The 57,671-nt window shown below is 39.3% G+C and carries 52 protein-coding genes and 2 pseudogenes (1 of these 54 running past the window's edge); 25 read left to right on the top strand and 29 right to left on the bottom strand.

Features of this window, described 5'->3' with window-relative positions; all coding sequences use genetic code 11:
* The 3 genes in view from MMP60_RS08115 to MMP60_RS08105 are tightly spaced (at most 24 nt apart) and all read left to right on the top strand, a layout consistent with a single transcriptional unit that may run on beyond the window.
* Window positions 1-508, top strand: partial view of a response regulator gene (locus MMP60_RS08115; RefSeq protein WP_241335792.1) — the 3' portion only. It extends 128 nt beyond the left edge of the window; the window shows 508 of its 636 coding nt (coding positions 129-636); its start codon lies off the left edge, out of view; it ends in the stop codon at window positions 506-508.
* Between the two features lie 24 nt (window positions 509-532).
* On the top strand, window positions 533-2,098 hold the full coding sequence (locus MMP60_RS08110; protein ID WP_241335791.1) for an ATP-binding protein: 1,566 nt from the start codon (window positions 533-535) through the stop codon (window positions 2,096-2,098).
* Window positions 2,099-2,120: 22 nt separating this feature from the next.
* Window positions 2,121-3,545 (top strand): sigma-54 dependent transcriptional regulator, encoded by a 1,425-nt coding sequence (locus MMP60_RS08105; protein ID WP_241335790.1) that lies wholly within the window; start codon window positions 2,121-2,123, stop codon window positions 3,543-3,545.
* A gap of 43 nt (window positions 3,546-3,588) precedes the next feature.
* On the opposite strand, the gene MMP60_RS08100 is transcribed toward MMP60_RS08105, so the two are convergent.
* The 4 genes from MMP60_RS08100 to lptF all read right to left on the bottom strand — a co-directional run bounded on the left by MMP60_RS08100 (window position 3,589) and on the right by lptF (window position 8,859).
* Complete coding sequence (locus MMP60_RS08100; protein ID WP_241335789.1) at window positions 3,589-4,764, bottom strand: S41 family peptidase; 1,176 nt, start codon at window positions 4,762-4,764, stop codon at window positions 3,589-3,591.
* Window positions 4,765-4,773: 9 nt separating this feature from the next.
* Window positions 4,774-6,318: a 2,3-bisphosphoglycerate-independent phosphoglycerate mutase gene (gene gpmI, locus MMP60_RS08095; protein WP_241335788.1), complete on the bottom strand. Its 1,545-nt coding sequence runs from the start codon at window positions 6,316-6,318 to the stop codon at window positions 4,774-4,776.
* 370 nt (window positions 6,319-6,688) lie between these two features.
* Window positions 6,689-7,759: an LPS export ABC transporter permease LptG gene (gene lptG, locus MMP60_RS08090; protein ID WP_241335787.1), complete on the bottom strand. Its 1,071-nt coding sequence runs from the start codon at window positions 7,757-7,759 to the stop codon at window positions 6,689-6,691.
* Window positions 7,759-8,859: an LPS export ABC transporter permease LptF gene (gene lptF / locus MMP60_RS08085; RefSeq protein WP_241335786.1), complete on the bottom strand. Its 1,101-nt coding sequence runs from the start codon at window positions 8,857-8,859 to the stop codon at window positions 7,759-7,761. Before lptF ends, lptG begins: the two co-directional genes overlap by 1 nt.
* Window positions 8,860-9,016: 157 nt before the next feature.
* Between lptF and MMP60_RS08080 the strand changes: the two genes are divergently transcribed.
* Genes MMP60_RS08080 through MMP60_RS08070 form a run of 3 tightly spaced genes read left to right on the top strand, consistent with a single transcriptional unit; the run spans window position 9,017 to window position 11,538 of the window.
* The gene (locus MMP60_RS08080; RefSeq protein WP_241335785.1) at window positions 9,017-10,465 is read left to right on the top strand and encodes a leucyl aminopeptidase; all 1,449 of its coding nucleotides are present in this window, start codon (window positions 9,017-9,019) and stop codon (window positions 10,463-10,465) included.
* 3 nt (window positions 10,466-10,468) lie between these two features.
* Window positions 10,469-10,876 (top strand): DNA polymerase III subunit chi, encoded by a 408-nt coding sequence (locus MMP60_RS08075; RefSeq protein ID WP_241335784.1) that lies wholly within the window; start codon window positions 10,469-10,471, stop codon window positions 10,874-10,876.
* Between the two features lie 35 nt (window positions 10,877-10,911).
* The gene (locus MMP60_RS08070; protein ID WP_241335783.1) at window positions 10,912-11,538 is read left to right on the top strand and encodes a hypothetical protein; all 627 of its coding nucleotides are present in this window, start codon (window positions 10,912-10,914) and stop codon (window positions 11,536-11,538) included.
* A 43-nt stretch (window positions 11,539-11,581) separates the two neighbouring features.
* Here MMP60_RS08070 and MMP60_RS08065 read toward each other — a convergent pair whose 3' ends face one another.
* The 7 genes from MMP60_RS08065 to glnK form a co-directional block, all read right to left on the bottom strand.
* Window positions 11,582-12,241, bottom strand: a complete 660-nt coding sequence (locus tag MMP60_RS08065) for a riboflavin synthase (RefSeq protein WP_241335782.1) — start codon at window positions 12,239-12,241, stop codon at window positions 11,582-11,584.
* A gap of 150 nt (window positions 12,242-12,391) precedes the next feature.
* Window positions 12,392-13,231: an MIP/aquaporin family protein gene (locus MMP60_RS08060; protein ID WP_241335781.1), complete on the bottom strand. Its 840-nt coding sequence runs from the start codon at window positions 13,229-13,231 to the stop codon at window positions 12,392-12,394.
* Between the two features lie 340 nt (window positions 13,232-13,571).
* Complete coding sequence (locus MMP60_RS08055; protein ID WP_004659442.1) at window positions 13,572-14,864, bottom strand: DNA adenine methylase; 1,293 nt, start codon at window positions 14,862-14,864, stop codon at window positions 13,572-13,574.
* Window positions 14,861-15,946: a bifunctional diaminohydroxyphosphoribosylaminopyrimidine deaminase/5-amino-6-(5-phosphoribosylamino)uracil reductase RibD gene (gene ribD, locus MMP60_RS08050; protein ID WP_241335780.1), complete on the bottom strand. Its 1,086-nt coding sequence runs from the start codon at window positions 15,944-15,946 to the stop codon at window positions 14,861-14,863. The genes MMP60_RS08055 and ribD overlap by 4 nt, the downstream gene beginning before the upstream one ends.
* A 12-nt stretch (window positions 15,947-15,958) precedes the next feature.
* Complete coding sequence (gene nrdR, locus MMP60_RS08045) at window positions 15,959-16,423, bottom strand: transcriptional regulator NrdR (RefSeq protein ID WP_018679125.1); 465 nt, start codon at window positions 16,421-16,423, stop codon at window positions 15,959-15,961.
* A gap of 126 nt (window positions 16,424-16,549) precedes the next feature.
* Window positions 16,550-17,962, bottom strand: coding sequence for an ammonium transporter (locus MMP60_RS08040; protein WP_241335779.1), 1,413 nt, complete (start codon window positions 17,960-17,962; stop codon window positions 16,550-16,552).
* Window positions 17,963-18,029: 67 nt separating this feature from the next.
* A complete protein-coding gene (gene glnK / locus MMP60_RS08035; RefSeq protein ID WP_000780326.1) occupies window positions 18,030-18,368 on the bottom strand; it encodes a P-II family nitrogen regulator in 339 nt (112 codons plus the stop codon).
* A 275-nt stretch (window positions 18,369-18,643) separates the two neighbouring features.
* Between glnK and MMP60_RS08030 the strand changes: the two genes are divergently transcribed.
* From MMP60_RS08030 to MMP60_RS08020, 3 genes are all read left to right on the top strand, one after another.
* Window positions 18,644-18,871, top strand: coding sequence for an accessory factor UbiK family protein (locus tag MMP60_RS08030; protein ID WP_241335778.1), 228 nt, complete (start codon window positions 18,644-18,646; stop codon window positions 18,869-18,871).
* A gap of 68 nt (window positions 18,872-18,939) precedes the next feature.
* Window positions 18,940-20,418 carry a YifB family Mg chelatase-like AAA ATPase gene (locus MMP60_RS08025; protein ID WP_241335777.1) on the top strand — a complete coding sequence of 493 codons (1,479 nt, stop codon included), beginning with the start codon at window positions 18,940-18,942 and terminating at the stop codon, window positions 20,416-20,418.
* A gap of 29 nt (window positions 20,419-20,447) precedes the next feature.
* Window positions 20,448-21,155, top strand: coding sequence for a hypothetical protein (locus MMP60_RS08020; protein ID WP_241335776.1), 708 nt, complete (start codon window positions 20,448-20,450; stop codon window positions 21,153-21,155).
* A gap of 146 nt (window positions 21,156-21,301) precedes the next feature.
* On the opposite strand, the gene MMP60_RS08015 is transcribed toward MMP60_RS08020, so the two are convergent.
* Window positions 21,302-22,114, bottom strand: a complete 813-nt coding sequence (locus MMP60_RS08015) for a TorF family putative porin (RefSeq protein WP_241335775.1) — start codon at window positions 22,112-22,114, stop codon at window positions 21,302-21,304.
* 731 nt (window positions 22,115-22,845) lie between these two features.
* On the opposite strand from MMP60_RS08015, the gene MMP60_RS08010 reads away from it, so the two are divergent.
* Window positions 22,846-24,174 carry an OprD family outer membrane porin gene (locus tag MMP60_RS08010; protein ID WP_241335774.1) on the top strand — a complete coding sequence of 443 codons (1,329 nt, stop codon included), beginning with the start codon at window positions 22,846-22,848 and terminating at the stop codon, window positions 24,172-24,174.
* A gap of 106 nt (window positions 24,175-24,280) precedes the next feature.
* Here MMP60_RS08010 and ppa read toward each other — a convergent pair whose 3' ends face one another.
* On the bottom strand, window positions 24,281-24,808 hold the full coding sequence (gene ppa, locus MMP60_RS08005; RefSeq protein ID WP_018679116.1) for an inorganic diphosphatase: 528 nt from the start codon (window positions 24,806-24,808) through the stop codon (window positions 24,281-24,283).
* Between the two features lie 116 nt (window positions 24,809-24,924).
* Complete coding sequence (locus tag MMP60_RS08000; RefSeq protein ID WP_241335773.1) at window positions 24,925-25,323, bottom strand: MAPEG family protein; 399 nt, start codon at window positions 25,321-25,323, stop codon at window positions 24,925-24,927.
* A gap of 150 nt (window positions 25,324-25,473) precedes the next feature.
* On the opposite strand from MMP60_RS08000, the gene MMP60_RS07995 reads away from it, so the two are divergent.
* Window positions 25,474-25,863 carry a hypothetical protein gene (locus MMP60_RS07995; RefSeq protein ID WP_018679114.1) on the top strand — a complete coding sequence of 130 codons (390 nt, stop codon included), beginning with the start codon at window positions 25,474-25,476 and terminating at the stop codon, window positions 25,861-25,863.
* A 64-nt stretch (window positions 25,864-25,927) separates the two neighbouring features.
* Here the strand turns inward: MMP60_RS07995 and MMP60_RS07990 are convergent, their stop codons facing one another.
* The 6 genes from MMP60_RS07990 to MMP60_RS07965 form a co-directional block, all read right to left on the bottom strand.
* Window positions 25,928-27,607, bottom strand: coding sequence for an AMP-binding protein (locus tag MMP60_RS07990; protein ID WP_241335772.1), 1,680 nt, complete (start codon window positions 27,605-27,607; stop codon window positions 25,928-25,930).
* 156 nt (window positions 27,608-27,763) lie between these two features.
* Window positions 27,764-29,983: a DNA topoisomerase IV subunit A gene (gene parC, locus MMP60_RS07985; RefSeq protein WP_241335771.1), complete on the bottom strand. Its 2,220-nt coding sequence runs from the start codon at window positions 29,981-29,983 to the stop codon at window positions 27,764-27,766.
* A 367-nt stretch (window positions 29,984-30,350) separates the two neighbouring features.
* Entirely contained in the window at window positions 30,351-30,971 is a 621-nt protein-coding gene (locus tag MMP60_RS07980) for a hypothetical protein (protein WP_241335770.1), read from the bottom strand.
* 7 nt (window positions 30,972-30,978) lie between these two features.
* Entirely contained in the window at window positions 30,979-31,623 is a 645-nt protein-coding gene (locus tag MMP60_RS07975) for a trimeric intracellular cation channel family protein (protein WP_241335769.1), read from the bottom strand.
* A gap of 52 nt (window positions 31,624-31,675) precedes the next feature.
* A complete protein-coding gene (locus tag MMP60_RS07970; RefSeq protein ID WP_241335768.1) occupies window positions 31,676-32,158 on the bottom strand; it encodes a YchJ family protein in 483 nt (160 codons plus the stop codon).
* Window positions 32,159-32,245: 87 nt separating this feature from the next.
* Window positions 32,246-33,829: a TerC family protein gene (locus MMP60_RS07965; protein ID WP_241335767.1), complete on the bottom strand. Its 1,584-nt coding sequence runs from the start codon at window positions 33,827-33,829 to the stop codon at window positions 32,246-32,248.
* Between the two features lie 327 nt (window positions 33,830-34,156).
* Here MMP60_RS07965 and MMP60_RS07960 point away from each other — a divergent pair, with 327 nt between their 5' ends.
* The 9 genes and pseudogenes from MMP60_RS07960 (at window position 34,157) to creB (ending at window position 41,359) form a co-directional block, all read left to right on the top strand.
* Window positions 34,157-34,777, top strand: a complete 621-nt coding sequence (locus MMP60_RS07960) for a TIGR00730 family Rossman fold protein (RefSeq protein ID WP_241335766.1) — start codon at window positions 34,157-34,159, stop codon at window positions 34,775-34,777.
* A gap of 132 nt (window positions 34,778-34,909) precedes the next feature.
* Window positions 34,910-35,109: pseudogene (locus MMP60_RS07955) on the top strand (IS1595 family transposase); the annotation flags it as partial.
* 90 nt (window positions 35,110-35,199) lie between these two features.
* Window positions 35,200-35,793: a hypothetical protein gene (locus MMP60_RS07950; RefSeq protein ID WP_241335765.1), complete on the top strand. Its 594-nt coding sequence runs from the start codon at window positions 35,200-35,202 to the stop codon at window positions 35,791-35,793.
* A gap of 44 nt (window positions 35,794-35,837) precedes the next feature.
* Entirely contained in the window at window positions 35,838-36,041 is a 204-nt protein-coding gene (locus MMP60_RS07945; protein ID WP_241335764.1) for a hypothetical protein, read from the top strand.
* 77 nt (window positions 36,042-36,118) lie between these two features.
* Complete coding sequence (mdtD, locus tag MMP60_RS07940; RefSeq protein ID WP_241335763.1) at window positions 36,119-37,513, top strand: multidrug transporter subunit MdtD; 1,395 nt, start codon at window positions 36,119-36,121, stop codon at window positions 37,511-37,513.
* A 37-nt stretch (window positions 37,514-37,550) separates the two neighbouring features.
* On the top strand, window positions 37,551-38,513 hold the full coding sequence (locus MMP60_RS07935) for a hypothetical protein (protein WP_241335762.1): 963 nt from the start codon (window positions 37,551-37,553) through the stop codon (window positions 38,511-38,513).
* 14 nt (window positions 38,514-38,527) lie between these two features.
* Window positions 38,528-39,289 carry a glycoside hydrolase family 25 protein gene (locus tag MMP60_RS07930; protein ID WP_241335761.1) on the top strand — a complete coding sequence of 254 codons (762 nt, stop codon included), beginning with the start codon at window positions 38,528-38,530 and terminating at the stop codon, window positions 39,287-39,289.
* Complete coding sequence (gene dinB / locus MMP60_RS07925) at window positions 39,279-40,346, top strand: DNA polymerase IV (protein WP_241335760.1); 1,068 nt, start codon at window positions 39,279-39,281, stop codon at window positions 40,344-40,346. Before MMP60_RS07930 ends, dinB begins: the two co-directional genes overlap by 11 nt.
* A gap of 296 nt (window positions 40,347-40,642) precedes the next feature.
* Window positions 40,643-41,359: a two-component system response regulator CreB gene (gene creB / locus MMP60_RS07920; RefSeq protein ID WP_241335977.1), complete on the top strand. Its 717-nt coding sequence runs from the start codon at window positions 40,643-40,645 to the stop codon at window positions 41,357-41,359.
* On the opposite strand, the gene MMP60_RS07915 is transcribed toward creB, so the two are convergent.
* Window positions 41,360-42,157, bottom strand: coding sequence for a hypothetical protein (locus tag MMP60_RS07915; RefSeq protein ID WP_241335759.1), 798 nt, complete (start codon window positions 42,155-42,157; stop codon window positions 41,360-41,362). It lies immediately after the preceding gene.
* A gap of 141 nt (window positions 42,158-42,298) precedes the next feature.
* Here MMP60_RS07915 and creC point away from each other — a divergent pair, with 141 nt between their 5' ends.
* The 4 genes from creC (at window position 42,299) to MMP60_RS07895 (ending at window position 45,930) form a co-directional block, all read left to right on the top strand.
* Complete coding sequence (gene creC, locus MMP60_RS07910; RefSeq protein ID WP_277603703.1) at window positions 42,299-43,765, top strand: two-component system sensor histidine kinase CreC; 1,467 nt, start codon at window positions 42,299-42,301, stop codon at window positions 43,763-43,765.
* 75 nt (window positions 43,766-43,840) lie between these two features.
* Window positions 43,841-45,235: a cell envelope integrity protein CreD gene (creD, locus tag MMP60_RS07905; RefSeq protein WP_241335758.1), complete on the top strand. Its 1,395-nt coding sequence runs from the start codon at window positions 43,841-43,843 to the stop codon at window positions 45,233-45,235.
* Window positions 45,236-45,297: 62 nt separating this feature from the next.
* Window positions 45,298-45,501: a hypothetical protein gene (locus MMP60_RS07900; protein WP_241335757.1), complete on the top strand. Its 204-nt coding sequence runs from the start codon at window positions 45,298-45,300 to the stop codon at window positions 45,499-45,501.
* A gap of 75 nt (window positions 45,502-45,576) precedes the next feature.
* Window positions 45,577-45,930, top strand: coding sequence for a RidA family protein (locus MMP60_RS07895; RefSeq protein WP_241335756.1), 354 nt, complete (start codon window positions 45,577-45,579; stop codon window positions 45,928-45,930).
* Here MMP60_RS07895 and MMP60_RS07890 read toward each other — a convergent pair whose 3' ends face one another.
* The 5 genes from MMP60_RS07890 to MMP60_RS07870 all read right to left on the bottom strand — a co-directional run bounded on the left by MMP60_RS07890 (window position 45,931) and on the right by MMP60_RS07870 (window position 52,461).
* A complete protein-coding gene (locus tag MMP60_RS07890; RefSeq protein WP_241335755.1) occupies window positions 45,931-46,452 on the bottom strand; it encodes a DUF2726 domain-containing protein in 522 nt (173 codons plus the stop codon).
* Between the two features lie 311 nt (window positions 46,453-46,763).
* The gene (locus MMP60_RS07885; protein WP_241335754.1) at window positions 46,764-49,148 is read right to left on the bottom strand and encodes a YgiQ family radical SAM protein; all 2,385 of its coding nucleotides are present in this window, start codon (window positions 49,146-49,148) and stop codon (window positions 46,764-46,766) included.
* A 170-nt stretch (window positions 49,149-49,318) separates the two neighbouring features.
* Complete coding sequence (locus tag MMP60_RS07880; protein ID WP_241335753.1) at window positions 49,319-49,825, bottom strand: hypothetical protein; 507 nt, start codon at window positions 49,823-49,825, stop codon at window positions 49,319-49,321.
* Between the two features lie 83 nt (window positions 49,826-49,908).
* Window positions 49,909-51,132, bottom strand: a complete 1,224-nt coding sequence (locus tag MMP60_RS07875) for an MFS transporter (RefSeq protein WP_241335752.1) — start codon at window positions 51,130-51,132, stop codon at window positions 49,909-49,911.
* A 78-nt stretch (window positions 51,133-51,210) separates the two neighbouring features.
* Complete coding sequence (locus MMP60_RS07870; protein ID WP_241335751.1) at window positions 51,211-52,461, bottom strand: esterase-like activity of phytase family protein; 1,251 nt, start codon at window positions 52,459-52,461, stop codon at window positions 51,211-51,213.
* Window positions 52,462-53,021: 560 nt separating this feature from the next.
* On the opposite strand from MMP60_RS07870, the gene MMP60_RS07865 reads away from it, so the two are divergent.
* The gene (locus MMP60_RS07865) at window positions 53,022-53,501 is read left to right on the top strand and encodes a lytic transglycosylase domain-containing protein (RefSeq protein ID WP_241335750.1); all 480 of its coding nucleotides are present in this window, start codon (window positions 53,022-53,024) and stop codon (window positions 53,499-53,501) included.
* Between the two features lie 61 nt (window positions 53,502-53,562).
* Here the strand turns inward: MMP60_RS07865 and cysK are convergent, their stop codons facing one another.
* From cysK to MMP60_RS07850, 3 genes and pseudogenes are all read right to left on the bottom strand, one after another.
* Window positions 53,563-54,564, bottom strand: a complete 1,002-nt coding sequence (cysK, locus tag MMP60_RS07860; protein ID WP_241335749.1) for a cysteine synthase A — start codon at window positions 54,562-54,564, stop codon at window positions 53,563-53,565.
* 162 nt (window positions 54,565-54,726) lie between these two features.
* Window positions 54,727-55,660, bottom strand: a pseudogene (locus tag MMP60_RS07855) (IS5 family transposase).
* A 218-nt stretch (window positions 55,661-55,878) separates the two neighbouring features.
* Window positions 55,879-57,450, bottom strand: a complete 1,572-nt coding sequence (locus MMP60_RS07850) for an amidohydrolase family protein (protein WP_241335748.1) — start codon at window positions 57,448-57,450, stop codon at window positions 55,879-55,881.
* Window positions 57,451-57,671: the final 221 nt, after the last annotated feature.

Genomic DNA, 57,671 nt, shown 5'->3' with positions numbered 1-57,671 from the left:
TCGCCAGAGACATCCTCAGGTTGTATTACTCGATGTCAACATGCCTGGGATTGGTGGCGTAGAAACAACTCGTCGCCTATTACAAAGTGCACCAGAAACCAAAGTGATTGCTGTCAGTGGTCTTGCAGAAGAACCCTACCCATCTCTTTTATTAAAAGCTGGGGCAAAAGGTTATATTACCAAAGGTGCACCGATTTTAGAGATGGTACGTGCAATTAATAAAGTAATGCAAGGTGGTAAATATTTCAGTGCCGATATTGCAGAACAACTTGCAAGCTCATATCTTTCCGATACGCAGCAATCACCTTTTGATGCACTCTCAGAACGTGAAATGCAAGTTGCAATGATGGTCGTAAATTGTATCAGTGCTCAAGAAATTGCTGACAAATTATTTGTAAGTGTTAAAACTGTAAATACCTATCGCTATAGAATTTTTGAAAAACTAGCGATTGATAGTGATGTAAAATTGACCCATCTCGCCATTCGTTATGGGCTCATTAAACCTTAACAATATTAATATTAGTGATCGCTTATGTTGGGAAAAATTGCTTCTTCAGTCTCCCAAACCGTTTATCGGCTCGGAATTTGGTATAGTGGATATCGACTGATTATTTCAATCAGTCTAATTCTTATTTACTTACTCACTGCGGAGCAGCTTTCCACCAACTACGATTACCCTTTTTTATATTTCTATACGTTAGTCTGCTATATCTGCATCAACATTTTTCAACTCTTCATACTCAAGCTCATTCCATTACATGTTACGAAACAACTCATTTTCGTCTTTATTGTGGATATTGCCTGCTTGAGTATCATTACCTTCTCTGCGGGAGGACCCAACTTACAACTCAGTTTGCTGTATGTGATTATTATTTTCTCATCTGCAATTCTATTAAATGCCCACCTATCTCTCATCGTGACACTTTTTGCCGTCATCATGGTGGTTTACCAACGCTTTCTTGGTAATTTCTTTGATCATAATAATCTCAACAACCTTAGTAATAGCGCATTTCTTGCCTTTTTATTTTTTGTGGTTCATGCAATTGGTCGTATTGCCGTTCAAAGATTTAAGATTTTAGAAACATTAACCTTTCATCAATCAATTGAAATTCATCAACTACAAAATATTAACCGCTATATTTTGGAACAGATTGAAGATGGCTATTTGGTATTAGATCATAGCAACCATATTGTGTTGAGTAACCCAGCAGCCAACACATTATTAGGCATTCAAATCCCTGTTTCTCCAGAAAAAACCCCTCTGCTCAAGTGGCAACCTGATTTATTTGAACTGATTAAATTTAGTGATTTAGAGGATGGAGAAGAATTCAGCTTTGAGTCCCAACAAAGTCCTTATACGATCAATGTTCGTGTTAAACACCTAATCGTCCCTGAACAGTCATTAATTTTACTGATCTTAAAAGATGCGCAAAAACTCACTCAACATGTTCAACAGCTTAAACTTGCTGCATTAGGACAACTCTCTGCCAGTATTGCGCATGAGATTCGCAATCCTTTGGCAGCAATTGTACAAGCCAATGAACTATTCAAAGAAAGTGATCCGCATCAACAAGAAATGCTGTCACGCATGATTAGTAAACAAGCAAGGCGCATTGATAATATTGTCCAAGATACCTTGGGAATGACGCGCAACAAACCTACAGACCCCCAAGTCATACAACTATCAGGTTTTTTTGACAGTCTACTAAATGAAGACTTGGCTGATGCCAAACAAAAAATTAAGCTTAATCTTTCAGATCGTATTCATATCCTTTTCGATGAAAAACAATTACGACAAGTGCTGATTAACTTAATTCGAAATGCACTACGACATAATGCAGCTGATGCAGAATATATTGAGATTAATGTCGATCTAAAAGATGGTCGGACTTGTATTGATGTGATTGATTTTGGTACAGGGGTCGCAAAACGAGATATTTCTCAGTTATTCAAACCATTTTTTAGTACCGAAATTAAAGGAACTGGTTTAGGATTGTATCTGTCTCATACTTTTTGTGAGGCAAATCATGCAAAGCTCACCTATGTAGAGCGACAACAAGGAGCATGTTTCAGGATTGAATGCTCAAAAATTCATTGATTAGATTAGGTTTTTCGGGGAAATGGCAATTAAACAACCACTCGTCTTACTCGTAGACGATGAAGAAGACTTATGTCTTTTAATGCAAATGACGCTCGCTCGAATGGGTATTAAAACTCATCTTGCCTATCGTGTAGAGCAAGCAAAAAAATTCTTTACCGAGTTTCAATACGATGCTTGTTTAACAGATTTAAATCTCCCAGATGGCAATGGTCTAGACTTAGTTAAACACGTCACACACAACTATCCAAATACACCAATTGCTGTACTAACAGCGTATGGCAATATGGATATCGCAATCGCTGCTTTAAAAGCAGGTGCTTTCGATTTTGTTAGCAAACCTGTGAATCAGACTCATTTAGATCAATTGATTCAAAAGGCATTGAATCGACCACGACCAGAACAAGAGGCTGCTGAAACAGCTTTAGAAAATAAACTACTGATCGGCCGCTCCACACCAATTCAGCAATTACGAATTGCGTTAAAGAAAATTGCTCGATCGCAAGCACCTGTATTTATTACAGGTGAATCTGGAACAGGGAAAGAGGTTGTTGCAAATTTAGTTCATCGTTTAAGTAACCGTAGCGAAGGACCATTTATTGCAATCAACTGTGGTGCTATTCCAGCTGAATTGATGGAAAGTGAACTTTTTGGTCATAAAAAAGGTAGCTTTACGGGTGCAACGCAAGATAAACAAGGTTTAATTCTTTCCTCACATGGTGGCAGTTTATTCTTAGATGAAATCGCTGAGTTGCCATTAAATATGCAGGTTAAGCTGCTGCGTGCGGTGCAAGAAAAGAAAATCCGTCCTGTAGGCTCAGATCAAGAAATTGATGTCGATTTCCGAGTGATTAGTGCTAGCCACCAAGATCTCGAATTACTAGTACAACAAGGTCGCTTCAGACAAGATTTATTTTTCCGTATTCATGTCATGGATATTGTGCTTCCACCATTACGCGAACGTGGACAAGATATTTTACTACTTGCAAGCCACTTTATTCAAAAGATCAGCCAAGAATGGGAAGTATCGGTTAAAACCCTCTCTTCTCGCGCAGAACAGTTCTTATTGCAGCAATATTTCCCAGGTAATGTTCGTGAACTTCGCAACATTATTGAACGTGCAATTACGCTCAGTGATGATGAAACCATTGATCTAGCCCATCTTCAAACAGCTCCTCTACGTAGCCCTATTGCAACGCCAACAGTCTCATTTTCAACACAAGATGAAAATGATCATGCGGTAAGCACTAGCCCTATGGGTTCTAAAAAGCTACCACCTGAAGGACTGGAGCTCTATTTAGAAAATATTGAAAAAGAAATTCTTCTCAATGCACTAAATTTAACCCATTGGAATCGAACTTTAGCGGCTAAAAAATTAGGAATGACTTTCCGTTCTTTACGCTATCGTTTGAAGAAGTTTGGTTTAGATACCGAAGATGATGAATAAGCGTTAACAATAAAGCCCCTGAAATAAGGGGCTTTATTTTTGACTAAATTTTACTTTTTAAAACTAGATCAGTGACATGCTCTAAGTAGCTATCTTCTTTCATTTCAGGAAGCAATGGATAACTCTGATTCGGTTGAATTCCTTGCCCTTCAATCATATTACCATTCGGCGTGTAGTAATGTGACACCGTCATTTGCAGTGCAGCACCACTCGGCAATGGGAATAATTTCTGTACCACGCCTTTACCATAACTATTTTCACCTACCACCCATGCACGCTTATGCTCTTTTAATGCAGCAGTAAAAACCTCGGCAGCCGAAGCAGAGCGATGATTAATTAAGATTCCAAGCTTAATATTTTGAAACTCATTCGAGGGTAAAGCCTGAAATTGTTGATCTCCTTCTGAACGACTCTTTGTCGTTACAATCAATCCTTGATTTAGGAATAAGTCTGTCGATTCAACAGCCGCGGACAACAAACCACCTGGATTATTGCGTAGATCAATAACCACCGCTTTTAGTCTAGTTGAACTATACTCTTCAATTAGACGTTTAATCTCATTGGCTGTATCTTGTTGAAACACTCTAATTTTCAGCACAAGTACCTGATTATGTAATAAAACAGGTTCAATATCCGTTTCCACTTTTTTATTTCGAACCAAAATCACCGTACTATTATTATTTTCTGGCTGTATTTGTACCGTACTGCCAATCGAACCATAAAGGAGTCCTTGCACTTGGTCTTGATTTAAACTTTTGAGCTCTTGATTATCCACTTTAAGTATAGCTTGCCCATTCACTAAACCGAGTTTGCTCGAGTCAGATCCTGCTTTTAAATCTTGAATCTGCCATAAACGTTCGTGATTATCATAACTTAAATTGAAATCAACAGAGGCAAGATCACCTTCCGTATATTGAATCAATTGGCGATATTCTTCAGCAGATAAATAACGAGAATAACGATCTAAACCACTCACCAAGCCCTTTATCGCTTGTTGAAATAGCGCATCATCCGATTTTTTATCGACATAGTTATCTTTAACAATGCCATAGATTTGTACAAATTGTTGAATAGATTCAAGTGGCACTTCGGCAGTACGACTGCTTGTGTCTTCATTCCACCCAGATGAATGTGGTGTCGGTGCTGCCAAAGCATGACTCCCCCAACACATCAACAAACTTGCAAATATCGCTTGATATATGTTGTTGTGTTGGGTCATTTTTTCACCTTATTTTAAAGTAATTAAGTTCTTGCCTTGCATGTCTGAAGGTACAGGAATATGCATCAAATGAAGTAAAGTTGGTGCAACATCAGCTAAGACACCGCCTTCAGCAATGGTTGCTTGCGTTGGGCCAACATAGATAAATGGCACTAATTCAGTGGTATGTTGCGTATGAACTTGCCCACTGTCGTAGTCTTGCATTTGCTCTACATTACCATGATCGGCGGTAATTAACATATGACCTTTGTTTGCCATCACTGCCTCATAGACACGCCCCAAACAAGTATCAACGGTTTCCACGGCTTTCACCGCAGCATCAAATACACCTGTATGTCCAACCATATCGCCATTGGCAAAGTTCACCACCAATAGATCAAACTCACCTGAGTTAATTGCATTCACCAACTCATCTGTGACTTCATAAGCACTCATTTCAGGCTTCAAATCATAAGTTGCGACATTCGGTGATGGGATTAAAATACGTTTTTCACCTTCATACTCATCTTCACGTCCACCGCTAAAGAAGAAGGTCACATGTGCATATTTCTCAGTTTCAGCAATACGTAATTGGGTTTTGCCTAAACTAGATAAATATTCACCAATTGAATTTTTTAACTCTTGAGGCATATAAGCTACAGGTGCATCAATACTTGCTTGATAACGCGTTAACATCACGAATTTAGACAAACTTGGAACGACTTTACGCGTAAATCCAGTAAAATCTTTCTCAACAAATGCACGAGTAATCTCACGAGCGCGATCCGCACGGAAATTCATAAATACAATGCTATCACCATCTTGTACTTTAACAATTTCACCAATGCGTGTTGCTTTAACAAACTCATCATTCTCGTTCTCAGCATAGGCTTGCTCCAAGCCCTCAACTGCTGAATTTACAACACGTGCCGCCTCACCTTCTGTCATTAAACGATAGGCTTGTTCAACACGATCCCAACGATTATCACGATCCATTGCAAAATAACGCCCAATCATTGACACAATACGACCTTGATTTGGATATTGTGCAAATAAAGTATCCAATTTTTCTAATGATGGTTTTGCGCTACGCGGTGGGGTATCACGACCATCAAGGAAAGCATGTAGATATACCGTTGCACCACGTTTTAATGCCAATTCACACATTGCCACAATATGATCTTCATGCGAGTGAACACCGCCTTCTGAAAGCAAACCCATCACATGCACAGCACCATGCGCTGCTTTGGCTTTTTCTACGGCATCAATTAACACTTCATGTTCAAAAAAATCGCCGGTACGAATATCTTTGGTAATACGAGTAAAATCTTGATACAACACACGACCTGCGCCAAGGTTCATATGTCCAACTTCAGAGTTGCCCATTTGACCGTCAGGTAATCCAACATCTTCGCCGGAACCGGAAATCAAACTATTTGGATGCTTCGCTTTCATCGTGGTGAGATTTGGTGTTTTTGCTGCTAAGTAAGCATTATCTTCAACGGCTTCACGATGTCCTACACCATCCATAATTACGAGAACGTGAGGAATTTTGCCAGCATTTGCATCCGTCATAATGGATTCTCTATTTGTCTATCATTTGATCGGCGTATTTTACCGAAATTTGCGGTAATTCTCTATGGCGTTAATGATGGCTTTCACCAATTAAAACCATCGAAAAATGAATGCTTATATTGAGTTCTTAATTGTATTTTGATCTAGGCGTTGATTCAGCATAGTGGTAATAACCTGCTGTGTATAATAGTCAATATCTTATTTTTCTCATAAAAGGTTTGTTGACCTTTACGATATAAAAAATAGCGAGTAACTAAAATTCAGTCACCAACCAAATTTACTACTCGCTATATCTCGTACCCTATTAAATCATCAAGACTGGTCTAAGTTCGAATCCATCTTGTACAGTTTTAATAGCATCTATTCACCTTTATCTTGCTCGATACAATAAGTAACTACCAACCATAAACATCAGCACAACGGGTAACAGTACAAACCAAGCAGGTGATGGTGCATAGACTAAACTTGCATAACCCAAGAAGTCTTGTAAATAGAAGAATCCTAGCCCTGTAAAAAGTGCAATCACGAGCCTAAAGCCCATCGATTGTTGACGCAGTGGGCCGAAAATAAATGAACAAGCAATCAAAACCAAAGTAATTAAAGCGAATGGTGCTGTGACCTTTTGCCAAAAAGCCAATTCATAGGTTTTTGGGACTTGGCTATATTCCGCTAAGTACTGCATAAAACTGATCAGTTGACTTGGAGACAAATCATCTGGATCTAAAGTCACCATATGTACATATTTAGGCTGTAAAGCCAAACCTAGCACCTGTTGCTCATGATCTGTTTTAATTGCATTACCTTGTTTGAGCAGATCAACTTGATGGGCTTGTCCTAACATCCATTGACCATCTTTGACAAACTGACCTTTTTCCGCTGTTACAAAAGACCTCAAACGATAGTCCTGATCAAAATCAATCGCCTGAACATTACGAAGCTGACCTTGGGAGTTCGCATAATCAATATAGATAAAACGTTGACCTTCACGCGACCAATAGCCTTTTACCTCACCCAGTGCAGCAACACTACGTTGGTTTTTTATACTTTGTGCTTTTTCATTGGTATATGGGATCACCCATTCACTGAGAACGAAAGACAAAATAATCAGCAAAAATGCTGAACGCATCACCCAGCCCACGATACGCCACAAACTAATGCCTACTGAGCGCATCACGATGAGTTCACTATTCGATGCAAGTGCGCCTAAGCCTAAGACCGAACCTATCAGTGCTGCCACAGGTAAAATTTCATATAAATAACGAGGTGCTCCCCACATTACATAAAGAAATGCTTGCCACGCAGTATAAGTTGGCTTGAGTGAACCTAATTCACCTAAATAAGTGAATAATACTTGTAGAAAGGACAATACGAGTGTTGTACCTAGCATCGCTAGGACTGTGGTTTTTGTCACATGTTTGGCGACTATTCGACGTGCTAACATTACAACCCCACTCGCTGAATACTTTTCTTAAGTTTTGGTGCTAGTTTTTGTTTACGGGCAAAAAGAGCTGCTGCGATCGCATAAACCAGCAATGCCACAGCATAAGCCCAAATATCTAATTCACCTTTACTAATTCGCGTTTTAATTGCGATCATCAATACAATCAAACTCGCAAAAATAAAAATTGACGGAATAAGGCGATAATATCGACCTTGACGAGGACTGACCTCCGATAATGCCACTGCAAGCATCAATGCCACAATAATTACAAAAGGACCAAAGATACGCCAACCAAGTTCACTTCGAATCACAGCATCATCACGCTTCAGCCATAACTTAGAGATAGGTAAAGCTTCCACATCATCACTTTCAAATTTCACATCTTTATCATTTTCTAGACGTAAACGATAAGATTGAAATTCTGCTTGGGTATAGCGTGGCTGATTCGGATAAATTTCGTAGCGACGACCTTGTACTAGATCAACGACATTGGCTGTATCATTTGCCATTTCAACACGTGTCGCTTCTTTCGCCAAAATCATTACATCAGGTTTATCTTCACGATCTGCTTTTTGATAATAAAAAATATCTTTTAAATTCTTACGGTCTTCAGACAACGAACCTGCATAAATGGTATAGGGACCTGAGGAAATAAACTCTTTAGGTCTAACCAAATCAAAACCGGCTCGTACCGCCTGTGTTTGCATTAAACTTTCGTAAGCACGTATCCCCGATGATGCGCCCCAAAACATCAATATTGCCTGAACAATCAAGAACACGAAGGTCATTGGTAACAATAGTTTAGCCAACTGATTACGACTGACACCACTGCCATTTAGAACCGCCATCTCATGGTCAACATATAAACGACCGAAAACCAACATGAGTCCAATAAAGAAGCCTAATGGCAAAATTAAGGTCAGAAACTCTGGCAAACGATAAGCAATAATACTCAGCAACACATTAGCATCTAAACGCCCCTGTGCAGCTCGCCCAAATATCTTGATTAACTGTCCACCCATAATAATTAAAGTGAGCAAGGCCGTCACAACCAAAGAGGTAGATACCACTTGTTTGACGAGATAACGCCGAATAATCAAAGTAATGCTTCCAAAAATAGACCAATCGAGGGGTAGTGCTAGTTTACCCGAATGTTAAAAATATAAAACCTATCGCTTGTTGCGGATTGCAACCTCATATCCGAAAGTGTTTAATGGACTTATCTTTCTTTTTTGCTGCTTAGGTTCTATACAAACAATGAAATTTACCCTTCATACCGCATTCCCAACACAGTCGTCTAGTGAATCTTTGTGGATTTTGGTTGATTCAGAACAATTACAACAGAACTTAAAGACTTATCAAATCAATCATCTAGAAGATGTTCTGAGTGCCACACAGTTCAAAGCTGGTTTTAATGAAAATATTGCACTGATTACCAATATCGCTGTGCAAGCCAATGCACATTTGCTCGGTTTAGGCAAAAGTGCCGAAGTAAAGGCAATAAAATTAGCAAAACTCGCACAAACGATTATCAAATCATCACAAAATAAATTTAGACAAATCACCGTAGATCTCAGCGCATTACCAACGAATCTACATTATTTATTTGCCTTAAGTTTAACCCAAGCTGCCTATGCTTATGATGAATTTAAATCAAAAAAAAATGAGTTCATCTTAGAAACTATCAATCTGGTTTCAGATAAAACCGCACTTGATGATGCTCAATTAAATTTAATTCACGCTGTACAATCTGGACAGAACTATGCACGTGATTTAGGTAACCGTCCCGGCAATATCTGTTTTCCTGAATATCTTGCAGACCAAGCCATTGCGCTTGCAGCACAATATCCTGATTTATTAAAAGTCACCATCCTCAATGAACAGCAAATGGCTGATTTGGGAATGAATGCTTTTCTTGCTGTCAGCAAAGGTTCTGATCGTCCTGGTCGAATTATTACACTTGAATACAACACCCAAATTGATCAAGCACCTGTCGTATTGGTCGGTAAAGGTGTGACCTTTGATACAGGAGGTATTTCATTGAAACCGGGCTTAGGCATGGATGAAATGAAATTCGATATGTGTGGTGCTGCTTCAGTGTTAGGTACGATGCAAGCACTTTGTGAAGCTCGCCTTCCAATCCATGTGGTTGGAGCAATCGCTGCGGCAGAAAATATGCCTTCTGGTCATGCAACTCGTCCAGGAGACATCGTCACCACCATGAGTGGGCAAACGGTTGAAATTTTAAATACTGATGCGGAAGGTCGCCTCGTTCTTTGTGATACGTTGACGTATATCAAACGCTTTAATCCTACACTCGTCATTGATATTGCAACACTGACAGGTGCTTGTGTCGTTGCGCTCGGAAAAGTTGTCAGTGGGCTATTCTCACCAGACGATGAACTAGTGCAAGAGCTACAACAAGCAGGTGAACAATCGCTTGACCGTGTATGGCGTATGCCTGTGATGGAAGAATATCAAGAATTACTTGATTCACCTTTTGCCGATATTGCCAATATTGGTGGTCCTTACGGCGGTGCAATTACCGCAGCATGTTTCCTTGAGCGTTTCACGCGCGATTATCGTTGGGCGCATCTTGATGTGGCTGGTACAGCATGGTTATCTGGTGCAGCCAAAGGTGCAACAGGTCGTCCAGTACCGTTACTTATGCAGTTTTTAGCTAATCGCACAGAATCGAATAACTAACACATGACACAAGTTAGTTTTTATCTGTTTGAAAATAGCATAGAACGGCAAGTCGAAAGTGCTTGCCGTTTATGTCGAAAAATTTTGAATCAGCACCCACAGATTTGGTGGTATTGTGTTGATTCAAATTTACAAAATGAGTTGGATGACAAGCTATGGAGTTTTGATCCAAGTAGCTTTATTCCTCATGGAATTGATCAGTTGAATAGCCCAGTATGTATTTCAGCTGAATTACCGCCATCCAAGGATTGGATTGTGTTTAATTTTAACAATCATGCACTTGAACAAACTCAAGATTTTCGCCACATTATCGAAATTATTGAAAATAATGAAACTGCAAAACAGATCGGGCGAGAGAAATTTAAGATGTATCGTCGTTTAGGCGTTGAGCCACGCACATTTAAATTATAAGTCTGTAAACAATAGCATCATGTAAGGAGTGTCGTGTGGCATTAAATGTAGGACAGGATTTTAAAAAGCGTTGGTTAAATACACCTGAAGCGGTACGTCAGACCTATCAGGAAGATTTAGCTCGTATCTGTGATCTACTGTTACCACAAACACAAATCCAAACATGGATACAACTCGAAGAAAAAGCTCAGCTACGCTCTCAACAACGCATTGATCAAGCCTATGCCAATCTAAAAGCTGAGTTGATTGAACAAGCACGCATTCGTAAACAATTGGCTTTGGAAAAAGCCTTAGAAGAAAAACGTGCAACCGAAGCCGCTTATGCTGCTCAACTGCAAGCGGATGAATTAAATCAATTTGAGCAACAAACTGAAAACCTCGTTGCACTACGTCATCATATTGATCAAGAAATTGCACAACAAACTGAGCGTTATCAAGCGAATCCTGAACAGCCAAGCATTGATTATGCTCAAGGGCAACGTGTTCAGATTGACGACCAGCAAATCCTATCTGAGCTTGAAAGTGTACGTGTTCGTTTGGAGCTAGAAGCGGAAAGCTTGATAGAACAAGCAGTGACTGTATTCCGTGCCAAATTACATGCGCTCGCACAAGATGAAATTGATTATATTTTGAAAAATAGTGAATTCTCAGACGAGAAATAATAAAAAAGCCCAGTTTCAACTGGGCCTTTTTATGTTTCATTTTTTATTTTAAAAAACCATTCTCAGCCAAAAATGCCATACTGATATTCGATTCAGTTTTTTGTTCAGCTGCTTTATCACCTAACAATAAGCGTTCGATATAACGTGCGAGCACATCGACCTCTAAATTAACTTTTGTACCAACTTGCCATGTGCCAATATTAGTACGCTCAGCAGTATGAGGGATGAGATTCAAACTCAGAATATTACCACGCAAATGGTTAATGGTCAGACTAATCCCATCGACAGTTACAGAACCTTTTTCTGCTAGATATTTTGCCAACTCAACAGGTGCTGTCACTTCAAAATATAATGAACGTGCGTCTTGTCGAACGACTGTAATTTCTCCAAGACCATCAACATGCCCACTGACAATATGCCCACCAAAACGAGTTGTTGGCAACATTGCTTTTTCAACATTGACAGCTTGACCTACTTTCCATTGACCTAAAGTCGTTCGATTTAAACTCTCACGAGACACATCCGCAGCATACCAATGTTCGCCCCATTCGATCACTGTGAGACAAATTCCATTAGTTGCAATTGAATCACCTAAATGCACATCAGACATATCCAAATCAGTTTGAATACGTAGACGTACATCACCGCCTACACTTTGTAAGCTCTCAACCTTACCTAAACTTTCAATAATGCCTGTAAACATGGGAGTTCTAACCTAATCTTATGCAATATATGCCATAGTGAATCGAATACCTTAAAGCAAAGCCCCAGAGATAACAAGGGACTCCAAGTTCAAATACTTGCAATAAAAAAGGCGATCCATCGATCACCTTTTATTATTTTCAATCTTAAATTACTGCATTTCAGAGATACGTTTATTGACTGTCTGTTTAAGCTCAACCGTATTATTTAACAAGAAATGGCTAAAAAATAATTTATAACCTAATACACCTAAGCAAGCACCAACAATCGGTGCAAAGATAGGCACAATAAAATAAGGAATATCACGACCGCCAGTAAAAGCAATTGAACCCCAGCCTGAAAAATAGGCCACAATTTTAGGGCCAAAATCACGTGCAGGATTCATAGCAAAGCCTGTTAATGGACCAAAAGAAGCTCCAATGACGGCAACTAATAAACCCACCAAAATTGGTGCTAAAGCGCCACGTGGTAAACCATTTCGATCATCCCCAATCGCCATGATGAGCCAAAGTAATAACATGGTGATAAACATTTCCACCATAAATGCCTGTCCAATAGACAATAAATGATGTGGATAGGTTGAGAAAATTCCAGCCAACTCCAAACTCTCGACACTCCCCCGCACCATATGGTGTGTTTGCTCATAATCCATAAATAGATTGCTATACAAACCATAGACCAATAGCGCGCCTAAAGCGGCACCAGAAACTTGAGAAATAATATAGAAAGGAACTTTACGTTTATCAAAACCAGCAAACAATGCTAATGCAATCGTGACGGCAGGATTGAGATGAGCTCCAGAAATACCTGCAGATAAATAAACAGCCAATGCTACCGCCAAGCCCCATACAAGACTGATTTCCCATAGCCCTAAACCTGCTCCCGCAAGTTTAAGCGCAGCCACAACACCAATACCAAAAGATAAAAAAACTGCGGTAGCAAAAAATTCAGCTATACATTGTCCCAACAAGCTGGGTTCCGAGCGACTCATCACAACCTCTCTTGGTCAGTGCTGCGTATAGGCATGACCTGAAATAAAGCTCGGCAAAATATATTCATTTTCGAAAATGATCAATATTCTTCTGGAAGTTTTTCAACCAAATAGTAAAATATTTTTTGTAAATAAAAAAGATTAAACCACGCAACAAGAATAGATAAGCAATTGTTTTTAATTAATTTAAATGTAAACAGGTGTTCGAAAGACTTATTTAAATTCAATGATAATTCATGTAAAAACAATCATTTATTTTATAAAATTATATGTATTAGCAAGAAAGTGAAAAAAAGAGAAAATAGACACCACTTTATCCAAAAATGGTGTCTACTTGAATTTACCAAAGTGCAAGCTGAGTACTATTACCTGTCGTATCAACACCACCCAACTCAGCAAAATGATATAACTGCCCTAAAAGCTGTCGTAATGGAGGACCAGACTTCGCATGGGTATCCGTAATCACAATAAATTCAAGAACACGTGCACGTTCTGATTGACGCTGTTTACTCACTCGATAACGCGGTACATCTTGAGTTAACAAAGTCACTTTGCCGCGCTTTAAATTAGCAGTAAGCAAATCTTTAGGTTCAATATTTCCATCAGTCGAATAACTAGTCAAAATATAGCGAGCATTAATGGTTTCCAATAACTTTTCATAAGCTTCTTTCGCATACTTAGAAGAGTTATAAGGACTTGGGCGCTCTTTACGCCATGCTCGATCAATTCCACTCTTAAAGCCTTTGGTATCAGGTGATGGTAAATCCACTTGATCCCATAAAGTCAGAGCATTTAAAACATGGTAGTTACTGCTGTAGGCATGCTGATTATAAGGTGGATCAAGATACGCCACATCAACTTCAAAACCACTCATTTGGTTGGCTAAATGCTGTGCATCAACACACCACATTTCAGCCGCAGGTCGTTTGGGATCACCTATCTCACAGAAACGGCTCGGTGTAAGCCATATTAATGACTCGATCCGTTCTAGCGCCGTTTGCGTACGTCCGCCCCAGCCCTGATGAAAACTTTTAAAAACCCCACTGGTATTACTGACAAAACTTGCTGAATACAGTAAGGGTGCCAATAAAGCACTCATTTCCACATCATTGATTGCACCTTGTGCTTGCCACGTTGCGATCTGCTGACGAATTGCATCAATACGCATCCCATTACGGCGTTTGAAAAACAAACGGTCACGAGCAGGATCATACACATCATCATTACGTGGACAAAGATTATGTGTCACCCAGCCTTTGACTTCAGGTAAACGGTTCAAGTAATCAATTGCTTTCTGATACCCCCCCAATTCTTTAAATGCAGGTGCATCAACACAGGCTAAAATCGCGTTGTTCAACGCATGGCTATACGGTTCCCAGTCATTTGCAATGACACGATAGCCATTTTGACGTGCTAAACGTGAGACCACACCACTCCCCGCAAAGAAATCAGCAAAAATCGGTGGGTTCTTTTTCTTACTATTCAGTGTGCCTGTAATCTCAAGTGCTTCTAAAATGAGATGCAGCAGTCGACGCTTATTGCCTAAATAAGGTACTAACTGATGAAAAAGATATTCGTCAGTCGTACGTGCTGCATGACGACGCTTGTGATAAACCGATGGTTCTGGATTCATATCATCTCTTGGGTAGGGAGCAATCTTAGGCGAATATCTTGCCCAAGTTGGGTGACATCGACCAACTCAAAACGCAGTTGCTCTGCCATTTCGCTAAATTCAGCATTGAACATTGCTCGCGCAGATTGACCAAGTAAAGTCGGTGCAACATAACTGATCATTTCATCAACCAAACCTTGTTGTAAAAAGGCTGTTGATAACGTTGCACCTGCCTCAACCAATACATCATAAATTTGATATTGTTGAGTTAAGGTCTGCAATAATTGACTCAATGGTTGCGGTGCTAATTGTATCACGCCTAAATCAGCAAGTTCTTGACGAAATGGTGTCATCACCATCACTGTTTCAGGATTTTTCAAAATCTTTGCTGAAAGTGGTAACAGTCCTTGGCGGTCTAAAACAATTCGTTTGGGTTGAACAACAGCAGCGAGGTCAATTCCATTCAATGCGCGCACATTCAGTTCACAGTCATCGGCAAGCACCGTTTGAATCCCTGTAATTACTGCACCAGAAATTGCACGCCAATGCTGCACATCTTGTCTAGCGACAGTTCCAGTTATCCACTTTGATTCACCTGATGCCATTGCAGTACGTCCATCCAAACTGGATGCAATTTTTAGACGCACATAAGGCAAACCTGTCGACATGGCTTTTAAAAAACCGAAATTCAGCGCTGCTGCACTTTTTGTGCACACACCTGTTGCAACTTCAATGCCTGCATCCTGTAGAATCTTAATGCCCTTACCTGCAACCAATGGATTTGGGTCAAAGCAAGCAAGCACCACTTTTTTTACTTGGGCTTTAACTAGTGCTTCAGCACAAGGCGGCGTTCTACCATAATGTGCACAAGGTTCTAAGGTCACATAAGCCGTTGCATCTTTAGCATGTTCGCCCGCTTGGCGAAGTGCAAAAACTTCTGCGTGGGGTTGACCCGCTTGAGGGTGATAGCCCTCTCCAATCAGCTGCCCATCTTTGACAATAACGCAACCCACATTAGGATTCGGCTTGGTTGAATATTGTCCCAGACGAGCCAATTCAATTGCTCGTTGCATCCAATACTGATCTTGAGTGAATTCAGACATTATTTCTCTAACTTAGGCTTCATTTTCACGTTGTTGCATCTGCTCAATTTGACGGCGGAATGCTTCTACATCTTGGAAATCTTGATACACCGAGGCAAATCGAACATAAGCCACATGATCTAGCGCAAATAATGCCTGCATCACCACTTCACCAATTGTTCTAGACTTGACATCACGTTCACCCAAACGACGAATTTGGGATTGTATATCACTGAGTACCGTTTCGATTTGCTCTTGAGTCACGGGGCGTTTCTGTAAAGCATGCATCAATGAACGACGTAGTTTTGCTTCGTCAAATGGCTCACTCTTTGTATCAGATTTGATGACCCGTGGCATCACCATTTCATAACTTTCAAATGTGGTAAAACGCTCACCACAAATCGTACATTCTCGACGACGACGGATTTGGCAACCCTCAGCAGCTAGGCGAGAGTCGATGACTTTACTATCAGCAGCGTTACAAAATGGACAATGCATAGTTGTGCGATTATTTACTCACTTGCTTTAAGTGTAGCAAAGTTTCTGCAATTGCTGAACTAACATAAAAAAGGCATAAAAAAACAGCCTGATTAGGCTGTTTTTTCAACGAGAGATTGCAATCAATTATTCAATACGTTCGCCATGTTGGCTCAGGTCAAGACCCATACGCTCATCATCAGCACTTACGCGGATACCAATCACAAGGTCAATCACTTTAAGGATAATGAAGGTCACAACCGCGCTATATACGATTGTTGCCAACACGCCTTCTACTTGTACCCATAATTGACCAGCAAATGTTGGAGCAAGTGTTACGTTTGCAGCTTTGATGATTTCATCGCTACAGAAAATGCCTGTGAGTACTGCACCTAAAATACCACCCACAGCATGTAAACCAAATGCATCTAACGCATCATCAGCTTTGAGTAAACGTTTAAGTGCTGTAATACCCCAGAAGCAGACTACGCCACCGATTAAGCCCATAACTAATGCGCCACCAACACCAACAAAACCAGCAGCAGGTGTGATGACAACTAGACCAGCAACCGCACCTGATGCACCACCAAGAACAGACGCTTTACCACGAACAAGACGCTCAACAATCAACCAAGAGAATGCAGCAGCAGCGGCAGCAACTTGAGTCACAAGAATCGCCATACTTGCACGAGCACCAGCACCTAAAGCACTACCGCCGTTAAAGCCGAACCAACCTACCCAAATTAAGCTTGCGCCAATCACAGTAAGAGTAAGGTTGTGCGGTGCCATTGATTCACGACCTAAACCAGCACGTTTACCAAGCATATATGCAGCAACTAAACCAGCAACACCAGCATTGATGTGGACAACAGTACCACCAGCAAAATCTAATGCGCCTGCTTTAAATAACCAGCCATCAGCCGCCCAAACCCAGTGGGTAATTGGTGCATAAACTAAGATGACCCAGATTGCAATAAATGCCATGAATGCAGAATATTTCATACGATCTGCAATCGAACCACTAATGATTGCAACAGTGATAATCGCAAAAGTCATTTGGAAAATCACAAATAAGCTTTCAGGAATTGTTCCACTTAAAGCATCGTATGCAACACCATTCAGCATGACTTTAGCAAAATCGCCAACGTAAGCACCTGATCCAGAGAATGCTAGTGAATAACCCGCGATAACCCAAATCAAGCTGACTAAAATCGCAGCAGAAAGACTGAACATCATGGTGCTAAGTACGTTTTTCTTACGAACCATACCACCATAGAATAAAGCTAGACCTGGAATGGTCATTAACAAAACGAGTGCTGTTGAAACGAGAATCCAAGCTGTGTCACCTGTATCTACTTTCGCTTCTGTTGCAGGAGCTGGAGCGGCTTCCGCAGGAGCTGGCGCTTCTGCTACAACGTCTACAGTTGACGCTGCTACAGCATCGGATGCCGCTACAGTTTGTTCAGTTACAGGTGTTGAAGCAGCTTCTTCTGCCCAAACAACTGCTGAACCACCTAAAAGTGCGCTAGATAGACTAAGCGCCATAAGCATTTTTTTCATTCGTGTCCCCCAACCTTATTTTGTGAGTTATCTCTATTGTTCCTAACTCAGCAAACTTTATGCCAATTTAGACAGCATCTGGTCCAGTTTCACCAGTACGAATACGGATGACTTGTTCCAAATTCGTAACAAAGATTTTCCCGTCACCAATTTTCCCTGTGCTTGCCACGCGAGTAATAGACTCAATGACCGCATCGACCATTTCATCGCTAATCGCAATTTCAATTTTTACTTTTGGTAAGAAATCAACCACATATTCTGCACCACGATACAGTTCGGTATGACCTTTTTGGCGCCCAAAACCTTTGACTTCTGTCACGGTAATTCCTTGAACACCAATATCAGACAATGCTTCACGCACGTCATCGAGTTTGAATGGTTTTACAATTGCAGTTACAAGCTTCATGTGTATTTTCCTTCGGCTTCTTTTTCACCAGTAAGGTTTTATGTTCAATTTTCATGCCAATATTCAAAGAAGGGGGCTTTTTGAATAGTGCGTATGAGCTTTCTTTATAACCTATTTGGGCTTGAAGATGTAGATAGTTAATCGAAAATAAGTTTCATTTGCCACGGTTTAACTCAATCTAGAGAATAACATCCGAGTTGATTTGAACAAAACTATGGGATTGCTGAAAGCAATGGTACACTTACAACAAATACATATAACCTATTGAGCACTTTATGATTGAAACTCTTTTACAAGCAATTTTGCAACAAGTTGATCAGCCTAAAAAAGATTTAGAAAAAAACTTACGTGCATTATTAAACGAAAGTATCGAAAAATTAGATTTAGTTTCTAAACAAGAACTCGAACGCCAGAAAATAGCGCTGAATTTAGCCAACCAACGCCTCACTGCGTTACAACAGCAAATGAGTACCCTAGAAAAAATGGTGCAAGATCAAAAATAAGCACCAGTTTAGCGCAACAATCAACAAAAATGATTAAAAATAAAGCACCATGATGGAACAATAATAAAATGTCTTTCGCAAAAGTTTATACAAGGGGCTTATTGGGGCTTCATGCTCCTCAAATTGAGGTCGAAGTTCACATCAGCTCTGGTCTCCCCTCCTTAACCATTGTAGGTCTAGCAGAAGCGGCCGTCAGGGAAAGTAAAGATCGTGTTCGATCTGCAATTATTAATAGTGGTTTTTTGTTTCCAACCAAACGTTTAACGATAAATTTAGCACCAGCAGATCTTCCTAAAGATGGCTCTAGATTAGACTTGCCAATTGCACTTGGGATTTTGATTGCATCAGGTCAATTACCTGAAAACTGCACTGAAGGGTTTGAATTAATTGGTGAACTTGCACTCGATGGACATTTACGCCCTGTTTCAGGCGTATTACCAATTGCGATGGCTTGTCAACACGCCCAACATCGCTTATTAGTTCCTACTGCTAATCTAAAGGAAGCAAATCAACTTCCAAATTTTGAGGTTTATGGCGCACAACATTTGCAAGAAGTATGCGCACACTTTTCGGGCAGTTCTCAACTACAGGCTTCACCAAAACAAGAAAATATAACGTCTGCTTATTATCAATTCGATCTCGCTGATGTCAAAGGTCAATTGCGTCCTCGTCGTGCATTAGAAATTGCAGCTGCGGGTGGGCATTCTTTACTTTTTAAAGGTCCACCTGGTACAGGTAAAACCTTACTTGCATCTCGACTCCCTTCGATTTTACCGCCATTAAATGCACAAGAAAATTTAGAAGTCGCTAGTATCTATTCAGTTGCGAATGCTCAACACACCTTTGGACAACGCCCTTTCCGTGCTCCACACCATACAGCATCAGCAATCGCCTTGGTTGGAGGTGGTTCACAACCAAAACCGGGGGAAATTACGCTTGCACACTTAGGAGTCCTATTCTTAGATGAACTCCCTGAATTTGATCGTAAAGTACTTGAGGTTCTCAGACAACCACTAGAGTCAAAAGAGATTGTTATCTCTCGTGCCGCTAGACAAATGACGTTTCCTGCAAATTTTCAGTTTATTGCAGCAATGAATCCATGCCCTTGTGGTTATGCATTTAATCGGGACAGTCGCTGTCAGTGTTCACCTGAAAGTATTCAACGTTATCAAAACCGTATCTCTGGACCGCTATTGGATCGTATTGATTTACATATTGATGTACCTCCCTTACAAGCCAAAGAGTTACAAGACCACGCAGCGACCGAGAACTCTGAAATTGTACGACAACGTGTCATTACCGCTTACGAGAAACAAATCCTCAGACAGCAGTGTTTAAATCAAGCACTTTCTCCAAAGTTGTTGGAAAAACATGCGCTTTTAGATCAAGATTCAATCAAAATTATTGAAATGGCACAACAACGCTTAAATCTTTCTGCGCGTGCCTACCATCGGGTCTTACGCGTTGCACGTACAATCGCCGATCTAGCCGAAAGTGATCCAATTTTAAGCAGCCATTTAACCGAAGCATTGTCCTATCGAGGATAAATTAACGGACTAAAAATAGAAAAAATAAGATGAATCAGACATTACCCTTATTAAAGCTAAAGCCAAGTGACTTTCAACATGGGCTTAAAGTTGTCAATCGGACTCAACGTTTTATTATTTTTGTTCCTGCACTCCTACATGGCGGCGAAGCACTTATCTTTCCACAACAAAGTCGACATGCAGGTCAACAAATTAAACAAGGTAGAGGCATTGTCTTTTATAATGGTGTTGACTCAGCATGGCAAGCTGCACTTGGAAATGGCGAAGACTGTATTATCATTAATAACATTACACCATCTCAGGCTTCGTTACTGCTTGAAAAATATAATGCCTTATTGGGGCAGAATAAAACCTTAAACTTGCAAAGTATCAAAGCACTCTTGGTTTACGCCAAGAATGAACTTAATATCATTGATTTTTATAATAAACGTGCATCAAGCGTATTACGAGATTCGAAGCTGATTGATCAAAACAATCCGTTCTTTATGGAAGTCCGTAAGGAGGAAGTACATAAAGCACTTTATATTCCGTATGGATTTATGTTTGATGGTCCTGTGCAACAGATGTATCCAAATGGTGCAATCATGGTCAGTACTGATAAACGATGCTGGGGTGTAGGAACAGATGTTTTTCTAAGAGGTTATCGAAAAATAGAAAACGGAAAAGAATATAGCTTGACTCATGTTGACAACGATTTCGGAGAGAAATTTACTTTCACCAAAAACTCAGTCTATTAAAATAGTGCAGCAACCGTACATACAGATAGAAATATTGGTGCAAAAATTCGTTTTGGTAAAAAATGAGTAGCTATTACTTTCTTTTTACTGACAAATAAAAAAGCCAGCATGTCTGCTGGCTTTTACTTATCTATTCCGTTTGGGGATTAGAATGTTTTCGTTAAACTAAATAACACACCAGTGTCATATGGTTTCTTTGCATTATCACTCATACCTGAAGTACTTACATTTGTACCAACGACATCAACTTCAGCAAGAATACCCAGTAAGTTATAGTTCACGCCAACTTTATAATCGACATAATCATCATCTTTACCTGGACCACCAGCAACAACACCTAAAGCATCTTTGTTTTTAAGCTTGTTGTATCCTACAGATGCTAAACCTGTTAAACCAGTACTAGCAATAGGCGCAGAATAACCTAAATTGAAATACCAAAAATCATCCGTTCTACCCCAGTAATCAGGTGAATAATTTACACCTACGCTTAGAGCATCGCCTGCTAATAATGTTTCAGGGAAAGTAAGTTTACCGAATACTTCTGTAAACGCTAAACCTTTCTTACCATTATAAGCATTTGTATAATTAGATTTTGAACCAATATAGCCGTAATGAATTACACCAACATCATAAGTCGGTTTAACTTTATCGGTTAAAGAAAAGCTATTTGTAAATCCGAGTGTCGCATCTGTTTCAGTTGAAACTCCTGGAATACCAAAGTCAACACTTGACCCCCAAAGTGCTAAATATGCACCTGAAGTATGCGAGAAAGTAAAACCACCTTGAATCGCAGGGTTATTTGAAGACTGGGTCACACCACGAAAACGATAATCCGTTACTGCTGACACGTTACCTGACGCAGTAACACCATAGAATGAAGGTTTATCTTCTGCCATAGCAAAAGTCGAAGTCACAGCAAAAATACTTAACGCGATCGCCTTACATGCAAATTTCATCATATTGATCTCCCCCATGATGGATATTCGACTGATTTATGTTTTAAGTTGCATCACAATGTAACAAGCAAATGCTATGCCAACTTAACCAAAGCACCATAAAACCTAGTGTTCATGTCATAAAATCGTCATAGTTATAATAAAAATAATTACAAAATGCTTTTTATTGCATCTTCATCTCTATTTATGATCCATTTTTAAGCATAAAGCTAGATAAATTATTTTTTTGCACAATAAGAATGCAATAAGAATGATCAACAATCATACGACAGAGATTATTTTAAGTTACAATCAAAAGAACGAAGAAGTTACGCCCAACAAAAGTGCATAACCCAATTTAGGTACTGATTTGAATGTTTTCCACACAAAAATAACGACCATTTATCGGGATGTTAGTTTTTGCAAACTCAAATTAATCACTTTTTAACCAGTTAGTAAATAACTATTTAAATTAAAAAAGGAATTATTCAATATCGTCACATATTTTATATAAAAATAATTAAAAAATAACCAATATTAATTACAATAATAAGATATTAATTATTTATTAAATATCATGTATTTAATTTTAATTAATTCATTTTTTATACAGTAATAAAACTTTAAATTTTAGCCTTATTTTGTGTAAATTTAATTAAAATATTTTAATAAAAATCTATCTTTTTTACATATAACTTATACAATTGGTCAAAATTTCGGATTCTCCCAAAATTTGTTATTTTATGAGGCTACATATGCCAAAGGCACAAAAACTTATATTAGCGGTTTTGATTAATGCCGCTCTAATCTCCTCAACATATGCTAGCGAACAAAGCGAAGCAAAAGGATTTGTTGAAGATGCCAATGGGGATGTTTTATTCCGCACTGGTTATCTAACTCGTGACAAGAAAAATGGTGTAGATGACACAAGCTCTTATGCACAAACTGCTATGGTCAAACTTGATTCAGGTTTTACTCAAGGTGTGGTTGGTTTTGGAGCGGGTATTATTGGTGATGCCTCGTTTAAATTAGGCTCAAACAATAATGCTGGTAACGGCATGATTCCAAAACATCCAGACGGCTCAGCTTATGATCACTGGGCACGTGGTGGTGGTTTCGTTAAAGCGCGTATTTCAAATACAACTGTGACTTATGGTACACAAATTCTCGATTTGCCAGTGCTTGCAAGCAACACTGTACGTTTAGTACCAGAATACTTTGAAGGTGTTTTAGCAAACAGCCGCGAAATTGAAAGTTTAGAAGTGACTGTTGGTAAATTTACCAAGAATCAATATTCTGACCAAATCAAATCTGATGGTAATCAGTTAGATCGTGCTGTTGTTTGGGGTGCCAAATACAAAGTTAATGACCAACTCAATACAGCTTATTACGGTACGGATATTAAAGATCGTTTAGAGCGTCATTATGCCAATGTGAACTATAAACAAGCTTTAGCAAATAATAGTTCATTGACATATGACTTCAGCGGATACCACACAGATTGGGATCGTCAAGCAAACAATAGCTTGTATTCTTATATCGGTTCAGCAAACGATGAATACCAGAACTCAATTTGGGCAGTATCGACCACCTATAATACTGGTCCACACACCGTAATGTTTGCTTACCAACAAAACAGTGGTAATGCAGGCTATGACTATGGTTTAGGTCAAGGTGTTGGTGATGGGCATCAAAGTATTTATTTGCCAAACTCATACCTTTCAGACTTCATTGGTAATGGTGAAAAATCAGCTCAGCTTCAATACAATCTTGATTTTGGTAGCTTCGGCGTACCAGGGTTAAGTTGGACGACTGCCTTTGTCTATGGTTGGGATATTAATACCAATACAGCAGTTCAAGATGCCAATAAAAACGTAATTGCTCGTGTTCGTACAGCAGATAATGCAACTGAACGTGAATTCTTCAACCAAGTGAAATACACAATGCAGTCAGGTTTTGCCAAAGACGCAAGCTTACGTGTACGTCACTCATATTATCGTGCTAGCGATGCGTATCAAGATGGTTATATCGGCGATACCAACGAATGGCGTATTTGGCTTGATATCCCTGTGAAATTCTTCTAATTCACAGCTTTATTTAAGTCATAAAAAAACCTCCATTCAATTGAATGGAGGTTTTTTTATCAACTAGGCTTTAAATCATAAAATCTAGCTTAATCTACTCAGAAAATTACTTCTTAGCAGCTTCGATTGCTTTTAATACTTCTGCCTTCGCAACATCAGCACCTTCCCAACCACTCAATTTCACCCATTTTCCAGGCTCTAAATCTTTGTAGTGTAAGAAGAAATGTTCAACTTGGCTGATCAACAATTTTGGAAGATCAGTATATTCTTGAATGTCATTGTAAAGTGGAGACAATTTCTCATGTGGAACTGCGATTAATTTCGCATCGATACCACCATCATCTTCCATATTTAGTTTGCCTACAGGACGGCAACGAATGACCGAACCCGCAGCAACTGGATGTGGAGTTACAACAAGTACGTCTAATGGATCACCATCTTCAGATAATGTATTTGGCACATAACCGTAGTTTGCTGGGTAGAACATTGCTGTACCCATGAAACGGTCTACAAATAACGCATCTGAATCTTTATCGATTTCGTATTTGATTGGCGCTGCATTTGCAGGAATTTCGATGATGACATAAATGTCGTTTGGTGCGTCTTTGCCCGCAGGAATATTGCTATAACTCATATCAACACTCGTTTATATTGTGAAGTCAGATGTAAATCGGCTAGATTATAACGTGAATACTGTAAAAATGATGCTAGATATGCTGAGCGTTGATGAATTTTATATTCACTCTTTCTTTAGGTCATTTTTATCGTAATCACAAAAAGTAAAATGGGACAGAAGATAGAGAAAAACCAAATAATTGAACGTAAAGTAGCAAGATTTGCCAAATAGCATATTCCATAAATGACGCGAAATACGATATACGCCCAGCCTAAGCTCAAAATAAATTTTTCAGGCACAACCATATACTCTGCCATCAAAATTGCAGCGATAAATAAAGGTAAGCTCTCAAAACTGTTCTGCTGTACTGCATTTGCTCTTGCAGCTAAGCCCGTAGTTTTGGCTAAAAACTCACGTGGATTTTGATTATCCTTTGCTTGGAAACCACCTTTTGCTTTTGCAATCAAGGTAAAAACATAGGGCAATAAACATGCAACGATAATAATCAATATAATGCCGCTAATACCTTGCATGCTAATATCCATCATTTGAAGTTCTTGTGATCATGCTATCATAACTTAAAATTTATTGAACTTTCATTTGTGCTTGTTCAACAAGCGTTTCTTTTACACATTCTACTTATGTAAATATTGTTTTTGTTCATTCTCTTTTAAGGTCACGTTATGCAATCTCAAGATCAAAACAAGATGTTTGATGTTCTTGCTCAACAACGACAACATCAACTTTTGGTGGATCGTGTACTGAAAGTGGTGTTGCCTATTATGGCATTTCTACTCAGTGTGATTTGTGCAAACCTCAATTGGCAATCAACTTTAGGGACTTTCGCGATTCTCACACTTGCATTTTATGCAGTTGGAATTAAAAGGCTCACGCTTTGGCATTGGCTAACCATAGTTGTTCTCTACGTTTTTGCGGACAATTACTTCAGCTTTAATGGAATTGACCCAATTCGGTTACGTTTTCAACTTGCGACCATGCTTGTATTTGTCGGCATTGTTGGAATTGGTCGACCTTATATTGATCATTGGTTAATGAAGTCTAAAAATAAATAAAAAACGCCGCAATTTGAATTGCGGCGTTTTTTATTACCTCACTTTTACAAAGCGAGGTTAGCGTTTAAGCTGGTTTACGTAAATCTTTACGTAAGATTTTACCTACGTTCGATTTTGGTAAATCATCCATAAACTCAACATAACGAGGGCACTTATAGCCTGTTAAGTTTTGTTTTGCATAAGCAATGATTTCTTCAGTTGTTAATGAAGGGTCTTTTTTCACGATGAATAATTTAGGTACTTCGCCTGATTTTTCATCTGGAACACCAATCGCAGCAACTTCCAATACTTTCGGATGCTTCGCAATCACTTCTTCGATTTCACTTGGGTAAACGTTAAAGCCAGATACCAAGATCATATCTTTCTTACGGTCTACAATTTTGAAATAACCACGTGTGTCCATTACACCGACATCACCAGTACGGAAGAAACCATCTTTAGTCATGACTTTTTCAGTTTCATCAGGACGGTTCCAATAGCCTTTCATGACTTGCGGACCACGAATCGAAATCTCACCTTGTTCACCAAGTGCAACTTCATTACCATCATCATCAAGTAAAGCAACTTCAGTTAATGGTAATGGGATACCAATCGTGCCACTGAACTCAGTTGTTGCAGGCGGATTTGCTGTCGCAACTGGTGATGTTTCAGATAAACCATAACCTTCAATGATGATTGTACCTGTTACTTTATGCCAAGCAGCAGCCGTAGATGGTAATACAGCCATACCACCGCCCATTGCCATCTTCAATTTACTATGATCAAGCTGTTTAAATTCTTCATTATTTACCAAAGCATTAAACAAAGTATTCACTGCAGGGAAGAACGAAGGTTGGTATTTACGTAATTCACCAACAACAGCAGGTAAGTCACGTGGGTTCGGAATCAAGATATTCGCTTGACCTTTGTACATACCATAAAGCGCACACACCATAAATGCAAAGATGTGATAAAGCGGTAACGCACATACGATACGGTCATCTTTAGCACCATCGCCTGTACCAAACTTACTTGAGAAAATACCATCACATTGTAATAGGTTAGAAACCAAGTTACGGTGCGTCAACTCAGCGCCTTTAGAAACACCTGTCGTACCACCCGTATATTGCAGTACAGCAGTATCGCTTAAAGTTAGGCTTGGACGTTTATAGTTACTTGGATTCGCTTTACCCAAAGCCGTATTGAATTTGACATGACCTGGAATGCGCCAAGCTGGAATTTGCTTACGTACTTTACGTAAAACAAAGTTTACCAATGTGCCTTTGAGTGTACCTAACATATCACCAACAGAAGCAACCACAACATGCTTCACAGGTGTTTTACCAATAATGCTTTGATAAACGCTAGCAAAGTTCTCAATGATTACAAGTGCTTCTGCACCAGAGTCATTTAACTGATGCTCAAGTTCACGCGAGGTGTAAAGTGGGTTTACATTCACGAGCACTAAACCAGCACGAAATACACCTAATGCAACTACTGGGTATTGGAATACGTTCGGCATCATGACCGCAACACGTGTTCCTTTAGCCAAGCCAAGGCTTTGTAAATAAGTTGCAAACTTACGGCTAGCAACTTCTAATTCATTGTACGTTAAAACTTTATCCATGAAGATAAAGGCATCACGTGAACCAAATTTTTGGAAATTGCGTTCAAAAATATCAACAAGTGAGGTGTTTTCAGCAGGCAGCGCAACTGTTTCTGGAATTCCTGTCTTTTGGTATTCTGCAAACCAAATCTTTTCCATAATGCCATTATCTCCGAGTAGTAATCCTTAAAAATGTAACGACGTTACTTTCCATGACAAAACTTTTTTTTAACTTTTTGAATTGCCCTGTCAATCTATTCAAATAATATGAATACCTTGTCATATATAACGTATTTTTATCACAGAATACTAGCCTTATCTCTGAATGAGGAGTCTATTTGCTTTTTGATATCCCCGTGGTAAAAGTTGCCCCTTTGTTGCTCTTTTTCCTATATATTTTTGGAGATCATCCCCTTTCAGTTTAAGGTGTTGTTGTCCTGCAGCGATTTGGATTATTTCATCTAAAGTCAGCGTTGTCATGGATAAAATTTGCTCTTTTTCATCAAGTTGTATCAACTTGTTACCTTTCCCTTTATTTAGAATCGGTAATTCAGCTAAATCAATAATCAATAACCGCCCTGATGAACTTAAAATTGCAACATGTGTGGTTTGCTGAATTGGCAATAATGGTAAAGCAGTTGCCTGATCTGCGACTGTTAAAAAGGCTTTACCTGCTTTAGCATTGGTATCTAACTGCGCCGCTTGCGTTTTAAATCCATATCCATTTGAACTCACAGCAAGTAACTCATTACTGTCTTCATCAACAAAGACTTGAATGAACGATACACCACTCGCTGGTGCGAGCTTGGAACTCAGAGGCTCGCCTAAACCACGTGCAGAAGGGAGACTACTAATCGGCAGCGCATAACTCCGCCCCGTTTCATCTAAGAAGTAGACACGTTGATTGGTTTTACCTACTGCATGACTCAGATACTGATCACCCGCACGGAAATTTAGATTTGCAGCATCAACATCACCACCTTTGGCAGCCCTTACCCAACCTGCTTCTGATAACACCACAGTCACGGTTTCAGCAGGCATTAAATCTTGTTCTTTGATTTGTACTGCATCTGCACGCGCAACAATTGGTGAACGACGATCATCACCAAACTTTTTCGCGTCTTCTTTTAACTCACCAATAATTAAATTCTTCAATGACTCTGGATTTGCCAATTGCTCACGAATAATGGCGGCTTTGGCTTCTAACTCTTCTTGTTCACGGCGAATTTCCATTTCTTCAAGTTTAGCCAAATGACGAAGCTTGAGCTCCAAAATCGCTTCAGCCTGAATATCATCTATCCCAAAGTGCTGCATCAAAACAGGTTTTGGCTGATCTTCTTCCCGAATAATCCGAATCACGGTATCAATATCCAAATAGGCAATTAAAAGACCTGCCAAGATATGCAAACGCTTTTCGATTTTAGTTAAATGGTATTGTAAACGACGTGTTACGGTTTGCTTACGGATCTCAATCCATTCCAACAAAATACGGCGAATCGATTTGACTTGCGGACGACCGTCGGCTCCAATCATATTCAAATTAACGCGATAGCTTGATTCTAAATCAGTGGTTGCAAATAAATGGCTCATCACCGTTTCAGCATCTACACGGTTGGAACGCAACACAATCACCAAACGTGTTGGATTTTTATGATCTGATTCATCACGAATATCTGCTACCAAGGGTAATTTCTTGGCAATCATCTGATCCGCAATTTGCGTCACGACTTTTGAACCTGAAACTTGATAAGGCAGTTCAGTAATCACAATTTCATTTTTTTCTACCGTATACACTGCGCGCGCACGATAGCTACCACGCCCTGTGGTTTGGATTTTAAGTAGGTCTTCAGGTGAAGTAATGATTTCCGCTTTGGTCGGTAAATCTGGTGCTGGAATATATTCTGCTAATTTTTCATCTGTGGTTTCAGGGTTACGAATCAGCGCAATCGTACCTTTGACCACTTCACGTAAATTGTGTGGTGGAATATCCGTTGCCATTCCCACCGCAATACCCGTAGTACCGTTCAGTAGGATATTGGGAATACGTGCAGGCAAAGTAATTGGTTCTTTCATTGAACCATCAAAGTTATCTTGCCATTCACTTGTCCCTTGACCTAATTCATTCAGCAATAATTCACTATAAGCAGACAATTTGGCTTCGGTATAACGCATTGCAGCAAATGACTTAGGGTCATCTGGTGAACCCCAGTTGCCTTGACCTTCAATCAATGGATAACGGTAGCTAAATGGCTGTGCCATCAAGACCATTGCTTCATAACACGCCGAATCACCATGCGGATGATATTTACCGAGTACATCACCAACGGTACGTGCTGACTTTTTCGGCTTACCTGTCGATTTTAAGCCCAGTTCACTCATTGCATAGACAATACGACGTTGTACAGGTTTTAAACCATCGCTGATATGCGGCAATGCACGATCCATAATCACGTACATGGCATAGTTTAAATAAGCTTGTTCTGTGAATTCAGCTACGGAGCGGTTTTCGGTTGCATGATGTGCAAGGCTGGTCATTTCAGCAAGTCATCCAAAATCATTGTTATCGTCAATGTTTTGTATGCTATGTGGATGAAAGCGTTGTGACAAGTGCTTGTTGTTGTTTAAACGTCAAATGGTGTCTTAACAAGATTATTTTAAAACCAGATTCGTTATGATTAGAAAAAATGCACAGATCGCAAAAGGTATATACAGTTTTCGATGTTCTTGAGTTTCTTCTTTGAATAGGAACATTAGCCCCATAATCACACCAAATAGACTCACATCATGTAAAATATTAAAAAAATCGAATTTAAATCTATAATTGGTATTTGCATAAATAATCAGCAATAAAATAAAAATTCTTCTTTCGTACATAAAACCCTCTTATCAAAATCATTGAAAATTATAAATTTCCATAAAAAACCAAATATTCAGTATCTTCTAATTGTTGTTCTAACCAAGTTATAACCTCTTGCAAAAAATCTTTGAGAGGTTGATCATAAGTCTCAATTTCTTTGATTTTTTTAATAATAATTTGACAAGTCAGACAATCAATAAAGTTATGTCCACAGATATCGAAGCTTTGACCTTCAGTATAAATTGGATTTTCTAAAGGGAATACACCATTAAATATATCCAATAAATGCTTAAAATCATCTAAAGGAATAAATGCTCGTTGTTCTCTTTGATCTATCGGTTTAGGCTCTTTCCAAACAAAAATTCCAATCTCCCCACTGATTTTTTGTTTATTCACGCCTGTTGTAAAAATCACTGTACTTGGTTCACGTTGTATGGAATGAATACTGCTTAATGCTTTTTCAAGGTTACAAGCAAATGCCTGATATTGTGTTTGCGCAAGTATTGGTTCACATTGGGTCATCTCAACCAATTTTTCAATGTTATCTTTATGGAAAGTAATTATTGCGGCAGGTACATCATTTTGGTTTTCTTTTAAAAGCTTTATCGCATATGTAAGCGGAATAGAGAGTTCTTTTCTTATTTGCTCAATTTTCTCTCTATCCATTTTAATCTCAATGCTCATCTATTGAAGAAGCAGACTCAGCATCATCCTCTTTATAAATAAATTTCGGCATTTCCAAACCAAAATAAATAGCAATCACACGTAAAGTAAAACCAAATACTAAGGTGAAAATCACAGTAAGATCGTGCTGCAATCCGATCTCTAAACAGACCCAATAACAGATCACCGCAACAAAAGAAATACTAGCATACAACTCACGGCGGAATACTAAAGGCACATCATTACAAAGAATATCTCGTAGGATACCGCCTGAAACTCCTGTTAACACGCCTGCCACGGCAGAAACTACAAAACCATGACCCATCGATAATGCAATTTGACAGCCAATAATGGTAAAACCAATTAAGCCCATGGCATCAAGCAATAGAAACACACTGCGTAAATGCTTCATCCATTTGGCGATAATAATCGTGACAAACGCAGCGCAGCAAGTCAGAACCAAATATTCAGGATGCTTGACCCACGTTAAAGGATAATGACCCAGTAAAACATCTCGAACAGAACCACCACCTAAAGCGGTTACACAGGCAATTAACGTTACCCCGAACCAATCCATACTACGTCGTCCCGCAGATAACGCTCCTGTCATTGCTTCCGCAGTAATGGCAATAATATAAATCACGGTCAGTAACATCTGCCGACATCCCTAAATCAGGCATCAAAGTGTGCGCTATTTTAAGGCAAACTTAGATGAATTGTGCACAACATTGTTTAAATTTTTTCCCTGAACCACAAATACAAGGCTGTTTCATGGTGATTTGCAGATCCAAGGTTGGATCAAGAAAATACCAGTGTTGTTGATGCAAAACAAAATGTGAAATTTCATGATGAATATGCGCCTGTTTACCATCCTGATTTTGATCACAGTAATGCGCTTTAAACTCAACCAAGGCATGCGTTTTATCAAGTTTTGGTTGGTGTTGCACGACTTCTAATTTTAGCCACTGATTTGATTGACTCCAATCAGCAATCGCTGCCCGATCCAAAGCAGCCTGTTGCCCTAGAGCTGTCGTTTCTAAAATATAATCAATCTGCTGTAACGCAAAAGCACTATAACGCGAACGCATCAATTGCTCAGCATTCTGAGCAAACTGCTGTTTCAAATGTAAGGGCTGACAGCATGCTGCATATTGCCCATGCCCACACGGACAATGTTGTGACGATGTCATCTTCAATACTCACATAAAAAAATAGCCCTGAGCGAAAACCATCGCTGAACAATGGTCAAACTCAAAGGCTATTCGGGTATAGCTAAATTATTTCTCTACAGATTTATCTTTGGCAATAATGCGCACTTTTTCAATTTTGTGCCCATCCATTGTGACGACTTCAAAACGATAGCCATCCGCTTCAATCATGTCACCATTTTCAGGTAACCGACCTAAGTGGAATAAGATATAACCCGATAAGGTTGAATATTCTTCACTCTCATCGACTAAATCTTTACCCAATAATATCGAAACATGGCGAATATCCGTTGAACCTTCGAGTAGCATAGATCCATCATCCAAACTGGCAGCGACGGCTTCCAATTCATCTTCATCAGGGAATTCACCTGCGATGGCTTCTAACACATCAATCGGAGTTGCAATGCCTTCAATTGAACCATATTCATTTAGGACAATCGCCATTTGTAGCGGTGCTTGACGTAACTGTTCCATTACCATCAACACTTGCGCATTTTCATGCACAATGACAGGCTCACGTAAGTGCTTGGTAAAATCAATTGCACCTGTTTCAATATATTCATTCAACACTTTATGCGTTAAAACAATCCCTTCGATATTATCCAACTCACCACGCGCGATAATCAAACGTGAATGGGTCATTGCCATTAAACGTTGTTTCAATTCGGCAGGATCAGCATCCAAATCTAACCACTCTAATTCAGGACGTGGCGTCATCACTGATTTGACGGGACGCTCAGATAAACCTAAAACCCCTTGAACTAAAACGCTGTGATATACCCCATTGTCTTCATCAAAGACTTCTTTGGCGTAGGCTTGCGTTGCCAATACATCTTCTGCTTCTTTGTTTTGACCTTCGCTGCCATTGCCTTTGCTACCTAACATACGCAAAACGGCTGATGCGGTGCGGTAACGTAAATCAGTTGTCGTGACCAGTTTTTCTTGGTTACGACGCATAGTTTGATTCACGACCTCGACAAGCACAGAGAAACCAATCGCAGCGTATAAATAACCTTTCGGAATATGAAAACCAAAGCCCTCAACCACCAATGAGAAACCGATCATCATCAAAAAGCCAAGACACAGAATGACAACCGTTGGGTGTTTATTCACAAAATCCATTAGTGGTTTTGATGCCCAAAGCATGATACCAACAGCAATAATCATTGCCAGCATCATGACACTTTGATGCTTCACCATACCAACCGCAGTAATCACACTATCTAAAGAAAAGACCGCATCCAAAACCACAATCTGAACGATAACCATCCAAAAAGTAGCATGTACTGGATTTTCTTCTTTCAGTGTTTGGTGACCCTCGATTCGCTCATGTAACTCCATGGTACCTTTGAAGAGTAAGAACACACCACCAAACAGTAAAATCAGGTCACGGCCAGAAAAGGCATGGTCAAAAATATGGAACAGCGGTTCAGTCAGTGTCACGACCCATGCAATTGCAGCAAGCAATCCCAAACGCATGAGCAAGGCGAGAATTAAACCAACTCTACGAGCAGCATTACGTTGTTCTGGTGGTAGTTTTTCTGCCAGAATTGCAATAAATACAAGGTTATCAATACCCAAGACAATTTCAAGCACAACCAATGTTGCTAAGCCAACCCATGCAGCTGGGTCAGACATCCATTCAAGAATCATTGACGTGACCCCTCTGTAAAATCGGCAATATCATTATGAAATTGAAATTTTAAAAGGTCGGCATAAGTAGCCAAAACATTTTTTTTAGGAAATAAGAACAAAGCGGAGCAACAACAACCACTACTCATAGGGGGACATAAATTAATAAAAGGATTTTTAGTATAGGCAAGATTGCAGTGAAATTCATCTTTTTTTATGTGGATGATCTTTTCAAATTCTTTCTAAAATTTGCAAAATTTTTTTGTACGCAAACTGTGCATAAAACTGTCACAAAAGTCATTTAGCCTAGACAAGTACAATGAAAATGATAAGGTGAAAATAAATCAAATGAATAGTTTATTAAAAATGACTGCAAATAAGACCATTCCTCCCATAAAAACCACTCAATCATTGATTGCTTTATATTGCGGTTCTCGTACAGGCAACAAACCCATTTATCGCGACACAGCAATTGAGCTTGCCCAGCATATTGCCAATCAAGGTTTTGGCATTGTGTATGGCGGTGCGAGCATCGGTTTGATGGGGCAAGTTGCAGATACCGTACTTGAGCATGGTGGTGAAGTCGTCGGTGTTATTCCTGAATTTATGTTGGACTATGAAATTGCACATCAGAAGCTAACAGAATTGCACATTGTCGAGACCATGCATGAACGCAAAGCCCTAATGGCTGAACGTGCCAATGCTTTTATTGCGTTACCAGGTGGACTCGGCACTTTTGAAGAAATCTTAGAAATTGCGACTTGGGGACAACTCAATCAGCACCAAAAACCGATCATCATTTATAACGTTAATCATTTCTATGATGCACTGATTGCACAACTGGATCATGCGGTAGAAGAAGGTTTTTTACCTCCGCAACATCGTGCCAAAGTGATTATTTGTCAAAGTCTCGATGAAATTTTCAACGTTATTCAAAACCTAAAAACACCAAAACAATTTGTGATTTAACTCTAAATTTTGTTGAAGCGGATCAGTCTGATCCGCTCTCTTTAATGTCCGCCTATTGTGTATTGACTGGGCAAACTGTGGTTGAACCACCTAACTTATTAGCCACGACTAATTTTATGGATCTTTGACAGCTTCAAAGTAAATCACAGTGGCATTGAATTTGCCTGTAGAGAACGTCATATTAACGGTATAGAATCCTTTTCGGGCTATGCGAAAAAATGGCTCAGCAAGTTTAATGGAATTGACAAGAAGATGTTTTATTTGCATCTTAAAGAGACGGAGTATCGCTTCAATCATCGGCATGATACTTTATCCTCGATTTGCTTAAATGACTCCGTAACAACCCTCTTTCACTTCCTAAACCCCAATTTTATTCGTAACTAGTATTGTTAAAATCATACTCTGGTGATTTGAAGGGTAAAATGAAAAAACTATTATTATTAAGCGTTATATTATTAGCAGCTTGTAATAAACAAGATGAGCCTAGTGTTGAGCCAACACAAGCCACCATCATTCCTTATGTAAAGAAGCATCATGCTAAATCTGATCCCCCAGCTCAGCTTGATTTTCTTCAACTTATTCAAGTTGTAATTAGTAGTTTTCCAAATGCGCAAGCAAGCTATAATGGCAATGCGACAGAGCTAAGACTTCTATCTAAGCGTATCCCTTCTGATAGTAAATTTAAGACTTATGAGAACTGGTATAGTATTAAAATTACGAGAAATATAGACTCAGAAAATTGGAGTAATTTTCTTGTTGAAATACGAGATAATCAAAGTTATGAACAATCAAAAACTGATGCTTTTAATGCCTGCAAAGATGTTTGGAGAAATATAGATCACCGTGTACCGACTGTGATTAATGAGTTGGCAGGTAGAATTAATAAATATGGAAAAAATAGTTCTTCCGCAAGAGCTCAGCATATCATCCGCTATGGTTATCTTTTTAATTTGGATGCAAGTCATTTTAATGATGGTTATCCTGTATCTTGCTCTATTTCATACAATGAAAAGTAAACGGAAACCTTTCCATCAAATATAAATGAAGTTAAATGGGCATTATGACCTCATCATTTGATGATGTTTTTAGTTATGGGGAAAAATACATTTTATCTGGATTAAGTCTAAGTCGCGTGGTTGGACTTCAAGCAAGCATTGCAGCAGTCGTAAAGCGTGCAATTGAAAAACTAATTTATCTCAGCGCACCAGTACGCCTAAGTATTCTAAGTTTCAAGTTCAATGACCATTTAATGTCAATTCAATGACTGTTCTTTGACAATTTTTGTCTTTATTTCAAATACAGTTACTTTAAACTAAAATGGACTTCTCATTTGCCACGGCTATGACAACGACCACTCATCAAACGGTACAACCTGAATTTCGCCTGTTGGTACTCCTCGTTTCGATTGGCTTTTTCATGCAAGCCTTAGACACCACCATCGTCAACACTGCAATTCCAGCAATGGCTGTCCAGCTTAATGAAAATCCATTACAAATGCACAGCGTAATTGTCGCTTATGTATTATCCGTAGCTGCCTGTATCCCGTTGAGTGGTTGGTTGGCAGATCGATTTGGAATTCGTAATATTTATCTCAGTTCTATGGTGATTTTCAGCTTGGCGTCATTGGGATGCGGCTTGTCTCAAAATCTAGAACAACTCCTGTTTTTTCGTGTCATTCAAGGAATTGGCGGTGCATTGCTCATGCCTGTGGGTCGCTTGGCATTATTAAAATTAATTCCACGCTCACAATTTCTTTCTGCCATGAGCCTCATGAGTCTTGCGGGTCTCATTGGCCCACTGATGGGCCCTACTTTAGGAGGCTGGTTGGTTGAGGTAGCCACATGGCATTGGATTTTTCTGATTAATCTCCCGATGGGTATCCTTGGAATGATCATGACCTTGAAAATCATGCCGAATCAGAAAGAGCCAACGGTCAAAGCGTTCGATTTAAGCGGTTTTATTTTACTCATGGTGGCAATGGTGGGGCTGTCTTTAGGGATTGAAAATATTGCTGCATCACAATATTCAAATCTTGTCAGTATCAGCTTATTGTTGATTGGTGTGATTGCCACAGTTAGCTATGCCTATCATGCCCATACCCATCAAAATGCATTATTTCATGGGCGTCTATTCCGTTACAAAATCTTCTCGATCGGTGTATTAGGTAATTTCTTTGCGCGTTTAGGCAGCAACGCAATTCCGTTTATTTTGCCCCTCATGCTGCAAGTTGCTTTTGGCTTCGAACCGTTCGTTACAGGATTGATGATGATTCCAATGGTACTCGGTTCATTATTTTCCAAGCCCATTATTCGCCCATTGATTCAACGTGTGGGGTATCGTCGTTTTCTACTCACCAATACCGTTTTAGTCGGACTGTGTATCGCCAGTTTCTCATTAATGACAGCAGTTACCCCGCTTTGGTTGAAAGTCTTACACTTGTTTATTTTTGGTACATTAAATTCGCTACAGTTTGTAGGCATGAATACCCTGACCCTGAAAGACTTGCCACAACACGATGCGAGTAGCGGCAACAGTTTTTTATCAATGATTATGATGCTGTCCATGAGTATTGGTGTCGCAATGGCAGGCACATTGATTAATCTATTCAGTCAGCACTTTTCAACGACATCGATTAGTAGTGCTTTCCATACCACATTGATTACACTGGGTTGTATTAACATCATTACTGCGATCATCTTTTGGCAGATCCCGAAAGAAACTACGGATGAGAGCTAAAATTTTAATAAGATGAAAAAGAATAAGGAAACATGAGATGATTATTCCAAAGTATTGGGCTGAAGCGAAAACAAAATTTGAAGGAAAACAGTACACCATCAAACGCTTTGGTTGGTCAGATCAAAGCCTTGAGGCAGCGCAAATACATGCTGAACAACGTGTTACAGCAGCGATTGAGCAAATAAAAGTAGATCAAAATATTCGCAGAATCGATCATAAAGTTGCCTATAACGGCGCTGAAGGTTTACCCATCCGAGAAGAGATTATTGCCCAGCACGATGATGTGATTATCACGCGCAACACCTATGGGGCTTTATGTTTAAATACACCTGATGTGCTATTTGCAGATATTGATTTTATCTATCATCCCAGCTCAAAACTTTACATGACAGTATTTTTTCTACTACTGGCTATCGCAAACTTGTGCGCTGTCTATTTTAGTTCGTGGCTCATCTTTGGGCTTGGGTTCGTAGTATCACTGTTATTGACCCCTTGGATCAGTAAATGTTTGTTCAAACTGCAATCGAAATTCACTGGAACGCCAGAGCAACAGGCCTTAGAGAAAATTAAAACTTTTTCTCAACATCATCCTACATGGCATTTACGTGTTTATCGTACACCAAAAGGTTATCGTGTTTTGGTGATGCATCAAACCTTTGAACCTCGAGGTGAGGATGCGCAGACCTTATCTCATGCTATTTATGCGGATCCGCATTATGATCTGATGTGTCGCAATCAAAATTGCTTCCGTGCACGAATTAGCCCTAAACCGTGGCGTATCGGGGTTGAGCGTTTACGCCAAGGTGTTTGGCCTATCAAAGATGAACGCTTAGCCCAAAGAGAAAGTTGGGTACATCACTATGAACAACATGCTAGGAATTATGCTTCATGTCGATTTATACAACAACTCGGTAGTCAGATGATCCATGAGAAAGCAAAACGAGTACAATCTCTGCATGATCAATACTGTAAATCTAGCACTCAACTCGATATTGCATAGTACAAAACCTCATTATGGCAAAGAAAATACCGAAGTATCCACTCTCTCAGCATTATCCAGCACTGACTAGTATTGCTCTAACAGTGATGCTCGGTATCGTCAGTTATTTTGGTTTGTTCTATCAACAAAAAGCCGTAGCCCAAGACTATTCAATCCGTGGATTTGATGTTTCACATCATCAAGGTGAGATTAACTGGAAAAAAATCTCTCCGATGCAATATCAATTCGTATATCTCAAAGCCACTGAAGGCGGTGATTTTAAGGATCGTAACTTTCAGGAAAACTGGCTTAAAGCACGTGAACAAGGCTTACATGTTGGAGCTTATCACTTCTACCGTCTCTGCCGTGATGGTACCGTTCAGGCTGAAAATTTTATTGCCACTGTGCCAAAGAAAGCAGATGCCTTACCGCCTGTGATTGACCTTGAATATGACAGTAATTGTATTAATACCTATACCAAAGAACAGTTACTCAAAGAAATTCAGATCATGAATGATCAACTCCATAAACATTATGGCAAACAACCTATCTTTTATATTTCCAAGACCTTTTATCACATTGTATTGATGGGTAGTTTTAGTAATACCCCATTATGGGTGAGAGATTATGAGGGTAAACCTGAATTAAAAGATGGGCGACAATGGCTATTTTGGCAACATAGCCAAAGTGGAAAAATAGAAGGTATTCCAAAACCTGTCGATCTGAATGTCTATGCAGAATCACCCAAACAGTGGCGTCTCTTTTTAAAACAACAAGGCATTGCAGATGCCAAGTGAACTACGCAAAATCATCCATATTGATATGGATGCCTTTTACGCATCGGTTGAACTCAAAGATCGCCCAGATCTGAAAGAATTACCTGTGGTGATTTCATCTCATCATCCGCGTGCAGTGATTGCAGCAGCATCGTACCCTGCTCGTGTCTTTGGTCTGCGCTCTGCCATGTCGATGGGGCAAGCTAAAAAGCTCTGCCCACAAGTTGTGGTGATTGAGCCTAATTTTGAAAAATATCGTGAAGTCTCAGCACAAATTCATCAAATTTTCCAACAATATACCCCCCTGATTGAGCCCTTATCTTTAGATGAAGCTTATTTGGATGTCACTGAAAACCTAAAAAATATTCCCAGTGCGACTGAAGTCGCGGCACACATTCGCGCTGATATTTTTGCAATAACAGGACTTACAGCTTCCGCTGGTGTAGCACCCAATAAATTTCTGGCAAAAATTGCCTCAGACTGGAACAAACCCAACGGTTTATTTGTGATTAAGCCCCATCAGGTACTCAATTTTATTCAGGATTTAGCCCTCAATAAAATTCCAGGAGTCGGTAAAGTCACACACGAAAAATTGCATCAATTAAATTTACATACGCTCGGCGATCTACAAAAGGTCGAAGAAAATGTCCTGATTCATCATTTTGGAAAATACGGCAAACAACTCTATTTATATGCACAAGGGATTGACCATCGTCCTGTCAAAGCCGAACGGGAACGTCAGCAAATTTCAAAAGAAATTACCTTTGACGATGATTACACGCTTGAGCAATGCAGTCACACATGGCAGCCCTTAGCTGAACAAGTATGGCGAAGTTTGAATAAAAAACAACTCACGGCTCGCGGTGTGAGCGTCAAACTAAAATTAAAAAATTTTCAGGTATTACAGCACAGTAAAAGCTTCAAGCAGGCATTACAATCTCAACAAGACTTAGGACAAGTGGTTTTGCAATTGCTCAATGAAATGCATATTGGCCCTACTTTTCAATTCCGTCTAGTCGGCGTAGGCGTCTATCAATTACAACCCTTACAGCAAGAATCACAGCTTTCTTTATGGTAGTGTCGTTTTTTTACACAAAAGCACGATTCAGACTAAAATTTATGTTTGCTTTTTATTCGGTTTTCAGTACTCTAAGCGGCGCAGTAACATTATCCTTGTTGCTTGCCCTTGCTAAAGAAATCCTCGCTTTTAGCATTTGCTCCTGTGGTTGGCGTGACGATCAAATCCGAATATTACAGGGCACTTTAGGTGTCCTTTTCTTATTTGTCTTTTATAAAAATCCTGAATACGGCTTTCCTCTTTCCTGACTTCAGTTAAACTAACATCATAAAATTAGAAAATATTGATTACTGATCATTATGAATCAAAAACAAATTCTCTGTATTGAAGATGAAGCCGCAATTGTGCTGCCCCTTCGTTATGCGCTTGAGCGAGAAGGTTGGAGTGTCAGTTGGGCAAATACAGGAACGCAAGCACTCGAATTACTCTCTCAACAGACTTTTGATTTTATTATTTTAGATGTGGGTTTACCTGATCTCAATGGTTTTGAAGTCTGCAAACAACTACGTCAAAAATATCAAACACCTCTATTGTTTTTAACCGCGCGTGATGACGAAATTGATCGTGTGGTCGGTTTAGAAATCGGGGCTGATGATTATTGCACCAAGCCTTTTAGCGCACGTGAAATTGTGGCACGAATCAAAGCAATATGGCGCAGAATGGAAGTACAAACGCAAAATATTCCACCACAACTACCAATCATTCAAACAGAAATTACTCTACACTCCGCTACGTGGATATGTAATCCGCAATCTCTACAAATTCAATATCATGGGCAAATGCTGCAACTGACGCGTTATGAATATCGTTTGTTGTTTTTACTAATTCAGCATCCAGAACAAGTGTTTAGCCGTCAACAACTCATGGATCATATTTGGGAACATCCTGAGCATAGTTTAGAACGAACGGTGGATACACATATCAAAAGTTTAAGGCAAAAGCTTAAACAAATTACCCCTGATGATCCTATTCGGACGCATCGGGGGTTTGGGTATAGTTTAATTCAAAGTTAATTAAATACTACAATCCTGCTTCGTCATTTTAATATCAGTAATAGGAGTATAATCTGAATAATAAACTTTAAAATTAAGCTGTGCGCCCTTATCCAATCGCTCTTTCATAGGTATATCTTTACAGATATTTTGAATAAGTTGTGGGACTCCATTAATTTCCCATTGCTCTTTTGAAAAATCATTTGCTGTAAAATGAATAAATCGAAAAACAAATATCAGCTCTTTATCTTGAGCAGTAATTTTTTCTAAATTCGTTTCTCTATCAACCTGCATTGGAAGATTTTTCTGCATAAAATTTGCATATAAAGATAATTGAAGAGCCAAATCATCTTTGATCCCTTCTTTACATAGGTTTTCTTGTGGTATTGTCAAATATTCTTCTGTGATATAAAGCTTTTTATCTTCCTTTTTAGTTACTACCATATAATAGTCATTATCAGTATAGCATTTTTCATTACCATACCTTGAAGCTTTTATTTTTGTAGAGTTCTGACCTCTAACTACGGTTACATTACTAAATTTTATTTGAGACCCTATTTTTTTAATTATTTCCATATTTTCTAAATAGAATTCTTTTGCTTTCTTACCTGACATACTCATCGAACGTTCTATACCATCAGATGCAATTCCTTTCATCGTAATTTTTGCATCATCAGCATACATATCCATTTCTTTAGCATCATTCAAATTAGAGAGTTCTTCATATTTTTTTAAGAACATCATATATTCTTGATCAGGATTTATTGCAAAGCAGCTTGTAGTACATAACAAACTAAAAATTAAGATTATCTTATTCAAAATTATTTCCTTAAATTTATCATTTTTAAAAAATTATGATGATGAATCTTAATATTTTCTAGCCCATTTTTCAATTTACCCACACTACTTAGTTCGATTAGTATTAAACTCAAACACAACAATTAAAACTCCACTTTTATTATGTCCATCTTTATCCGCATTTGGTTTTTCTTTAGCTTGGTGGTGGTACTGAGCCTCAGCTTTATTGCCTATACTCTGACTCAACAAGTCAAACCCAATGTACGACAAGTAGTTGAAGATACGCTCGCTGAAAATGCCAATATTATTGCGCAACTGATTGCCGAAGACGTCGATCAACAACAGGTCAATACCCCTGAGTTCGATCAGAAGATTCAAGCTGCTTTATCACGTCAACTTGATGCAACGATTTGGCAACATAAAAAAGATGAAATTAACCAACAACTATATATTACTAATCAACAGGGTATCGTCATTTACGATTCCGAAGGACAAGCCGTTGGGCAAGATTATTCTAAATGGAATGATGTTTACCTAACGCTACGTGGCAAGTACGGCGCACGCTCTACCGCCACCAATCCCAATGATCGAAGTAGCAGTGTGATGCATATTGCTGCACCAATTATCTATAAGCAACAATTACTCGGTGTGGTGAGTATCGGCAAACCCAATCAATCCGTACAACCCTATATTGAACGTGCCGAACAACAGCTCATTCATCAAGCCTTGTGGATTGCAGCGCTCAGCTTATTACTTGCTAGCATGGTGGCTTATTGGCTCAAACATAGTATCGATCGGGTGCGACGCTATGCCCAAGCACTCGCGCCTGTGAATCAAGCTCCGTTTTTCTATTCAGCCAAAGAGCTGAATCAAGTGACCCAAGCCCTGAGTGAAATGCGGGAAAAGTTGGAAGATCGTGCCTATGTTGAAAACTATGTCAATACACTCACCCATGAGCTTAAAAGCCCACTGACTGCGATTCAAGCCAGTGCAGAATTGTTACAGGATGATCTCCCCTTAGAAGATCAACAGCAATTTGCAACCCATATTGTGCAACAAGGTCAGCGTCTACAATCCTTAATCGAACGTATGCTATTACTGACACGACTCGAAAAAAATCAGCATGTTTTAGAATTTCAAATGCTCGATCTAAGCACACTGATTCAACAAGGTTTTCAGCAACAACAAAGCGCATTACAGCGTAAACAAATACAGATACGGCTTGATCTTCCTGAACATTGCTCAATCTATGCTGACCCATTTTGGCTAAAACAAGCCCTCAACAATCTATTGGATAATGCAAGAGATTTCTGCCCTGAACAAGGCTTGATTGCAGTTCAAGTGAAAGAGCATAGCGTTACGAACAGTATTGAAATTTTCTTGTTTAATGAGGCTGAAGCGATTCCTGAATACGCCCTGAAGCGTGTTTTTGAGACTTATTTTTCGCTACCACGTCCGCACAATCAACAACGAAGTACAGGAATTGGTCTTAGCATCGTGCAGCAAATTATTCAGCAACATCAAGGTAAAATTAGCATTCAAAATATCTCAAAAAATGCTCTCGATTTCTTAGGAAATCATAGTTCTGGCGTACTGGTCACACTGACACTTCATACAAACTTCACATAAGCTTCAAGCGGAACTCATCCGAAGCGCATCTCGATTCAGGATACTTGTCATATCACAATGACAATGGATTCCACCATGCACCGTAATTTTATTAATCTCAAAATAGGAGCAATTCTGTTCCTTATTTTGGTCTTTTATATTGGTCTTTTCTTTATTTCAAATTTGGTGACTGAACGCCAAAGCTATCAACAACAAGTGATTCGGGATATTGCCAATGAACAAATTCGACCACAGCAAGTCATTGCACCTTATTTAAAACTTCCTTATCAAATGCAAACCACATGTACCAATGAAGAAAAGAAGACCTATGATTGTACTCAAACCGTTTTTGTTACTTTAGGAGCAGAAACAGCAGACTGGACAGCACAATTTGACGTATCAGACAGCACTTACAAACGTAATATTTATAAAGCCATCAGCTATCAAAATACGATGTCTGGTAAGGGGGTATTTAAAGCGGTCGGCAATGAATCTCAACGCAACTATCTCTGGGATCAGGCTGAAATTATTTTCCCAATTCAGGATGCACGCGGGTTAAATGCCAAACCGATGTTTAATATTGATGGCAAAGCCTATAAATTCGATTTTGCTGAACAAAGCCAAGGTCAGCAAGGCTTTGATCTGATGCATATCACAGCAAAACAATATCCTGAGTTAATCCAGAAATTTCAACAAGGGTTTAAATTTAATCTGCAATTCAAGCTAGAAGGACTCAATAAATTTACATTTCTTCCCACCAGTAATGAAATGACCTATCAAGCCGCAGGTAACTGGGGCGATGTCAAATATGATGGACAAAGTTTACCGTTTCAAAAGCCCCGTAAAAAACAACAATTCCAAGCAAATTGGAAGAATATCGCTTTAGGCAAACGTAATTTAGACAGCATTTCCATGTGTGAAAATAGCCAGTGCTTTTATCAACTTCTAAACAATCAAAGCTATCCTGTCAGTGCTGTAGATGCTGCTAAAGATTCATCTACAACCAATATTTCAGGTATTTCAACTCAGTTCTTACAACCTGTGAATATTTATACTCAAACTGATCGTGCCATTAAATACGGCATCATGATCATTATTATTACCTTTGGTTGCTTCTTCTTATTCGAGGTCTTAAAAAGCCTTAAAATTCATCCCGTCCAATATGCGTTAGTTGCTATGGCACAAGGCGTGTTCTTTGTATTATTACTTTCAATCAGTGAATACTATGCGTTTGCATTAGCCTATTTAGTTGCTGCAATTGCCTGTATCAGCTTAATTACATGGTATTTATACTTTGTTGTTCAAGGCTTTAAAGCAGCACTGCTCTTTGGTCTTATGCTCAGTGTTCTTTACGGCATGATGTATCTACTGCTGCAATCCAGTGGCAAAACCTTTTTATTTGGTTCTATTCTTTCCTTCATTCTTATCGCCTGCGTCATGTTTATTACTCGTCATGTCAATTGGTATCAATCAGAACAACAAACCATATAAATCGAGTTGGGTGAAATTCTCATTTCGCCCAAGCACTAAATCATATTAATAGGAATAAAATAATGTACCCAACCACTTATTCAGCATTAAGCCAAATAAAACAGCTTTGCCCTGTGCATAGTTCTATCGCCACTTGCCTAAATCAACTACGCCAAGCCAAAATCCAGTTTCTCAATTTAGGTAATATGATTATTTGCCCACAACAACATTGTATTTTATTTTTTCAACAGCGTAATTTAATGGAAATAGAAACTTTTTCAGCCTGATTCAAACAAAATTACACTGTGGCAAAAGGTCATCAAGTACAATTCTAGCTATTAACTTTGATGAGGTAATTCTTTATGGCTGTGCAAAGACTCCATGTCACTTCACGTTATTGCGAAGTCGCAATTTCAGGAAACTTAGTTCATTTGGCGGGTCAACTGGCAGATGATACCAGTGTTGATGTCACTGCACAGACACAACAAACTTTAGATAATATTGATCGTCTACTTGCAGAAGCTGGCACAGATAAAACGCATATTTTATCTGTGCTGATCTTCTTAAAAGACATTGAAAATGATTATGCCGCTATGAATGCTGTATGGGATCAGTGGATTGCTGAAGGGCACCCTCCTGCACGCACTTGTGTAGAATCTAAACTCTATACACCTGATGTGTTAGTCGAAATGACCGTCACAGCAGTACGTCCCTAGTTAAGATGATTTTGCTGTAAGCACATTATATTTCATCACGCGCTCGGCTTTTGATATAGCAGTAACAGGAATCTTGGATTCAAACACATCTAGCACAAGATCTTCACGTAATTCCTGCTCAGTTGGAATACTGCTATAACGCAGCACTTTATACCCAGCTAACTCTAATAAGCTATCCTGATAATGCTTCTGGTGCAAACGATTGACATAAGACTCATCAGCAATTTCAATAATTGCAAGCACTTGGTGTTGCTGATCGAGTACCACAAAATCAGCAACCAAGCCCTGATACTTACGACGTGTATGCATATATTTTGTTGTCAATAAGGCATCAAAAGACACATGCGCCAAAATCGTATGACGAGGTAAAACAGCCTGTAAACGCATTAAGGTGATTTGCTCAGAAATATTGAGAATACCACGGCGTTTCAGTGGGCTGTCCTGACGTCGGTTTTGATGCAAGTGCCGAAGAATCAGCGCTGTAATCAACAATAATCCAACTATTGTCATGAAATAGTACATTTCTAACGAATCCCTTTAGATTTTTTATAATCATTTCTGGCTTCAAGCCATTTTTTTAATCATCAGTTACAACGATAGTTAAAATCATTTTCGCAGTGTAACTTAATTGTTTTTAATCGAGCATCCCTCGTCGACCAAAGTCTTAAAAGCGTTCCACCTCTTTATTTATAATCATCATACACCAAATATTCAAGTTGATATTGTCAATATATGTTTCTATAAATTGTACTTTTATGAGCAGATTGTGACCACATCATTATTTCTGTATCAAAAAAGAAGGCATGATGACTCATGCCTTCTTAAAATTCAGTTTAACGCGGTGCTTTCGACTTAGGCTTTGGCTTCCCTGAAAATGGTCTTTTCTCACCCGTTTCACGTGGTGGTAAACCTGTATGTTGGGTCAATATTTGCCCTTTTTGCGGACGTTTTTGCCCTGTCGACTGGCGTGGCTGTCCTTGCTCAGAACGTTTAGCCGAATCACCAGCAACCGTCGAGTTTTTCTTACGTGCAGACTTATATTCACCTTCGGCCGTACCTTGTGGCTGATAAGTTGGAATCAAATGCTGTTTTGAATTACCAATCAAATCAACACGCCCCATTTCTTTTAAAGCTTCACGCAATAAAGGCCAGTTATTTGGATCATGGTAACGTAAGAATGCTTTATGTAAACGACGGCGTTTTTCACCTTTCACAATATCTACATTTTCAGTATAACGTGCCACTTTAGAGAGTGGATTCTTACCTGTGTAGTACATTGTCGTTGCGGTTGCCATAGGTGATGGATAGAAGGTTTGTACCTGATCGGCACGGAAACCATTCTTTTTCAACCAAATCGCCAAGTTCATCATGTCATAGTCGGTCGTACCCGGATGCGCCGCAATAAAGTAAGGAATTAAATATTGTTCCTTCCCTGCTTCCTTACTGAAACGTTCAAACATTTGTTTAAAACGATCATACGTCCCAATTCCCGGTTTCATCATCTTCGACAATGGACCTTGTTCGGTATGTTCAGGCGCAATTTTTAAATAACCACCCACATGGTGCTGTACCAGTTCTTTCACATACTCAGGGTTGAGTACAGCCAAGTCATAACGTAAACCTGAACCAATCAGAATCTTCTTCACACCTTTGATTTCACGTGCTTTACGATAAAGCTGAACCAATGGTGCATGATCGGTATGTAAGTTTTGGCAAACACCAGGATAAACACAAGACGGTTTACGGCAATTCTTTTCAATCTCAGGATCATTACAGTGCAAACGATACATGTTTGCAGTTGGGCCACCTAAGTCCGAAATAATGCCTGTAAATTGAGGTGCAGTATCACGAATTTTTTCGATTTCACGCAAAATCGAATCTTCAGAACGGTTTTGAATAATACGACCTTCATGCTCGGTAATCGAACAGAAAGTACATCCACCAAAACAACCACGCATGATATTGACCGAGAACTTGATCATATCAAATGCAGGGAAACGGGCATCGCCATACGCTGGATGCGGTAAACGTGCATAAGGTAAATCAAATACATAGTCCATTTCCTCAGTCATGAGAGGAATAGGAGGTGGATTAATCCAAACATCACGTTCACCATGACGCTGTACCAATGCACGGGCATTACCTGGGTTGGTTTCTAAATGCAGAATACGGTTGGCATGTGCATAAAGTACTTGATCATTCGCCACTTCTTCAAATGAAGGCAAACGAATGACTGCAAATTCACGTGGTGGCAATTTATGCTTAATTGCTTTTGAGGGCGCAGGTCTTAACTGCACAATTTGCGTATCTGGATCTAACTTATCGCCTTCACGCACAATTGGATTGGCAACGATCTCTTTTTGGAAGTTCTGATACTGTGCCAGTGAGTTGCCTTTTTCTTTTTCAACTTCACAACCATCAATATCTTCCGTCATCACATACGGGTTGATAATCTGATCAACACGCCCGATGGTATCGACATCATTACTCGCGATTTCAACAAATTTGGCTTTAGACTTTTTATTATGTTTATTCACAATAAATGCCGTGCCACGAACATCTGTAATATCTTGGATTTTTTCACCTTTGGCTAAACGATGCATCACTTCGATAATCGAACGTTCACCATTCCCATACATTAATAGATCCGCTTTTGAATCCATTAAAACCGAACGGCGTACTTTATCAGACCAATAATCGTAATGAGCAATACGGCGTAAACTCGCCTCAATCCCACCGAGTAGGACAGGTACATCAGGAAAAGCTTCTCGACAGCGCTGGCAGTAAACTGTTGCTGCACGGTCAGGGCGTTTATTTGGCTCATTATTTGGCGAATAAGCATCATCCGAACGAATTTTACGATCTGCCGTATAACGGTTAATCATCGAATCCATATTGCCTGCGGTAACTCCCCACGCAATTGTTGGTTTGCCCAAGACACGGAAACTTTCAGCATTGGTCCAATCTGGTTGTGCAATAATTCCAACACGGAAACCTTGTGCTTCGAGTACGCGACCGATCACGCCCGATACAAACGATGGATGGTCGATATAGGCATCACCACACACCAAAATAAAGTCACATGCATCCCAACCGAGTAGATCCATTTCTTCTCGTGACATCGGCAAAAAAGGTGCGGGTTCAAAACACGACGCCCAATATTTGTCGTAATCAAACAACGCTTTTGGCGCGGTCTGCATGGTGTAGGCAGTAGACATGGCTTGCGAATCTCGGCTAGCTGAAATGCTGGGATAGCATCAAAGATGAAAGCCGATCATTTTAACATGAATTCCACTCATTTTTATAGGTTAAAAAACAAACAGTGTCATTTCCCTCAAAGGTATTTGTAACCATCTGAGGAAATCAAAGCATAAGATGTTGATCATTATTATTCTTCGTTTAAGAAACCTTCTTTAATCTCCGAAGGTAAATCTTGATGCCACCATGCATAAATAGAGGCTTTAATTTCTTCATCTTCATCAGGATCATTCAATGGCTCATCATCTTCACGGATTAGTTCATCGCCATCAAATTTGAACCAAAACTCCCATGGATCATCATCACCACAGCCCCATGCTTGTACAGTAATCTCAGGCACTAAGGCTTTTAAAAAGACTAAAATATTTTCGATGATCTCATCGCCTTCTGAACCATGTACAAAATCTAAAACGGCGTATCCAGCAATATAATTTAAAGTCTCTGGTCGCAAATCATATTCAATCGAATCGACTTGATCTAATAAATCTTGTGCCAGTTCCGCACTTTCTGGATTAATTATTGAGGCTACTTCTAAAAACTTTTCCGAACTTCCTTCATGATCTTTGAACAGTGTTTCTAATTGTCCCATTAGCTGTGCATCAGGATGTGTATAATAAACTCGACTATGTAATTCCATTTATCTCCCCCAATTTTAATATCGTATTCATGCCCAATACGGCACTTGTTTAAATTACTAAATTTTAAGGACTTCGATCAAGTTTACGCGACTTCAATTGTCGTTTTATTTTCGTTTTTCATTAAGTGTATCGCGAGCGCAAAACCAATCACTAAGACCACACCGACACTCAAGTTAATCCCCACCCAACCAAAGTTTTCCCAAATCAAACCACCACTACTGCCAAGTAAACTTGAGCCGATGTAATAGCAGAATAAATACAGCGAAGAAGCAACTGCTCGATATTGCACAGCTTGCACTGAGACCCAACTACTTGCTGTTGAATGTGCAGCAAAAAATGAAAACGTGAAAATCGTCAATCCCAGTAAAATTGCCCACAGCGACGGAATAAGCGTAATGAACAAGCCAACCATCATGCTAAATAATAAAAAAGGCAGCACTTTTGCTCGACCATATTGATATCCCCATTGCGCAGCTTTCGGTGAACTATAAATTCCAGCAAGATAAGCAATCGAGATCAAACCAATCCATGTTTGTGATAGGTGAAAGGGAGCTTCCAACAAGTGATAACTAATATAGTTAAACACGGTGACCAAGCACCCCATCAAGATAAAACCTTGGGCAAATAAAATCCGTAATTTAGTATCTTTTAAATTTTGTTCAAATGCCGCTTTAAAACGGGAAAATCGGAACGGATATGGTTTGAAATGTTGTGACTTTGGCAATAACAGATAAAATAAACAGGCAATAATAAAATTCAGTAAGCCAATAATATAAGTCGCCGATTGCCAAGAAATAAAATCAACCAATACTCCTGCAATCAGACGTCCACCCATCCCGCCAATCGCTGTACCTGAAATATAAAGCCCCATTGCAAAACCAATATCTTTCTGTGCGATCTCTTCCCCGATATAAGTCATTGCAACAGCAGCCACACCACTCACGGCTAAACCAATAAAAATACGGGTGCTAAGAAAAATTTCCCAAATTGGAAATGAGGCACTAATTAACAATAAAATCGAAACGAGGAATAAAGCACAAACCATAATCGATTTACGCCCAAAGCGATCAGAAATAAAGCCTGTAAACAGCAGTCCAATCGCCAAAGCAACGGTTGAAAAAGATAATGGAAAACTACTATGCGTCGGCGTGACCTGAAAGAATTTTGCAAAAATTGGCATCATCGGTTGTACACAATACAACGATGAAAATGACGCAAAACCAGCAAAGAACAAAGACCATAAAATCGCAGTAAACGATTTCGAACCATATTCAATATGGGTTGGGCGTAGCACTGACTCAGACATTCGGACTCCTTATGCCTGATCAGTATACGCTTTCAGCCAAAATGCGGAATGATCATTTCGGCTATTTTTACCGTCAACTTAAAATAACGCTTTCGGCAAACGAATCTGAATGATTTCATTATCATCAGCTTGCTTCGCATTACGTCCTGATGATCCAGGGAAATTGTTGTCATTCAATACTGTCAGGGTCGTTGCATTCTCAATGACGACATCTTCAATGGTTTCAAATGGGAACGCAAACAGCGTACCTGTCCCAATATCACCTTCTCGCACAGCACCAAACAAGGCATTCGGATTGGCAATTTTGATTAAATCGACTAGATCTTCACGCGCTACGACCTGCTTCGGCTCATTCAATTTAATCCGAATCAGTTTCTTATAACCGCCTAGATTATTTTGGCTAGCATCACGTTCAATAATGATCCCTTCTTTGTCATTAAAAAGTTGGAAATCTCCAATATTGGTCGCTTTACTATCAAGCACAAACCAATAGTACAGTCCCGTATAGGCTTTTTTCTGGAGATCGAACTGAGAAATCAACAATTTCCCCGTCGAATCATTCAACAATGGTTTTTCCAGTAAAGGATACAAATATTTGCCATCAGGTGAAATCGCCATTCCTTCAAAACCACTACTCCGCCCAACCAAAGGCTCGACATAATTGATCTTGGCTTTATTGAACTGGTTTTGTGGTGAACGCAATTCTTGCACTGGATTCAATGGATTTGGGAGTGGAACAGGCGCATCTAATAATATTCCCTCTGCTGAGAAATGTAACAGATACGGACCAAACTCATCCCCAATCCAATAACTGCCATCTGCTACGCGTTGCATCGACTCAGGATCGAAATCCGCACCCGTCAATAAACGTTCCGAGGTATTGCCATTGATAATCTCAAAAGGAATTAACTTATTTGGATCGCGTAACTGAATAAAGCTTTGTACAGTGACCTGCCCTGTACCTTTCGCTTTGGTTTTAAAGTCAGGCTTTAATTTATAAATCCGAAGTAAAAAGTCAGCCGAGTTATCTTGTGTACCAAAACCATTATCCGCCATCGCCATATAGCTGCCATCTTCATTTTTTAAAGCAGCAGAGAAACCTTGTACAGGTTGTCCTTTAAAGGGTGGATAGATGCCATTCGCACCACTCACTGCTTTACCAGAATCAGGACCTGCCGCATAAGTTGCCACAGAAAGTTTTGCAAAAGAAATAAGCGTTGGTTCTGTAACTTTATCTGTCGATGTAGTTTGCTCTTGATTATCATCATTACAAGCTGTCATACCCAAAGCGGTACAGCAGAAAAGCATCACTAAAGTTGTTTTGTTCATAATTTTATACGTTTGGTAAAAATTAGAATAAATTTAAACAAGCTTTGATGACGTTTTTACTGCAATAAAATGAAGCCTTTATGGCGAAAAGATGACAACCCAAAACCGTGATATATCACATCACTACAAAGTAGCGAGTAGAAGTCACCTCTCCATGTAATAAAATTTTGTACGCAAAAACGTACACCGCTTGCGGTGATTGACGAATATACAGCAATACATTAAATGCCTAATATATAAATCATAGAGAGACAGGATGTCTCATTCAGAATAACAAGAAGCACAGGATGTGGTCATTGACAGGAGTTGGTGGCAAGAAACCAAATATGAGAAAGCCTCGACAGGATGTCGGGGCTTTTTTATTAATCAACTACCATATTCACATGATCATAAAATAACTGTTATTGACTCATCTATGTGCTGTTAATACCATCCATTTAACTTAACGCTAACGGTTTATTATCTTGCAACTCATCTCCATTCACCCTGATCAACAGCAATCTATAAAAAAATTAAAAAAGCTGATTCTTCAAATAAGTTTGATTGTGATCGCAATCAATATGACAGCTTGCAGCAGTTTAAGTGGATCATTTGCCAATCGTTCGAGTCAATTATCTTCAGGGCTACAAAATGCCTATTCGGTATCACCGAATACTGCAAATCGCTTATCGCCTATGATTATTCAAAGTGCTGAGCGTTACGAAGTGTCACCGACCTTGCTTGCTGCTCTCATCCGCCAAGAATCAAACTACAATAGCTCAGCTCGTTCTCCCACGGGTGCAGTTGGCTTAACTCAGATTATTTCGAGTCATTGGCGTCAGTCTTGCCCAGGTAATTTGTATGATGAAAATGTCAATATTAATTGCGGTGCTTATGTGCTTGCGACTTACTATAAATCAGCAGGTAGTTGGTCAAAAGCTGTAGCGTATTACAATGTAGGGCCTACAGGTTATGAACGCAGTTTTTGGACACGCCATAAAGCCAAGAAATATGCGCGTTCCGTAAAACATCACGAAAAAATACTTAAAAAAGCACTTTAAACATGAACCAATTAAAAAACCATGCCTTTACAGCATGGTTTTCTCTTTGCTGAATAACCAATTACGCTTCGTCAAATAGACCGTCAAATAACACTGAAGACAAATAACGCTCACCGCTATCAGGTAAAATTACAACAATCGTTTTGCCTGCATTTTCAGGGCGTTCTGCAAGTTGGGCCGCCGCCGCTAATGCTGCGCCGCTTGAGATACCGACTAAGATTCCTTCTTGCGTTGCACACTTTCTTGCCCATTCGATCGCATCAGTACTATTCACAGGCAAAACTTCATCAACGAGATCTAAATCTAAGTTTTTAGGAATGAAGTTTGCGCCAATCCCCTGAATTTTATGCGGCGCAGGTGTAATGCTTTCACCATTTTTTGTTTGAGTGATAATTGGAGATTCTGCTGGTTCAACCGCAACAGAATAAAGAGGTTTATTCTGGACTTGCTCAAAGTAGCGTGAAATACCCGTAATCGTACCACCTGTACCGACACCCGCCACAAGAATGTCAACTTGACCATTGGTTGCCTGCCAAATCTCAGGACCTGTGGTATCCACATGAATTTGAGGATTGGCTGGATTCTCAAATTGTTGTGGTAGGAAATAAAGCTCTGGATTTTCAGTCGCTAAACGGACGGCTTCATCAACAGCACCTTTCATACCTTTTGCTGGCTCAGTTAAAACGAGATTTGCACCTAATGCCTTGAGTACTTTTCTACGCTCTAAACTCATACTTGCAGGCATGGTTAAAGTAATTGGATAGCCTTTTGCTGCGGCAACAAACGCCAAAGCAATACCTGTATTGCCACTGGTTGGCTCAACAATATGCATGCCTGCTTTAAGCACTCCACGTTTTTCCGCATCTGCAATCAATGCTGCACCAATACGGCATTTTACTGAAAATGCTGGATTACGGCTTTCTACTTTTGCCAGTACTGTAGCATCTGATTGAATCAAACGATTGATACGAACTAAAGGTGTATTGCCTATCGCTTCTGCATTGTTTGCATAAACAGCGATACCTAGGTTGGCAGGTGTTGGAAATTGTTGATCAGTAGACATGTTATTTCCTTATTAGATTTGGAATGATTCTCAGTCATTATAGGCTTGTCAGCCAAGGAGGAAAGTAGAAAGCGTTAAGATTTATGAAAAAGGATATTTTCGAACCATTAGGCTTTATTGCACAAATATTTAAAAGCCGAAAATTTTCTAATTCACTCAAATTTAAGGCACAACTCGGGTGTGAGGTCGGCCTAATTCAGTAAATTTATTTAAGACTGCCACACGTGCATGAATCTCGTTGACTTGACTGTCAAAATTCCTAGCACTGAGTTTATCGCCTAATAACTTAATGCAATGCATCTTAGTTTCAACCAAACCTCTCCGATGATAGCCTGACCATTTTTTTCATAGTGTCCTGCCTAAACGTTTAACTGTTCGAAGTAATTCATTTCGCTCCTGAGAATGTGCTTTTGTATCTTTCCATGGTCTTGCATTTTTTCTGGGTAGAATCACCGCATGCGCTTGTCGATCCGCAATGACTTGACGACATCTTTTTGTGTCATAAACACCATAGGTATAGACAGAGTCTATTCGCTCATCAAGCGGAATCTGACCAAGTAAATTATCAATTACCTGTGAAATCACTGATATTGTTCGTTATGAGCTGAACGGCCCGTATTTGCAATGTTTCAGCATCTATACCAATGTGGAGTTTACGCCATTGGCGACGATATTCAGGCTGATGTTTCTTCCTTTTCCATTCACCTTCACCTAAAAACTTTAAACCTGTAGAGTCCACGAGCAAGTGAAGCCCATCACTACTTTTTTGATAGCGAATTGCAATATCAATATACTTCTGTCTTCTGCACAGCGTGGAATAATCTGGTGCTGTCCAATCTAATCCACAGAGTTTAGCTAGACTCTGAACAAAGCCCGTGACCATACGTAAAGAAAGACGAAACAGAGCTTTGATCATCAAACAGTACTGAATTGCGGTATCAAAATAGGTTTGATTTCTGCCATGCTTAGCTTGTGGCTGAGCATACCATTGAGTCTGAGTGTCAAACCAAATGGAGATGTTTCCTCTGTTTATTAATGCTCTGTTATAAGAGGACCTATTGGTTGTGCGATAAATTTTGGATGCAGGTTTCTTCATTTGGAAATTATATTGCTGAAGAAGCCTTTAAGAACAACTTTGTGCAACAAAGCCTAATAATACTTAACCATAAAAAAACACCCATTAAATTAGACCAAAAACAATCTAATTTTCAAAGTGTTATAAAACAATAGAGCTTTCTGATATCAACTTGATTATAAAGTAACTCACTCACATAAACGCCATATCTAGGTCATAAAACCTAACAAAAGAAGAACTCATTGAGCTAATATCACCGAACTTCGGCGAATTGCTTTACCTGGTCGAGCATCAACTACAAGCGCTCCAGCAGAGATAACAGGAATACCATTAACCAAGACATATTTCATGCCGACTGAGGGAAGATATGGTTGAGTGAATGTTGCTTTATCCTGTACCTTATTTAAATCAAATACAATAATATCTGCATCCATTCCAACCTGAATACGACCTTTATTCCGCATTTGTGGGACTGACTTTTCTAGAATCTGTGCTGGAATCAATGATGATTTACGAATAGCTTCAGGTAGAGGAAGTACTTTACGCTCACGAACCCATTGTGCAAGAAGTCGTGTATAAGTACCCGCGCCACGAGGATGAGCAAAAACCTCTGAGGATGCTGGCCACATATTAGGATCAGCCAGTAGACCAGTTCGTTTATCAGTCCATGGCATGCCATCAGTAGCAATCGCTGCACCAGAGAGTAAAACAGAACGGTCTAGAATGTCTTGTTCTTTGGGTAAATCTAGAAAATGAAAGACAATCACTGAACCTGGTGCTTCAGCTCTCGTTTTCGCAAAACTAGCATCATCTAATGCATGTCCATTCAACTCAATACTACTACTTTGAATTGATTTCCGTTGCCTCGCTTCTTCTGAAAATAGCGCTGAGCCAATCGTTGTACTCGATGCCCCATAAGTATACGCTTCTGTTGTGATCGCTAATCCTCGTTTCTGCGCAGCAAGTATCATCGCACTTGTCGTTTCAATATCTTTCAAACTACTACTATTAAGATGGCAAATATGCGCTTGGCTCCCCGTTGTTACTGCGATAGAAATAACATCACCAACACTTTCTGCTGCACTATTAGGATCATTTGCATAATCACCACTAACATGTATAAAGGTTGGTACCTTATATTTAGCGGCTAATGCATTAACAGCCATGAGTTCTTTATAACCACCACCAGGTGCGTAACCAGCATTAATTCCTATACCAAGTGCCCCTTCACTTAGACCTTGTTCAAGATTTCCGACTATTTTCGTTACTTGATCTGGAGTTGCAGCATCATTTACCCATTTACTATATGAAAATGCCTTTTGAAACCAAATTAAATCAGGTTCTGGTACTAAATTTTCCATCACGGCAATTCGAGAATATGTCCATGCAGCGGAAGTACCATAATTAAGAACACGACCGATTTTCTTTTGATCAGCATACCATGAGCTAATTGGTAAAATTCCTGATTCCAATTCTAAGGCTGTGGTTACACCATCGAATGCTTGCATACGATCCGCAAGAATTGTTTGCCCATGTGAATGAAGATCAATGAATCCAGGTGCTACTATCAGTCCTTTGACATCAAGTTCTTTCTTTCCTTTTAATTTTTCATTTGTCACAACAACAATACGCCCGTCAATGATACCAATATTACGAATACCATCTAGACCACTTTCTGGGTCAATAACCCTCCCACCAGAAATGACAATATCATATGGCACTTTTTCTTGCGCAAATCCATCAGCACAATTTAACAGTGCCAATATGCTGAAACTTCCGAAAAAGAGTCGATACATTTTTAAATTAAGCATAATAATTATTATTCCATTGGTATTTTTGATTATAATTTAAACATCATATACATCATGATGAGATGATGTAAAGAATTTGATGGTGCGAATGCAGCCTAATTTTTTATTCCACGCAATAAAAAACACCCCCCTCAGCATTAGCGGAGGGGGTGATTTAATTTAAAAGCTGGCGATGACTTACTCTCACATGGCAAACGCCACACTACCATCAGCGCTAAGAG

It is taken from the genome of Acinetobacter sp. ANC 4805, from assembly GCF_022549495.1.
In the GTDB taxonomy this organism is placed as follows: Bacteria; Pseudomonadota; Gammaproteobacteria; order Pseudomonadales; family Moraxellaceae; genus Acinetobacter.
The sequence above is the reverse complement of the archived record's forward strand: the minus strand, read 5'-3'. Positions and strand labels throughout refer to the sequence as shown.

What these genes read in the sequence shown, in the direction of transcription:
- MMP60_RS08110 (WP_241335791.1), top strand. Translation starts at nt 533, where the DNA reads ATGTTGGGAAAAATTGCTTCTTCAGTCTCCCAAACCGTTTATCGGCTC.
- MMP60_RS08105 (WP_241335790.1), top strand. Translation starts at nt 2,121, where the DNA reads ATGGCAATTAAACAACCACTCGTCTTACTCGTAGACGATGAAGAAGAC.
- MMP60_RS08100 (WP_241335789.1), bottom strand. Translation starts at nt 4,764, where the DNA reads ATGACCCAACACAACAACATATATCAAGCGATATTTGCAAGTTTGTTG.
- gpmI (WP_241335788.1), bottom strand. Translation starts at nt 6,318, where the DNA reads ATGACGGATGCAAATGCTGGCAAAATTCCTCACGTTCTCGTAATTATG.
- lptG (WP_241335787.1), bottom strand. Translation starts at nt 7,759, where the DNA reads ATGTTAGCACGTCGAATAGTCGCCAAACATGTGACAAAAACCACAGTC.
- MMP60_RS08080 (WP_241335785.1), top strand. Translation starts at nt 9,017, where the DNA reads ATGAAATTTACCCTTCATACCGCATTCCCAACACAGTCGTCTAGTGAA.
- MMP60_RS08075 (WP_241335784.1), top strand. Translation starts at nt 10,469, where the DNA reads ATGACACAAGTTAGTTTTTATCTGTTTGAAAATAGCATAGAACGGCAA.
- MMP60_RS08065 (WP_241335782.1), bottom strand. Translation starts at nt 12,241, where the DNA reads ATGTTTACAGGCATTATTGAAAGTTTAGGTAAGGTTGAGAGCTTACAA.
- MMP60_RS08060 (WP_241335781.1), bottom strand. Translation starts at nt 13,231, where the DNA reads ATGAGTCGCTCGGAACCCAGCTTGTTGGGACAATGTATAGCTGAATTT.
- MMP60_RS08055 (WP_004659442.1), bottom strand. Translation starts at nt 14,864, where the DNA reads ATGAATCCAGAACCATCGGTTTATCACAAGCGTCGTCATGCAGCACGT.
- ribD (WP_241335780.1), bottom strand. Translation starts at nt 15,946, where the DNA reads ATGTCTGAATTCACTCAAGATCAGTATTGGATGCAACGAGCAATTGAA.
- nrdR (WP_018679125.1), bottom strand. Translation starts at nt 16,423, where the DNA reads ATGCATTGTCCATTTTGTAACGCTGCTGATAGTAAAGTCATCGACTCT.
- MMP60_RS08040 (WP_241335779.1), bottom strand. Translation starts at nt 17,962, where the DNA reads ATGAAAAAAATGCTTATGGCGCTTAGTCTATCTAGCGCACTTTTAGGT.
- glnK (WP_000780326.1), bottom strand. Translation starts at nt 18,368, where the DNA reads ATGAAGCTTGTAACTGCAATTGTAAAACCATTCAAACTCGATGACGTG.
- MMP60_RS08030 (WP_241335778.1), top strand. Translation starts at nt 18,644, where the DNA reads ATGATTGAAACTCTTTTACAAGCAATTTTGCAACAAGTTGATCAGCCT.
- MMP60_RS08025 (WP_241335777.1), top strand. Translation starts at nt 18,940, where the DNA reads ATGTCTTTCGCAAAAGTTTATACAAGGGGCTTATTGGGGCTTCATGCT.
- MMP60_RS08020 (WP_241335776.1), top strand. Translation starts at nt 20,448, where the DNA reads ATGAATCAGACATTACCCTTATTAAAGCTAAAGCCAAGTGACTTTCAA.
- MMP60_RS08015 (WP_241335775.1), bottom strand. Translation starts at nt 22,114, where the DNA reads ATGATGAAATTTGCATGTAAGGCGATCGCGTTAAGTATTTTTGCTGTG.
- MMP60_RS08010 (WP_241335774.1), top strand. Translation starts at nt 22,846, where the DNA reads ATGCCAAAGGCACAAAAACTTATATTAGCGGTTTTGATTAATGCCGCT.
- ppa (WP_018679116.1), bottom strand. Translation starts at nt 24,808, where the DNA reads ATGAGTTATAGCAATATTCCTGCGGGCAAAGACGCACCAAACGACATT.
- MMP60_RS08000 (WP_241335773.1), bottom strand. Translation starts at nt 25,323, where the DNA reads ATGCAAGGTATTAGCGGCATTATATTGATTATTATCGTTGCATGTTTA.
- MMP60_RS07995 (WP_018679114.1), top strand. Translation starts at nt 25,474, where the DNA reads ATGCAATCTCAAGATCAAAACAAGATGTTTGATGTTCTTGCTCAACAA.
- MMP60_RS07990 (WP_241335772.1), bottom strand. Translation starts at nt 27,607, where the DNA reads ATGGAAAAGATTTGGTTTGCAGAATACCAAAAGACAGGAATTCCAGAA.
- parC (WP_241335771.1), bottom strand. Translation starts at nt 29,983, where the DNA reads ATGACCAGCCTTGCACATCATGCAACCGAAAACCGCTCCGTAGCTGAA.
- MMP60_RS07980 (WP_241335770.1), bottom strand. Translation starts at nt 30,971, where the DNA reads ATGGATAGAGAGAAAATTGAGCAAATAAGAAAAGAACTCTCTATTCCG.
- MMP60_RS07975 (WP_241335769.1), bottom strand. Translation starts at nt 31,623, where the DNA reads ATGTTACTGACCGTGATTTATATTATTGCCATTACTGCGGAAGCAATG.
- MMP60_RS07970 (WP_241335768.1), bottom strand. Translation starts at nt 32,158, where the DNA reads ATGACATCGTCACAACATTGTCCGTGTGGGCATGGGCAATATGCAGCA.
- MMP60_RS07965 (WP_241335767.1), bottom strand. Translation starts at nt 33,829, where the DNA reads ATGATTCTTGAATGGATGTCTGACCCAGCTGCATGGGTTGGCTTAGCA.
- MMP60_RS07960 (WP_241335766.1), top strand. Translation starts at nt 34,157, where the DNA reads ATGAATAGTTTATTAAAAATGACTGCAAATAAGACCATTCCTCCCATA.
- MMP60_RS07950 (WP_241335765.1), top strand. Translation starts at nt 35,200, where the DNA reads ATGAAAAAACTATTATTATTAAGCGTTATATTATTAGCAGCTTGTAAT.
- MMP60_RS07945 (WP_241335764.1), top strand. Translation starts at nt 35,838, where the DNA reads ATGACCTCATCATTTGATGATGTTTTTAGTTATGGGGAAAAATACATT.
- mdtD (WP_241335763.1), top strand. Translation starts at nt 36,119, where the DNA reads ATGACAACGACCACTCATCAAACGGTACAACCTGAATTTCGCCTGTTG.
- MMP60_RS07935 (WP_241335762.1), top strand. Translation starts at nt 37,551, where the DNA reads ATGATTATTCCAAAGTATTGGGCTGAAGCGAAAACAAAATTTGAAGGA.
- MMP60_RS07930 (WP_241335761.1), top strand. Translation starts at nt 38,528, where the DNA reads ATGGCAAAGAAAATACCGAAGTATCCACTCTCTCAGCATTATCCAGCA.
- dinB (WP_241335760.1), top strand. Translation starts at nt 39,279, where the DNA reads ATGCCAAGTGAACTACGCAAAATCATCCATATTGATATGGATGCCTTT.
- creC (WP_277603703.1), top strand. Translation starts at nt 42,299, where the DNA reads ATGTCCATCTTTATCCGCATTTGGTTTTTCTTTAGCTTGGTGGTGGTA.
- creD (WP_241335758.1), top strand. Translation starts at nt 43,841, where the DNA reads ATGCACCGTAATTTTATTAATCTCAAAATAGGAGCAATTCTGTTCCTT.
- MMP60_RS07900 (WP_241335757.1), top strand. Translation starts at nt 45,298, where the DNA reads ATGTACCCAACCACTTATTCAGCATTAAGCCAAATAAAACAGCTTTGC.
- MMP60_RS07895 (WP_241335756.1), top strand. Translation starts at nt 45,577, where the DNA reads ATGGCTGTGCAAAGACTCCATGTCACTTCACGTTATTGCGAAGTCGCA.
- MMP60_RS07890 (WP_241335755.1), bottom strand. Translation starts at nt 46,452, where the DNA reads ATGTACTATTTCATGACAATAGTTGGATTATTGTTGATTACAGCGCTG.
- MMP60_RS07885 (WP_241335754.1), bottom strand. Translation starts at nt 49,148, where the DNA reads ATGTCTACTGCCTACACCATGCAGACCGCGCCAAAAGCGTTGTTTGAT.
- MMP60_RS07880 (WP_241335753.1), bottom strand. Translation starts at nt 49,825, where the DNA reads ATGGAATTACATAGTCGAGTTTATTATACACATCCTGATGCACAGCTA.
- MMP60_RS07875 (WP_241335752.1), bottom strand. Translation starts at nt 51,132, where the DNA reads ATGTCTGAGTCAGTGCTACGCCCAACCCATATTGAATATGGTTCGAAA.
- MMP60_RS07870 (WP_241335751.1), bottom strand. Translation starts at nt 52,461, where the DNA reads ATGAACAAAACAACTTTAGTGATGCTTTTCTGCTGTACCGCTTTGGGT.
- MMP60_RS07865 (WP_241335750.1), top strand. Translation starts at nt 53,022, where the DNA reads ATGACAGCTTGCAGCAGTTTAAGTGGATCATTTGCCAATCGTTCGAGT.
- cysK (WP_241335749.1), bottom strand. Translation starts at nt 54,564, where the DNA reads ATGTCTACTGATCAACAATTTCCAACACCTGCCAACCTAGGTATCGCT.
- MMP60_RS07850 (WP_241335748.1), bottom strand. Translation starts at nt 57,450, where the DNA reads ATGCTTAATTTAAAAATGTATCGACTCTTTTTCGGAAGTTTCAGCATA.